General features: G+C 62.8%; 46 protein-coding genes, 1 tRNA gene, 3 rRNA genes and 1 other RNA gene (1 of these 51 running past the window's edge). 39 read left to right on the top strand and 12 right to left on the bottom strand.

Features of this window, described 5'->3' with window-relative positions; genetic code table 11:
• From rnhB to RDV55_RS00230, 6 genes are all read left to right on the top strand, one after another.
• Window positions 1-35 carry the final stretch of a ribonuclease HII gene (gene rnhB / locus RDV55_RS00255; protein WP_111823067.1) on the top strand. The gene continues 637 nt to the left of window position 1, outside the view, so the window shows 35 of its 672 coding nt (coding positions 638-672); the start codon falls outside the window, past its left edge; it ends in the stop codon at window positions 33-35.
• 54 nt (window positions 36-89) lie between these two features.
• Window positions 90-389, top strand: coding sequence for a DUF2469 domain-containing protein (locus RDV55_RS00250; RefSeq protein ID WP_111823068.1), 300 nt, complete (start codon window positions 90-92; stop codon window positions 387-389).
• Window positions 390-517: 128 nt separating this feature from the next.
• The gene (locus RDV55_RS00245) at window positions 518-958 is read left to right on the top strand and encodes a YraN family protein (RefSeq protein ID WP_111823148.1); all 441 of its coding nucleotides are present in this window, start codon (window positions 518-520) and stop codon (window positions 956-958) included.
• Window positions 955-2,502: a YifB family Mg chelatase-like AAA ATPase gene (locus tag RDV55_RS00240; protein WP_245907628.1), complete on the top strand. Its 1,548-nt coding sequence runs from the start codon at window positions 955-957 to the stop codon at window positions 2,500-2,502. Before RDV55_RS00245 ends, RDV55_RS00240 begins: the two co-directional genes overlap by 4 nt.
• The gene (gene dprA / locus RDV55_RS00235) at window positions 2,495-3,643 is read left to right on the top strand and encodes a DNA-processing protein DprA (RefSeq protein WP_111823149.1); all 1,149 of its coding nucleotides are present in this window, start codon (window positions 2,495-2,497) and stop codon (window positions 3,641-3,643) included. Before RDV55_RS00240 ends, dprA begins: the two co-directional genes overlap by 8 nt.
• Window positions 3,644-3,665: 22 nt before the next feature.
• The gene (locus tag RDV55_RS00230) at window positions 3,666-4,577 is read left to right on the top strand and encodes a tyrosine recombinase XerC (RefSeq protein ID WP_111823070.1); all 912 of its coding nucleotides are present in this window, start codon (window positions 3,666-3,668) and stop codon (window positions 4,575-4,577) included.
• A gap of 182 nt (window positions 4,578-4,759) precedes the next feature.
• Here the strand turns inward: RDV55_RS00230 and RDV55_RS00225 are convergent, their stop codons facing one another.
• A complete protein-coding gene (locus RDV55_RS00225) occupies window positions 4,760-5,281 on the bottom strand; it encodes a M23 family metallopeptidase (RefSeq protein ID WP_165835827.1) in 522 nt (173 codons plus the stop codon).
• A 407-nt stretch (window positions 5,282-5,688) separates the two neighbouring features.
• Here RDV55_RS00225 and rpsB point away from each other — a divergent pair, with 407 nt between their 5' ends.
• From rpsB to aspA, 17 genes are all read left to right on the top strand, one after another.
• On the top strand, window positions 5,689-6,498 hold the full coding sequence (gene rpsB / locus RDV55_RS00220; protein WP_111823072.1) for a 30S ribosomal protein S2: 810 nt from the start codon (window positions 5,689-5,691) through the stop codon (window positions 6,496-6,498).
• A 25-nt stretch (window positions 6,499-6,523) separates the two neighbouring features.
• Window positions 6,524-7,351: a translation elongation factor Ts gene (gene tsf / locus RDV55_RS00215; RefSeq protein ID WP_111823073.1), complete on the top strand. Its 828-nt coding sequence runs from the start codon at window positions 6,524-6,526 to the stop codon at window positions 7,349-7,351.
• A gap of 130 nt (window positions 7,352-7,481) precedes the next feature.
• Window positions 7,482-8,192, top strand: a complete 711-nt coding sequence (gene pyrH, locus RDV55_RS00210; protein ID WP_111823074.1) for a UMP kinase — start codon at window positions 7,482-7,484, stop codon at window positions 8,190-8,192.
• Between the two features lie 38 nt (window positions 8,193-8,230).
• The gene (gene frr / locus RDV55_RS00205) at window positions 8,231-8,788 is read left to right on the top strand and encodes a ribosome recycling factor (RefSeq protein WP_111823075.1); all 558 of its coding nucleotides are present in this window, start codon (window positions 8,231-8,233) and stop codon (window positions 8,786-8,788) included.
• Window positions 8,788-9,699: a phosphatidate cytidylyltransferase gene (locus RDV55_RS00200; protein WP_111823076.1), complete on the top strand. Its 912-nt coding sequence runs from the start codon at window positions 8,788-8,790 to the stop codon at window positions 9,697-9,699. The genes frr and RDV55_RS00200 overlap by 1 nt, the downstream gene beginning before the upstream one ends.
• An 8-nt stretch (window positions 9,700-9,707) precedes the next feature.
• The gene (rlmN, locus tag RDV55_RS00195; RefSeq protein WP_111823077.1) at window positions 9,708-10,970 is read left to right on the top strand and encodes a dual-specificity RNA methyltransferase RlmN; all 1,263 of its coding nucleotides are present in this window, start codon (window positions 9,708-9,710) and stop codon (window positions 10,968-10,970) included.
• Between the two features lie 85 nt (window positions 10,971-11,055).
• Window positions 11,056-11,604 (top strand): DivIVA domain-containing protein, encoded by a 549-nt coding sequence (locus RDV55_RS00190; protein ID WP_111823078.1) that lies wholly within the window; start codon window positions 11,056-11,058, stop codon window positions 11,602-11,604.
• Window positions 11,604-12,875, top strand: coding sequence for a 1-deoxy-D-xylulose-5-phosphate reductoisomerase (dxr, locus tag RDV55_RS00185; protein WP_111823079.1), 1,272 nt, complete (start codon window positions 11,604-11,606; stop codon window positions 12,873-12,875). The genes RDV55_RS00190 and dxr overlap by 1 nt, the downstream gene beginning before the upstream one ends.
• A 2-nt stretch (window positions 12,876-12,877) precedes the next feature.
• Window positions 12,878-14,119 (top strand): M50 family metallopeptidase, encoded by a 1,242-nt coding sequence (locus RDV55_RS00180; RefSeq protein ID WP_111823150.1) that lies wholly within the window; start codon window positions 12,878-12,880, stop codon window positions 14,117-14,119.
• A 121-nt stretch (window positions 14,120-14,240) separates the two neighbouring features.
• Entirely contained in the window at window positions 14,241-15,407 is a 1,167-nt protein-coding gene (gene ispG / locus RDV55_RS00175) for a flavodoxin-dependent (E)-4-hydroxy-3-methylbut-2-enyl-diphosphate synthase (protein WP_111823151.1), read from the top strand.
• 21 nt (window positions 15,408-15,428) lie between these two features.
• On the top strand, window positions 15,429-15,932 hold the full coding sequence (locus tag RDV55_RS00170) for a hypothetical protein (protein ID WP_111823080.1): 504 nt from the start codon (window positions 15,429-15,431) through the stop codon (window positions 15,930-15,932).
• 109 nt (window positions 15,933-16,041) lie between these two features.
• The gene (locus RDV55_RS00165) at window positions 16,042-16,458 is read left to right on the top strand and encodes a hypothetical protein (protein WP_111823081.1); all 417 of its coding nucleotides are present in this window, start codon (window positions 16,042-16,044) and stop codon (window positions 16,456-16,458) included.
• Window positions 16,459-16,535: 77 nt separating this feature from the next.
• A complete protein-coding gene (locus tag RDV55_RS00160; protein ID WP_111823082.1) occupies window positions 16,536-18,344 on the top strand; it encodes a proline--tRNA ligase in 1,809 nt (602 codons plus the stop codon).
• Window position 18,345: 1 nt separating this feature from the next.
• Complete coding sequence (def, locus tag RDV55_RS00155; RefSeq protein ID WP_111823083.1) at window positions 18,346-18,837, top strand: peptide deformylase; 492 nt, start codon at window positions 18,346-18,348, stop codon at window positions 18,835-18,837.
• 170 nt (window positions 18,838-19,007) lie between these two features.
• Window positions 19,008-19,511, top strand: coding sequence for a DUF3145 domain-containing protein (locus RDV55_RS00150; protein WP_111823084.1), 504 nt, complete (start codon window positions 19,008-19,010; stop codon window positions 19,509-19,511).
• On the top strand, window positions 19,511-19,882 hold the full coding sequence (locus tag RDV55_RS00145) for a phosphopantetheine-binding protein (RefSeq protein ID WP_111823085.1): 372 nt from the start codon (window positions 19,511-19,513) through the stop codon (window positions 19,880-19,882). Before RDV55_RS00150 ends, RDV55_RS00145 begins: the two co-directional genes overlap by 1 nt.
• Before the next feature lie 135 nt (window positions 19,883-20,017).
• Complete coding sequence (aspA, locus tag RDV55_RS00140) at window positions 20,018-21,430, top strand: aspartate ammonia-lyase (protein WP_111823086.1); 1,413 nt, start codon at window positions 20,018-20,020, stop codon at window positions 21,428-21,430.
• Between the two features lie 104 nt (window positions 21,431-21,534).
• Here aspA and aceE read toward each other — a convergent pair whose 3' ends face one another.
• Window positions 21,535-24,282 carry a pyruvate dehydrogenase (acetyl-transferring), homodimeric type gene (aceE, locus tag RDV55_RS00135; protein ID WP_111823087.1) on the bottom strand — a complete coding sequence of 916 codons (2,748 nt, stop codon included), beginning with the start codon at window positions 24,280-24,282 and terminating at the stop codon, window positions 21,535-21,537.
• Between the two features lie 323 nt (window positions 24,283-24,605).
• Between aceE and RDV55_RS00130 the strand changes: the two genes are divergently transcribed.
• A complete protein-coding gene (locus RDV55_RS00130; protein WP_003795367.1) occupies window positions 24,606-25,007 on the top strand; it encodes a DUF3052 domain-containing protein in 402 nt (133 codons plus the stop codon).
• Between the two features lie 101 nt (window positions 25,008-25,108).
• Window positions 25,109-25,182 (top strand) — tRNA-Val (locus RDV55_RS00125).
• Between the two features lie 1,503 nt (window positions 25,183-26,685).
• Here RDV55_RS00125 and RDV55_RS00120 read toward each other — a convergent pair.
• The 5 genes from RDV55_RS00120 to lipB form a co-directional block, all read right to left on the bottom strand.
• Complete coding sequence (locus tag RDV55_RS00120; protein WP_111823089.1) at window positions 26,686-29,517, bottom strand: NB-ARC domain-containing protein; 2,832 nt, start codon at window positions 29,515-29,517, stop codon at window positions 26,686-26,688.
• 172 nt (window positions 29,518-29,689) lie between these two features.
• Window positions 29,690-31,054, bottom strand: coding sequence for an NAD(P)/FAD-dependent oxidoreductase (locus tag RDV55_RS00115; RefSeq protein WP_111823090.1), 1,365 nt, complete (start codon window positions 31,052-31,054; stop codon window positions 29,690-29,692).
• An 88-nt stretch (window positions 31,055-31,142) separates the two neighbouring features.
• On the bottom strand, window positions 31,143-32,627 hold the full coding sequence (locus RDV55_RS00110; RefSeq protein ID WP_111823091.1) for a class I adenylate-forming enzyme family protein: 1,485 nt from the start codon (window positions 32,625-32,627) through the stop codon (window positions 31,143-31,145).
• Window positions 32,624-33,688, bottom strand: coding sequence for a lipoyl synthase (lipA, locus tag RDV55_RS00105; RefSeq protein WP_111823092.1), 1,065 nt, complete (start codon window positions 33,686-33,688; stop codon window positions 32,624-32,626). Before lipA ends, RDV55_RS00110 begins: the two co-directional genes overlap by 4 nt.
• Window positions 33,685-34,362, bottom strand: coding sequence for a lipoyl(octanoyl) transferase LipB (gene lipB / locus RDV55_RS00100; protein WP_111823093.1), 678 nt, complete (start codon window positions 34,360-34,362; stop codon window positions 33,685-33,687). Before lipB ends, lipA begins: the two co-directional genes overlap by 4 nt.
• A gap of 60 nt (window positions 34,363-34,422) precedes the next feature.
• Here lipB and RDV55_RS00095 point away from each other — a divergent pair, with 60 nt between their 5' ends.
• Both RDV55_RS00095 and RDV55_RS00090 read left to right on the top strand, forming a co-directional pair.
• Complete coding sequence (locus RDV55_RS00095; RefSeq protein WP_111823094.1) at window positions 34,423-35,337, top strand: Nif3-like dinuclear metal center hexameric protein; 915 nt, start codon at window positions 34,423-34,425, stop codon at window positions 35,335-35,337.
• Window positions 35,334-36,077 (top strand): zinc ribbon domain-containing protein, encoded by a 744-nt coding sequence (locus RDV55_RS00090; RefSeq protein ID WP_111823095.1) that lies wholly within the window; start codon window positions 35,334-35,336, stop codon window positions 36,075-36,077. The genes RDV55_RS00095 and RDV55_RS00090 overlap by 4 nt, the downstream gene beginning before the upstream one ends.
• Before the next feature lie 3 nt (window positions 36,078-36,080).
• Here RDV55_RS00090 and RDV55_RS00085 read toward each other — a convergent pair whose 3' ends face one another.
• Both RDV55_RS00085 and RDV55_RS00080 read right to left on the bottom strand, forming a co-directional pair.
• On the bottom strand, window positions 36,081-37,418 hold the full coding sequence (locus RDV55_RS00085; protein ID WP_111823096.1) for an alpha-L-fucosidase: 1,338 nt from the start codon (window positions 37,416-37,418) through the stop codon (window positions 36,081-36,083).
• Window positions 37,419-37,496: 78 nt separating this feature from the next.
• The gene (locus tag RDV55_RS00080; protein WP_111823097.1) at window positions 37,497-38,309 is read right to left on the bottom strand and encodes a YaaA family protein; all 813 of its coding nucleotides are present in this window, start codon (window positions 38,307-38,309) and stop codon (window positions 37,497-37,499) included.
• A gap of 52 nt (window positions 38,310-38,361) precedes the next feature.
• Here RDV55_RS00080 and rnpB point away from each other — a divergent pair.
• Window positions 38,362-38,725, top strand: an RNA gene (gene rnpB / locus RDV55_RS00075) — RNase P RNA component class A.
• A gap of 46 nt (window positions 38,726-38,771) precedes the next feature.
• Here the strand turns inward: rnpB and ppgK are convergent.
• The 3 genes from ppgK to panB all read right to left on the bottom strand — a co-directional run bounded on the left by ppgK (window position 38,772) and on the right by panB (window position 41,436).
• The gene (gene ppgK / locus RDV55_RS00070; protein ID WP_111823098.1) at window positions 38,772-39,524 is read right to left on the bottom strand and encodes a polyphosphate--glucose phosphotransferase; all 753 of its coding nucleotides are present in this window, start codon (window positions 39,522-39,524) and stop codon (window positions 38,772-38,774) included.
• Window positions 39,525-39,663: 139 nt separating this feature from the next.
• Window positions 39,664-40,548, bottom strand: a complete 885-nt coding sequence (gene map, locus RDV55_RS00065) for a type I methionyl aminopeptidase (RefSeq protein WP_174703785.1) — start codon at window positions 40,546-40,548, stop codon at window positions 39,664-39,666.
• Between the two features lie 27 nt (window positions 40,549-40,575).
• Window positions 40,576-41,436, bottom strand: a complete 861-nt coding sequence (gene panB, locus RDV55_RS00060) for a 3-methyl-2-oxobutanoate hydroxymethyltransferase (protein WP_111823099.1) — start codon at window positions 41,434-41,436, stop codon at window positions 40,576-40,578.
• Between the two features lie 170 nt (window positions 41,437-41,606).
• On the opposite strand from panB, the gene pheS reads away from it, so the two are divergent.
• The 11 genes from pheS to rrf all read left to right on the top strand — a co-directional run bounded on the left by pheS (window position 41,607) and on the right by rrf (window position 57,660).
• A complete protein-coding gene (gene pheS / locus RDV55_RS00055) occupies window positions 41,607-42,692 on the top strand; it encodes a phenylalanine--tRNA ligase subunit alpha (protein ID WP_111823100.1) in 1,086 nt (361 codons plus the stop codon).
• Between the two features lies 1 nt (window position 42,693).
• Window positions 42,694-45,342, top strand: coding sequence for a phenylalanine--tRNA ligase subunit beta (gene pheT, locus RDV55_RS00050; RefSeq protein WP_111823101.1), 2,649 nt, complete (start codon window positions 42,694-42,696; stop codon window positions 45,340-45,342).
• Window positions 45,343-45,444: 102 nt separating this feature from the next.
• The gene (locus RDV55_RS00045; RefSeq protein WP_111823102.1) at window positions 45,445-45,933 is read left to right on the top strand and encodes a flavodoxin domain-containing protein; all 489 of its coding nucleotides are present in this window, start codon (window positions 45,445-45,447) and stop codon (window positions 45,931-45,933) included.
• Window positions 45,934-46,006: 73 nt separating this feature from the next.
• Entirely contained in the window at window positions 46,007-46,528 is a 522-nt protein-coding gene (gene argR, locus RDV55_RS00040) for an arginine repressor (RefSeq protein ID WP_111823103.1), read from the top strand.
• A gap of 63 nt (window positions 46,529-46,591) precedes the next feature.
• Window positions 46,592-47,812: an argininosuccinate synthase gene (locus RDV55_RS00035; protein WP_111823104.1), complete on the top strand. Its 1,221-nt coding sequence runs from the start codon at window positions 46,592-46,594 to the stop codon at window positions 47,810-47,812.
• A 99-nt stretch (window positions 47,813-47,911) separates the two neighbouring features.
• The gene (locus tag RDV55_RS00030; protein WP_111823105.1) at window positions 47,912-49,267 is read left to right on the top strand and encodes an O-antigen ligase family protein; all 1,356 of its coding nucleotides are present in this window, start codon (window positions 47,912-47,914) and stop codon (window positions 49,265-49,267) included.
• A 43-nt stretch (window positions 49,268-49,310) separates the two neighbouring features.
• Entirely contained in the window at window positions 49,311-50,738 is a 1,428-nt protein-coding gene (argH, locus tag RDV55_RS00025) for an argininosuccinate lyase (protein ID WP_111823106.1), read from the top strand.
• Between the two features lie 70 nt (window positions 50,739-50,808).
• Window positions 50,809-52,071, top strand: coding sequence for a tyrosine--tRNA ligase (gene tyrS / locus RDV55_RS00020; protein ID WP_111823107.1), 1,263 nt, complete (start codon window positions 50,809-50,811; stop codon window positions 52,069-52,071).
• A 355-nt stretch (window positions 52,072-52,426) separates the two neighbouring features.
• Window positions 52,427-53,966, top strand: a 16S ribosomal RNA gene (locus RDV55_RS00015).
• Window positions 53,967-54,307: 341 nt separating this feature from the next.
• Window positions 54,308-57,434: ribosomal RNA gene (locus RDV55_RS00010) — 23S ribosomal RNA — on the top strand.
• Window positions 57,435-57,542: 108 nt separating this feature from the next.
• Window positions 57,543-57,660: ribosomal RNA gene (gene rrf, locus RDV55_RS00005) — 5S ribosomal RNA — on the top strand.
• Together the 16S, 23S and 5S rRNA genes form the textbook arrangement of a ribosomal RNA operon.
• Window positions 57,661-57,671 lie beyond the last annotated feature (11 nt).

The raw sequence follows: 57,671 nt of genomic DNA, 5'->3' as shown, positions 1-57,671 counted from the left end.
GTTCCTGGAAGATGCCGACGCAGGCCACAAAGTGAGGCACGCCGGGGTGGCGTGGCGTGGGCCAACGCCCAGCCCGGCATGATGGTGGCGTGAGTGAAGAAATCGAAGGATACGAAAACAACCTGGAGCTGGAACTCTTTAAGGAGTACCGCGATGTCATCGGGTTGTTCAAGTACGTCGTGGAAACCGAGAGGCGTTTCTACCTGTGTAACCACGTCGACGTGCAGGCGCGCCCCGTCGGCGGCGATGTGTTCTTCGAGCTGACGCTCAGCGACGCGTGGGTGTGGGACATTTACCGCTCGTCGCGCTTCGTGCGTTCGGTGCGTGTGATCACGTACAAGGACGTTAACGTTGAGGAACTCTCCAAGCCGGAGCTCGATGTTCCCTAACCAACAGACCAACCGCTCCGCGTTTATCCACAGGCCATTTCGCGAACCGCTCCCTATCCACAGGGGGCGGTTTTCGCGTTGAAGCAGGGTCGTTGCTTGGCGCACTGTGGTCGTGGAGGTGGTCCATGATGGAATGCTCAACACGGCCCGATCGACGGGTCTTAGGTGCATCGGGGGAATATACCGCCCGCCTACTGCTGCAAGAAGAGGGCTTGCACCTTCTTGAGACGAATTGGCGCGATGGAAGGCGTGGGGAGCTGGACATCATCGCCCGAGACGACACGGATCCACGTCGCTCCTGGACAGTCGTGGTGGAGGTGCGTACCAGGGTTGGGCGCAGGCGAGGCAGTGCTCTTGAATCGGTTGATCATCGTAAGGTCGCCCGGCTTCGCACCCTGACGGGTGCGTGGTGTCGGACGCATGGGCCCCTGTCCTCGAGGGTCCGCATCGACGTTGTCGCCATCACCGTGGACGCCCAGAAGCTGAGCGAGTGGCCCGCTCCCATGGACGAGGCCGTGGATCTTCGCGCTCTGGACGCGCGGGTGACGTGGTTGCGGGGCGTGCAATGAGCGGGCCGGGACTCGCGCGCACTTATTCGATGAGTGTCGTCGGCATCGAAGGGCACCTGGTCGATGTCGAAACCTATGCCGGTTCGGGACTCGTGGCGTTTACTCTTGTTGGGCTGCTTGACACCTCGGTGCGCGAGGCGCGTGATCGTGTGCGCGCCGCCTTTGAAGCCTGCGGACTCGATGTGTTGGACCAGCGCATCACCGTCAACCTTTCTCCGGCAGGGATTCCGAAGTCCGGGTCGGCGTTCGACCTGTCGATTGCCGCTTCCGTGGCTTTGGCTACCGGTCTCGTCTCCCCAGCGGGTTTCGAGGAAGCCGTCATCGTTGGGGAACTCGCGCTCGATGGGAGTATCCAGCCGGTGCGCGGTGTGCTGCCGGCTGTACTAGCTGCGCGATCTCGTGGGGTGCGACGGGTGATCGTGCCTTCTGCCTGCGCGCAGGAGGCCAGGCTGGTGAGTGGGATAGAGGTGCTTGACTTTGCTCACTTGGCCGACATGATTGCATGGGCCGGGGGAGACGCCGTCAAAGCGCCCTTTCATGGTCGTCTAGGGGTCCGACGCGACCGCGCTGATGCGGAGGATCGATTGCTGTGTGACATGGCAGATGTGCGGGGCCAGCCTGAGGCCGTGTCTGCGCTTGAGGCTGCGGCAGCGGGAGGGCACCACGTGTTCTTGCTGGGAGAGCCGGGCACCGGAAAGACGATGCTCGCCTCAAGGCTTCCGACAATTCTTCCCGACCTCGACACGGATACCGCTCTGGTAACCACGTCGTTGCATTCGGTAGCCGGACTGCTTCCTTCGGGCATGTCTCTCATGACACGCCCACCGTTTCAGGCGCCGCACCACTCCGTGACGATGCCCGCGCTTATCGGTGGGGGAACGCGCATGCTCGTGCCGGGGGCGGCTTCTCTCGCCCACGGCGGGATTCTCTTTCTCGACGAAGCGGCCGAGTTTGCTCCCTCCGTCCTCGATTCTCTGCGCGAACCGCTTGAATCGGGGGTAATCCACCTTCATCGTTCCGGTGTGCAGGCTCGCTACCCCGCGTCTTTCCAGCTGGTGATGGCGTCGAACCCGTGCCCGTGCGGTGGGGGAAACGGCGGTCGACGCTGCACGTGTTCGTCGGTGAACAAGAGGCGGTACCTGGCGCGCTTGTCCGGCCCGCTGCTGGACCGCATGGACATTCGCATCGACGTACATGCGCCGAGTCGGGCGGACATGGCTGTGACGAGCGTGCGTGATTCGGCATCGATACGCCAGCGTGTCGTCGAGGCACGAGCGAGGGCACGCAGGCGCCTTGAGGGCACACCCTGGTGCCTGAACGCGCAACTGCCCGGGGCGTGGCTGCGACACCACTCAGGCATCGATGACTCGCTGATCAACCAACTCGATCGGCTCGTCGATTCGGGGCGCTCCTCGATGCGCGGTGTCGACCGGATGCTGCGTCTGTCGTGGACTCTCGCCGATCTTGACGAAGCTCCGCGCCCCACGTTTGACCATATCGTTAAAGCACAGCAGTTACGAAATGGAGCTGGCCATGATGAATGAGACGCTACTGAGGGAGGCTGCTTGGTGGTCTGCCGTTGCAGAGCCCGGTGACCGGTGCGCCAGTGTCGTCCGCCGGGCATTAGGGGACCGCGGAGCACGCGAGTGGCTGCAAACCCGGTGGGTGGGTGTGCCAGGGCAGCTTGCGGCGTACCACACGGTCGACTGGTTGACGCAGTGGGCAAGGTGGCGCGAGCGTGCGCTCTCGGTCGACATCGACGCCGACCTCGAACGCGTTGCGCGCGCCGGTGGAGGATTCGTGACCCCGACCGATCCGCGGTGGCCCGAACAGCTGGCATGCCTGGGCGAGGACGAGCCGGCGGGGCTGTGGTTCCTGGGCAGCCTTCCTGAGGCGCCGCGAGCGGGGGACTATCTGTCCATCGTTGGAGCGCGTGCCTCTACCGGGGCGGGAAACAGGTGCGCCCGAAACATGGCTGCATTCGTTTGCGCCGCGGGCATCTCGGTTGTGTCCGGGGGCGCAATTGGTATCGATATTGAGGCACACCGCGGAGCCTTGTCAGCGCGCGGTCGTACGATCTGCATTCTCGCCGGTGGCGTGTCCAATCCGTATCCTGCCTGCCATGGCGCTGACTTCCGCAGCGTCGTCGATAGCGGTGGTGCTCTCGTCTCTGAGGTTGCTCCCACCGCCAGACCCGCAAAGTGGCGTTTTCTCACCCGCAACAGACTCATTGCCGCATGGAGCCGCGCAACGGTGGTCGTCGAGGCGGGCGCGCGTTCGGGGGCCCTCGCGACGGCGCGGCGTGCGATGGAATACGGGCGTGAGCTGGGCGCAGTGCCCGGTGCGGTTGATGCTCCGATGTCGGTCGGATGCCTGGAACTCGCGCGCAACGGAGCGACAATCATCCGTGACGGTCGAGATGCGCTTGAACTTGTGCGTCCTGTGAGCGCAGAGGGCACCGAAGTACTCTTCGGCATGCCCGTCGAAGACGACCGCGGCGTTGCAGCTATGGAACCCATCGCCAGGCGGGTGTGGGAGGCACTCCCGCGCAGTGCACCCGCGGATGTCGGCGCGATCTGTGTCGCTGCGGGGCTCGGACGTTCCGAGGTTAACCGAGCCCTCATGGACCTTGCCGTCGCAGGCTTCGTAACGAGTTCGACCAGGGGGTGGGCACGCGCGCGCTGAGGTGAGGCCGTAGGATGGCCGCATGAGTGAAGCTGTTGGCGATTGTTGGGATCACTACCTGACGTTGAGTCGGCGGATGAGCCCCCACACGGTTAGTGCCTATTTGGGCGACCTTCGCTCTCTTCTTGACTTCCTTGGCGTGGGGTGGGATGCCACGCCCGCGCAACTTGCTCCGGTGCTGACGCAGCGTGCTATTCGATCGTGGCTTGCGCAGACGGTGGCTGCCGGTGGCGCCCGTTCGACGGTTGCCCGCCACACGGCAGCCATTCGACACTTCACCGCGTGGGCCACACGGGAACAGATTCTTCCGTCGGATCCGGCCGCGTTGCTCACCAGTCCGCGGGCGGATCAGAGACTACCGACGCCGCTGGATGAGTCTGATGCTCGGACGCTTGTCAATTTCGCACAGCAGGAGGCGCGCACCGGCGGGCCAGCACAGATACGCAACTGGGCGATCCTCGAGCTGACCTATGCCTGCGGTCTACGCGTGTCTGAGGTGTGTGCCCTCGACATCTCCTCGTTGAACCGAGAGGCCTTGACCGTGCGTGTCGTCGGTAAAGGAAATAAAGAGCGGGTGGTTCCCTACGGGCCTCCGGCCGCCGACGCGCTCGATCATTGGCTGGTGCGAGGCCGCCCTCAGCTGGCCGCAGAGCGGAGCGGTTACGCTCTCTTCCTTGGCGAAAAGGGCGGCCGACTCGATCCTCGTGTCGTGCGTTCGATGGTGCATAAGATGGCGGCGCGTGCCGGTGTTCATGACATCGCCCCCCATGGTCTGCGGCACTCGACGGCGACTCACCTGCTGCAGGGAGGTGCCGACCTGCGTGCGGTGCAGGAAATGCTCGGGCACTCGTCGCTGTCGACTACCCAGCGCTACACCCACGTGGATACCTCACGTCTGAGCGCGATCTACCAAAGGGCACACCCGCGCGCCTGAGCGCCCACTCGCGCGCTGTGGGCGGCTCGCGGATTGCCCACTCTCCGCCGCGCTGCGAGCTGCGTTCGGCGCGTTGTCGTCAAGCCCGGCCAGGCCCCACGCCGCCCTGGCCTCGTCTGGACTGCTGCGGGTTCGTGCTTCTCCCGATCCTCGCCACGCCCCTGCGATGTGACGGGTGCTCGTCAGCGTCCGTCCCAGGGCAGGAGACGAGGATGCCCGATCGTCATGCGTATCGGATCGACGTATGTCCGTCGTGCGGTTTTTGCGCCCCAGTGCAGCGTCTGGGAGTCTCCTTCGACCAGACCGATGACGTCACCTTTGTGCACGTGTTCGCCGACGGCGACGGTGGGCATCACGGGAAGATAGGTTGACCAGATATCCCGCCCGCCGGCGCTGTGACGAATCGAGATGACGCCCCGGCCAGCGACCGGCCCAGAAACGGTGACGGTCCCTTCTGCGCAGGCGTAGACCGGGGAGCCAGCCGGATACTGCAACGTGACTCCACGACGTCCCGGTAGCCAATCCTGGGCTGGCGGGGCAAAACCTTCGACGACGGGCATGGGAGTCCCCGTCGGCCACTGCCACCGTTCCTCCCGCAGTGTCGCACGAGTGGGGGACGTGATCGTGATGAGTAGCGCGATAAGGAAGACTAGGGTCAGTGACGCTACGCGGACGCGGGCGCCTCGTAATCTCACGGTATTCATAACAACAGCGTGAGAGTTGCTGACCGGATCGTCCAGCTACGTGGCGCCTCCTGTGGATTCGGGAGGCCTCGGCATTGACCCTGTGGATAACGAGCGAACGGCGTGTCTTGCCCATCCCGGCCATGGCCTCGTCGAACGCGCATCCAGTAGGCAACGTCTCACCGTCGTCCCCGCGGTGATCTGGGTGTCTCTGAGGTAAGATAGCCGGGCACTTGCCGTATGCAGGTGACTTCGCGTGCCATTATCGCGACCCACGGGAAACCGCCAGGGCAGCGAGGCGCGGCGGCTTCGGTCCCTTCGGGGATGGTCGCCGGTCATGGCATCAGGGTGCGCATTGCGCACAGCAAACCGATAACCCCGGGGGAAACCCCACTGATCACTCGCGACTTGCGGGGAAAGGACGAACCATGGCAGTCGTTACCATGCGTCAGCTCCTCGAGTCCGGTGTCCACTTCGGCCACCAGACTCGCCGTTGGAACCCGAAGATGAAGCGCTTCATCCTCACCGAGCGCAACGGCATCTACATCATCGACCTGCAGCAGACCATTGCTGACATCGACATCGCCTTCGACTTCGTGAAGCAGACCGTCGCCCACGGCGGCACCCTGCTTTTCGTCGGTACCAAGAAGCAGGCCCAGGAAGCCGTGGCCGAGCAGGCCCAGCGCGTCGGCATGCCCTACGTGAACCACCGTTGGCTCGGCGGCATGCTCACCAACTTCTCGACCGTTGCCACCCGTCTGCAGCGACTGAAGGAACTCGAGCAGATCGACTTCGACGATGTGGCCTCCTCCGGTCACACCAAGAAGGAACTGCTCATGATGCGCCGCGAGAAGGACAAGCTCTCGCGCACCCTGGGCGGCATCCGCGACATGGCCAAGGTTCCCTCGGCCGTGTGGATCGTCGACCCCAAGAAGGAGCACCTCGCGGTCTCCGAGGCTCGCAAGCTGCGCATCCCGATCGTTGCCATCCTCGATACCAACGCCGATCCGGACGAGGTCGACTACCGCATCCCCGGCAACGATGACGCCATCCGCGCCGTCGCGCTGCTCACCCGCGTGATCGCCGACGCCGTTGCCGAGGGCCTCATCGCTCGCTCCGACGTCCGCAAGGGCAAGGGCGAAGAGAACGCCGCTGAGCCGCTGGCCGAGTGGGAGCGCGAGCTCCTCGAGGGCGAGGCCAAGGCCGACGAGGCCGCCGAAGCCCCCAAGCAGGACTGAACTTTTTACTGAGAGGAATCATCCGATGGCGAATTTCACCGCTGCAGATGTGAAGGCGCTGCGTGAGCAGACCGGCGCCGGCATGATGGATGTCAAGAAGGCTCTGACCGAGGCCGACGGCGACGCCGAGAAGGCTCTCGAGATCATCCGCCTGAAGGGCCTGAAGTCCCTGTCCAAGCGCGAGGGCCGCCAGGCCTCCGCCGGCCTGCTGGCCGCGCAGACCGACGGCACCGTCGGCGTGCTCGTCGAGGTTAACTCCGAGACCGACTTCGTCGCCAAGAACCAGAAGTTCATTGACTTCTCCAACGAGGTTCTGGCCGCCGCCGTTGCTTCGGGTGCCGCCGACCTGGACGCCCTGCACGCCGCCCCCATGGGCGAGGGCACGGTCAAGGATCGCCTCGACGCCTTCGCAGCGATCATCGGCGAGAAGCTGCAGGTTGGCCGTGTCGTGCGCGTTGAGGGCGAGAACGTCGACCTCTACCTGCACCAGACGAACCCCGACCTGCCCCCGCAGGTTGGCGTCTTCGTCGTCACCGACGCCGCTGGCAAGTCCGTTGCCCACGACATCGCGATGCACGTCGCCGCTTACATGCCCGCCTACCTCGATCGCGACTCGGTTCCGGCCGACGTGCTCGACAAGGAGCGCGCCACCCTCGAGAAGATCACGCTCGAGGAAGGCAAGCCCGCCAACATCGTTCCCAAGATCGTTGAGGGCCGCCTGAACGCGTTCTACAAGGACAACTGCCTCGTCGACCAGGCCTTTGCCCGTGACCCCTCGAAGTCCGTCTCTCAGGTCCTCAAGGAGGCCGGCGCCACGGTCACCAACTTCGTGCGCGTGCACGTGGGTGCCTGATCCGGCTACGTCGTCAGCTTGCTGACAGATGGAAGCGGCCCCGCCGAACGGCGGGGCCGCTTCCCTTTTACCAGGTAGTATGGTTACTGACCGTTCCGCCCTTCCCGGGCCGATACAAAGGAGAAGCGTCATGTCGACGAACCGCCGCGTTTTGCTCAAGCTGTCCGGAGAGGCGTTCGGAGGTGGGGCGATCGGTTTGGACCCCAAGGTCGTGCGCAGTATCGCGGAGCAGGTTGCGACGGCGGTGCGTGAGGGTGTGCAGGTCGCGATCGTCGTGGGCGGCGGCAACTTTTTCCGTGGCGCTCAGCTTGCGCGCGAGGGCCTCGAGCGTTCTCGTGCGGACTACATGGGAATGCTGGGCACCGTGATGAACGCTCTTGCCCTCCAGGACTTCATCGACCAGTCCGGCATCCCGGCTCGCGTTCAAACCGCGATCACGATGGCGCAGGTCGCCGAGCCCTACCTTCCGCTTCGAGCGATTCGTCACCTCGAAAAGGGCCGCGTCGTCGTCTTTGGTGCAGGTGCGGGACTCCCTTACTTCTCCACGGATACCGTTTCCGCCCAGCGTGCCCTCGAGATCCACTGCGACGAGCTCCTCGTTGCGAAGAACGGCGTGGACGGCGTCTACGATGACGATCCGAACAAGAATCCCGATGCCCACCGATTCGACACGCTGACCTACTCGGAGGCTCTGCGTCGCGACCTGAAGGTGATTGACGGCTCTGCGCTGGCGCTGTGCCGCGAGAACGGGTTGACCACGCGTATCTTTGGCATGGGTGGCGACGGGGCTGTCACCCGCGCGCTCATGGGCGATGAAATCGGTACGCTAGTGACGGCGTGATATAACCTTCACAGACCACTGACTTAAAGGAGCACATAGTGATCGACGATATTCTCCTCGAAGCCGAGGAAAAGATGGACAAGGCCGTGGACTCGGCCAGCCACGAGTTTGCGAACATTCGCACCGGACGCGCGACGTCCTCGATGTTCGAGCAGCTGATGGTTGACTACTACGGCGCTCCCACGCCGATGCAGCAGCTCGCCAGCTTCCAGATTCCCGAGGCCCGTACGGTCCTGATTTCTCCCTTTGATCGCACCGCGACCCAGGAAATCATCCGTACGCTGCGCGAGTCCGATCTTGGGGTCAACCCCACTGACGACGGCAATGTTGTGCGCGTCGTTCTGCCCGCGCTGACGGAGGAACGCCGTAAGGAGTACGTGAAGCAGGCCAAGAGCAAGGCCGAGGACGGCCGCGTGTCTGTGCGTGGAGTGCGCCGCAAGGCCAAGGATCAGCTCGACCGCCTGAAGAAGGACGGCGAGGCCTCTGAGGACGACGTCGATCGCGCTGAGAAGTCGCTCGACGCCATGACGAAAGCCCACACCGAGCAGATCGACAAGATGCTCGCCACGAAGGAAAGCGAACTGCTGACGATCTGATGGCGTCAACTGATCGTTCTATTTTCGCTCGAATCTTTTCCCCGGGACCCACTCGCGACAATCATCCAGCGAGTGGGTCGACGGGGAAGGCCGGGCGTAACCTGCCGCAGGCGATTACGACTGCGGTTGTCCTGATAACCGCCGTCGCTGTTCCGATCTTCACGTCGCTCCCCGCATTCGTTGGCGTTATCGCGTTCGTGTGTCTCATCGGCATCTGGGAGCTTGCGGGTGCATTCGCGCGCATGGGTATTACCCTGACCGTCACCCCGCTGTACGTGGGAGCAATCGGTATGGTCACCTGCGCGTGGTGGCTAGGCAGCGAAGGAATGCTCTTCGCCCTGTACATCACGGTGTTCGTCTGTGCGGCGTGGAGGCTTCTTGATCGCCGCCAGGAGGCGCGGATGAGCGACGTCGTATCGTCGACGTTCGCGGCCGTGTACGTGCCCTTCCTGGCTTCGTTCGTCGTCTTGATGCTCGCGGCGTGGCACAACCCGTGGGTGTTCGTCGTCTTTGAGCTGATGGTGATCGCCAACGATACGGGCGGCTGGGCGGCCGGTGTCATGTTCGGCAAGCACCCGATGGCCCCCGCTCTGTCTCCGAAGAAGTCGTGGGAGGGCTTCGCCGGTTCGGCTATCACCGCGATGGCTGTCGGCTCGGTCGGTCTTTGGCTGCTGGGTGCTGCGTGGTGGTGGGGCCTCATCGCAGGAATCGCGATCGCTTTCGTGGGGACGATGGGAGACCTGACTGAGTCGCTCATTAAGCGCGAGGCAGGCCTGAAGGACATGTCGCAGATCCTGCCCGGGCACGGAGGTGTTCTCGACCGAGTGGATGCGCTGCTCATGAGCGCGCCGGTAGCCTACTTTGTTTTCGCGTGGGCGCTGCCGGGTATTTCTTGGGAGTCGAGCCATTGAGCCAATCGATGAAGGAAGCACGCGGGGCTCACGAACGTAGTGCGACGAGTTTGTCCGACCTTCAGCGTCGTAGCTCGCGCCGCGAGGTGCGCCCGACGGATCAGCCGCCGGAGGGTGCGACACACAAGGATGCTAAGCCGGTGCTGTCGTTCACGGCGAAGCGGCGCGGCAAGGCGCCCTCGCACCTTGCTGACCTGGACGCGGCTGGCCGTAAGCAGGTCTTGAAGGACCTGGGCATGCCGGGTTTCCGAGCCGATCAGCTCTCGCGTCACTACTTCACGCATTTCGAAGCCGACCCTTCGAATATGAGCGATATTCCTGCGGGGATGCGCGAGGCGGTGTCGGGGGCGCTGTTACCCAAGCTCGTGACAAAGGTCGTCTCACTGGAGGCAGACGGCGGACGCACGATCAAGGACCTGTGGCGTCTGTACGACGGCGCGCAGGTCGAGTCCGTCTTGATGCGTTACCCCCAGCGCACCACCCTGTGCGTCTCGTCGCAGGCAGGGTGCGGTATGGCGTGCCCGTTCTGCGCCACGGGACAGATGGGGCTGACGCGTAACCTGTCGACCGCCGAGATCGTCGACCAGGTGCGCGAGGCCCAGGCCTCCTGCCGTGACGGCAAGCTGGCGGGTGGGTCCACCGCGCTTTCGAACGTTGTTTTCATGGGCATGGGCGAGCCTCTCGCCAACTACAAGACCGTCGTTGCTGCCCTGCATCGTCTGATCGATCCGGCCCCTGAGGGTTTCGGCATGAGCGCTCGCAACATCACGGTCTCCACGGTTGGCTTGGTTCCGGCGATCAAAAAGCTGGCAGGGGAGGGTATGCCTGTCACCCTGGCTGTTTCTCTGCACGCCCCTGACGACGACCTGCGCGACGAGCTGATTCCGATCAACTCTCGCTGGAAGGTGGGCGAACTCCTGGACGCTGCCCGCGCCTACTTCTTGGCTACGGGCCGACGCGTGTCCATCGAGTACGCGCTCATCAAGGACATGAACGATCAGGAATGGCGTGCGCAGCTGTTGGCTGATGAGCTGAATAAACGAGGCCACGGCTGGGTGCACGTCAACCCGATTCCTCTTAACCCCACGCCGGGTTCCATCTGGACGGCCTCGACGCGCAGCGCTCAGGAGGCATTCGTCAAGCGCCTGCGTGACAACGGCATCGCGACGTCCATTCGCGATACGCGCGGCTCGGATATTGACGGCGCATGCGGGCAGCTGGCGACGGCGGTCGCCGACGGTAAGCGGGCGGTCGGGGAGGGGCGCGCGTGACCGGTTTTTCCGATAGTACTGAGTTCGTTAAGCCCCAAGCTGTCGATCAGATTCTTCGTTCCATGACACAGGAAAAGGAGCAGTGATGACTGAGTTCCCTAGGGTTGGTTTCTTCTCGAAGGGCTACGACTGTGCACAGGTTGATGCTTTCTTTGAAGATGCCCGCCGCGCCTACGAGGGCGGTGTTCCTCCGGAGCAGTTCAGCTCCGAGCAGGTGCTTCTGGCAACGTTTGAGCTCAAGAACCGCGGTTACAACATTGAGGCTGTTGACGGGGCGATGAACCGCCTTGAGGCCGCTTTCGTGAATCGCGATCGAGCGGATTCCGTTGCCGCCGAGGGCGAGGCTGCGTGGTATGAGCATGTGGCGGACCGGGCGACGACACTGTACCCGCGTCTGCAGCGTCCGCGCGGTGAGCGTTTCTCGCAGCCGACCTCGGGCCGTGGCTATGCCTGCGACGAGGTCGATGACCTTCTCGATCGGATCGCCGCGTACTTTGACGAGGCCGGTGACCTCAATGCTGAAGAGATCCGTACCGCGACTTTCCGTCCGAAGCGAGGCAAGAAGGCCTACGCCGAAGGCCCGGTGGACGCGTACCTGGGCCGCGCGGTCGAGATCCTACTCGCGGTCGACTGATGGCTGTTTTGGAGGACGAGCACGCTCCGACAGTTCCCGTTGTCCTGCTTGGGTCCACGGGGTCGATCGGTACCCAGGCTCGTGAGGTTATCGAAGCGCATCGCGGGCGTTTCGACGTCATCGGCGTCAGCGCCGGCGGTGCGTCAATCACCGAGCTCGCTGTTCAGATAGTCGCTTTGAACCCCACCTACGTGGGTGTCGCTCGTGACGTTCGTGAGGAGTTGGCGAGCGCCGTGGCCGCGATGGGCGGCACGTGCCCGGAGGTTTTTGTCGGCGAGAATGCCTCGGTCGAGGTCGTGTGCGCCTCGGTGGAACACGCGGCGCAGCTGTACCCGCACGCAACGACGGTGGTACTCAACGGAATTACGGGTGGCGTCGGCCTGTCGTCGACGCTCGCGGCTCTGAGGTGTGGCGCGCGCTTGGCGCTTGCGAACAAGGAATCGCTCGTTGTCGGCGGTGCCCTCGTCAAGAATGCGATGCACGTTCCCGGCCAGATTGTCCCGGTGGACTCCGAGCATTCGGCGATCGCCCAAGCCCTGGCCTCGGGCGTGCACGAGCGTGGGCTGACGTCTCCGGTCGTGTCGGGGCGTTCTGAGGTCGCGGATCTCGTGTTGACTGCGTCGGGCGGCCCGTTCCGCGGTCGTCGGCGCGATCAGCTGCGGGGAGTGCGGGCGCAGCAGGCGCTCGCGCACCCGACTTGGCAGATGGGTCCTGTCGTCACGATCAATTCGTCGACCCTGATCAACAAGGGCCTCGAGCTGATTGAAGCGCACCTGCTCTTCGACGTGGCGCCCGAACACATTGTCGCTACGGTTCACCCGCAGTCCATCGTGCACTCGATGGTGACGTGGTGTGACGGTGCGACGACTCTGCAGGCCTCGCCTCCGGACATGCGCCTGCCGATCGCGCTGGGGCTCACCTGGCCGGAGCGCCTCCGGGAGGTCGAGACGCCTCTGACGTGGGAATCCGCGTCGCAGTGGACGTTCGAGCCGGTAGACAACGATACGTTCCCCGCGATCGACCTCGCGCGCTTTGCCGTTGCAGCTTCGGCGACACACCCTGCGGTGCTCAACGCTGCGAACGAGGTGTTGGTCGACGCGTTCATCGCGGGTGAGGTTCCGTGGCTGGCGATCGTCGACACGGTCTCGGCTGTTGTGCACGAACATGAGGGGGTTGTAGACCCCTCCTTGGAAGACATTGTGGCCGCGCAGCGTTGGGCTGATCAACGCGCACGCGAACTCGTTCGCGCAGGCCAATGGAAGGATATGTGAGCGTGGGCTCTCTCGTCGGTATTGTTGTCGTCGTTATCGGTATCTTGGCCTCCGTCGCCCTGCATGAGGTGGGACACATGCTGCCCGCCAAGAAGTTCGGCGTGCTGGTTCCCGACTACGCCGTGGGCTTTGGTCCCGCGCTGTGGAAGAAGAAGATTGGGGAGACCACCTACGCGCTGCGTGCCATTATGCTGGGCGGCTACGTGAAGATTATTGGCATGTACGCACCTGCGCGACCCGGTACACGCCTCGTGGGACGCGGCGGCAAGGCGACCCTCGCGCAGGAGGCGCGCGAGGCATCGGCTGAGGAGATCCCCCATGGCCAGGAGCACCGGGCCTTCTATCACCTGAGCGCTCCGAAAAAGATCACCGTGATGCTCGGTGGTCCGATGATGAACCTGCTCATCTGCTTCGTCCTCTCTGCGATCGCTATGATGGGGATCGGTGCCCCGACGGCGTCGCGCACCATCGCGCAGGTGCCGACGACGGTGTCGAGCGCGTCGGGCGACGTCGCGTCTCCCGCGTATGAGGCCGGGGTTCGTCCCGGAGATACCGTTCTCGCCTGGAACGGGCAGCCGGTGGCCACCTTCGCTGATCTGCAGCGCGCTGTGGGCGCGACCGGTGACGGGGAGAGCGCGATTTTGACCGTCGAGCGCGACGGTGCCACCATGGACCTGACGGTCTTTCCCGTGACGGGGGCTCAGGGGGCGCGCATTGTTGGCGTGACTGCCGGGTACGAGTACGTGTCGGCGTCGCTGGGCGACGTGGCCGCCGCCAATTGGCAGATGTTTACCGGCACCGCGTCCGTGGTCGTGCGTCTTCCGCAGGCCGTGTGGCAAGTGGGGCGCTCGATCGTGACCGATGAGAAGCGCGATGCCTCCGGGGTGGTGTCCGTCGTCGGTGTTGGTCGTTTGGCCGGTGAGGTGACGGGTGATTCGCAGGCGCTCGGCCTGGAGGATGCGCGTCAGGTCATTGCGGTCTTGCTCAGCCTGCTGGCCTCTCTCAACATGGCTCTCTTTGTCTTCAACCTTATTCCGCTGCCGCCTCTGGATGGCGGGCACATACTTGGAGCTCTGTTCGAGGGTGCGCGTCGAGCGATCGCGCGCGTGCGTGGGGTGGCCGATCCCGGGCCGGCGGATACCGCTCGCCTGGTGCCCCTGACGTGGGTGGTGGGTGGCCTGCTGGTCGCGATGAGTGTCGTCCTGATCGTCGCTGACATCGTTAAGCCTGTGTCGCTCGGCTGAGCCCGATCAGCGCCTCGTGCGCAGCTAGCGGAAAAGCGACTCTGACCACGCGTGTGTGGTCCGTGTGGGAAGGAAGGCCACTGTGCGAGATAATGACACGGTGAGTGAAATCAATCTTGGTATGCCCGAAGTCGCGGCGTCGCCGTTCCCGCGCAAGCAGACGCGACGCATCATGGTCGGTGACGTGCCCGTGGGCGGCGACGCCCGCGTGTCCGTTCAGTCCATGACGACGACGAAGACCCACGACATCGGCGCGACCCTTCAGCAGATTGCCGAACTGACGGCTGCCGGCTGTGACATCGTGCGCGTGGCCTGCCCGACGGATAAGGACGCGGACGCGCTGCCCATCATCGCCAGGCAATCCCGCATCCCGGTGATCGCCGACATCCACTTCAAGCCGAAGTACGTGTTCCAGGCGATCGAGGCGGGCTGCGGTGCTGTGCGCGTCAACCCCGGCAACATCCGGAAGTTTGACGACCAGGTCAAGGACATCTGCAAGGCGGCCTCCGATCACGGTGTATCGCTGCGAATTGGCGTCAATGCAGGCTCGCTCGATCCTCGTCTACTCAAGAAGTACGGTCGCGCGACGCCCGAGGCGCTGGTCGAGTCGGCCATCTGGGAAGCCTCCCTGTTCGAAGAAAACGACTTCCACGACTTCAAGATCTCCGTCAAGCATCACGACGTGCTGACGATGATCCAGGCCTATCGGATGCTCTCCGAGGCGGGGGACTGGCCGCTGCACCTCGGCGTGACCGAGGCGGGCCCCGCGTTCCAGGGCACCATCAAGTCGGTGTCTGCCTTCTCCATTCTGCTGGCTGAGGGCATCGGCGACACGATTCGCGTCTCGCTGTCTGCTCCTCCCGTCGAGGAGATCAAGGTGGGCACCAAGATGTTGGAGTTCATGGGACTGCGCGACAAGACTCTCGAGATCGTCTCGTGTCCGTCCTGTGGCCGCGCCCAAGTGGATGTGTGGACGCTTGCCGAGGACGTGACCGAGGGCCTGAAGGACCTGACCGTGCCGCTGCGAGTCGCCGTGATGGGCTGCGTCGTCAACGGCCCGGGAGAGGCTCGTGAGGCAGACCTGGGTGTCGCCTCCGGCAACGGAAAGGGCCAGATCTTCATCCGCGGCGAGGTCGTCGAGACTGTTCCCGAGGATCAGATCGTCGAGACGCTGATCCGTCGTGCAAATTCCCTCGCGGAGGACCTTGGCCTTGAGCCGGGTTCCGGCAGCGTCGAGGTCGCCCCGATTAGCGCCCCGGATGTGAAGCTCCCGGGCATCGACTTCTGAGTTTTCGGTAAGGACCATCACATGCGTATTCGCACTCTTGCCTGTCTGTCTCTCGTCGCCGGCGCGTGCGCCGTCGCGGCCACCGGCTTTCCGCGTCGCATCGGTTTGACGGCTTCCCAGGCAGACGTGTCGCTCCCAGGCGATCTCATCGAACCCGGCGCTAACGTCGTCGTCGATCGTGGCATCGCAATTGACGCCCCTGCGTCGGCTGTGTGGAATGTGCTCAGCCACGTCTTTGAGCCCGAGGACGAGTCCACGATCATCGACGTTGAGGACGAGGATCACATCCTGATGCGCGTCGCGCCTCCGGCTGCCCCCGAGGGTACCGAGGCCTCGGGCACCTGCGTGATTGCCCTGCTGCCGCTGTCGCCGTCGCGCACGCTCCTGCACATCCGCGAGCGCCACGTGGCGCAGGGCCGTGACCGCGCGCTCGCGTGGGCGGGCGTTGCTGCCGAGTCGTTGTCGTCGCTGTCGATGCTGCGCGACTTGCGCGACGCATGCGTCGGTGGCCTCGTTGAGGCCTGAGTAGTCTCGACCCGGCCATTTCGGTTGGACAGCAATCCCCGTTGATGTTGTAGTATCAGCTAGTACGCAACGCCAACGGGGATGTTGCTTTTGTCCGAAGGAGGACACAATGGTCGCCAGCTCCACCGCTCTGATCGCACTCGTCGGTGCCGCCATCGCTCTCGTGTGGGCGTGGGCCTGGTTCGGCGTCGGTGCGACCGCGCGCCGTGTGTCGGTGCGCCTCGAGCTCGGTGGTGGAAACGCGGCCGCAGAGATGGGGCGCGTCGTGTGGCCCCTCATGCCGCTGCTGTCCCTTCTGTGGTTCCTGACCGCGGATCTGATGGTGCGCGAGGCGCGCGGCCTCGACACTGTTGGCTCGCTTGGCTTCGTGATCGGTGTGCTTGCCCTGATGGGTGCCGTCGCCGTCCAGGCCCTCTACTTCGGCGGATTGCCCGAGTGGGCGTACCCGGGCTGGATGGCTCGCCGCTACTACGCCTCGCACGCGGGTGCCCGTGAACGCGAGCTCGGTGCCCACGCGGTGATCTGAGGCCGTCGCGCTTTCGATGAGGGGCCACACGGCTGTGCCGGTGGCCTCGGGGCCTTCGCGTGCCGTACTCTTGGAACATGCTTCGAAATCTCTCGACTTTCTTCCTGCGAACCCTGCGTGAAGACCCGGCCGACGCCGAGGTGAACTCGCACAAGCTCCTGGTGCGTGCCGGATACATCCGCCGCTCCGCTCCCGGCATCTACACGTGGCTGCCTCTCGGCCTGCGCACGCTGCGCAAGATCGAGGACATCGTCCGCGAAGAGATGGACGCGATGGGCGCACAGGAAGTCCACTTCCCGGGACTGATTCCGGCCGAGCCGTACAAGGCGACGAACCGCTGGGAAGAGTACGGTCCCACGCTGTTCAAGCTTAACGACCGTAAGGGGGGCGACTACCTGCTCGCTCCCACGCACGAGGAGATGTTCACCCTCCTGGTGAAGGACATGTACTCCTCGTACAAGGATCTGCCCGCGACCCTCTACCAGATCCAGACCAAGTACCGCGACGAGGCCCGCCCGCGCGCCGGTCTGATTCGCGGTCGCGAGTTCGTCATGAAGGACGCTTACTCCTTCGACATCGACGACGAGGGCCTGAACGCCTCCTACCAGGCCGAGCGTGACACCTACGAGCGCATCTTCCAGCGTCTGGGCCTGCGCTACGTCATCGTCTCCGCGATGAGCGGCGCGATGGGTGGCTCGCGCTCTGAGGAGTTCCTGCACCCTTCGCCGATCGGCGAGGATACCTTCGTGGCGTCCCCGGGCGGTTACGCTGCCAACGCCGAGGCCGTGACGACGCCGGCGCCCCAGGCCCAGGATGCCTCCGGCGTGCCCGCTGCGGTGGAGGTTCCCACGCCCGATGCTCCGACGATCGAGTCGCTCGTCGATTTGCTCAACGAGCGCTACCCGCGTCAGGACCGTCCCTGGACTATGGCGGACACGCTGAAGAACGTTGTCGTCACGCTGACGCACCCGGACGGGCATCGTGAGCTGCTCGTCGTGGGCGTGCCCGGTGATCGCGACGTTGACATGAAGCGTCTCGAGGCCGCCGTGGCCCCCGCAGAGGTCGATATGGCATCGGATTCAGACTTCGAGCCGCATCCCGAGCTGGTGCGCGGCTACATCGGCCCCGCGGTCCTCGGCCCCAACTCGCCCAAGCGCGTCGTGGACGAGGAAGGCAACGCCTCCGGTTCCGTGCGCTACTTGGTGGACCCGCGCGTCGTCGATGGGACCGCATGGGTCACGGGTGCGAACGCCGAGCAGCGTCACGTCCTGAACCTGGTCATGGGCCGTGACTTCACTGCCGACGGCACGATTGAGGCCGCAGAGGTGCGCGAGGGAGACCTGGCTCCCGACGGCTCTGGCCCGCTTCACCTCGAGCGCGGCATCGAGATCGGCCACATCTTCCAGCTGGGTCGCAAGTACGCCGAGGCGCTGGGCCTGACCGTCCTCGACGAGAACGGCAAGACCCGGGTCGTCACCATGGGTTCGTACGGCATCGGCGTCACCCGCGTGATGGCGGCCCTGGCCGAGGCGAACTGCGATGACAAGGGCCTGAGCTGGCCCGCGCAGATCGCGCCCTTCGACGTGCACATCCTTGCCACCGGCAAGGGCGACGAGGTGTTTGAGACCGCCCAGTCGCTGGGTGAGCAGCTGGACGCCGCAGGATTGGACGTGCTCGTCGACGATCGCCGGAAGGTGAGCGCTGGCGTGAAGTTCAAGGACTACGAGCTCGTGGGCGTTCCCTTCGGCCTGGTCGTCGGTCGCTCGCTGGCCGACGGCGAGGTGGAGATCCGCGTGCGTGCCACCGGCGAGACCATTGTCGTGCCCGTCGAAGAAGCCGTCGCGCGCCTGCGCGAGGCTCACGCCGCAGCCCTGAAGGGGGAGTGACATGGCTATTCGTCCCATTCGCATCATCGGTGATCCCGTCCTGCGTACCGTGTGCGATCCGATTACGGAGATCACGCCGAACGTGAAGGCTCTCGTTGAAGACCTGCTCGAGGGTGTCGACATGGACGGTCGCGCCGGCCTGGCCGCCAACCAGATCGGCGTCAGCCTGCGCGCGTTCTCGTGGAACATCGACGGCGAGATCGGCTACGTGCTCAATCCCCGCATCGTTGCTCTGAGCGAGGACGAGTATCAGGACGGCGACGAGGGATGCCTGTCGGTCCCCGAACTTTGGTACCCGACCGAGCGCGCCTGGTACGCGCGCTGTGAGGGCACGGACCTGGACGGCAAGAAGGTTATCGTCGAGGGCGAGGAGCTGATGGCGCGCTGCATCCAGCACGAGTGCGATCACCTTGACGGTCACATCTACATCGATCGCCTGGATCGCCCGACGCGCAAGAAGGCTCTGCGCGACATCCGCAACGCCGGTTTCTGAGCATCGAGCCTCGTAGAGGCGTAGACGCGCCGGGGAATGGAGTGCATTCCTCGGCGCGTTCTACTATCCTGTAGTCACATCGTGTGCGCCTTTTCGGCGCAGATCATTGATACTCGTGGCTAGTTAGGGCGTAGGGGAAGACGATCCTGACAAAGCCAACAGGAGGAACAATGAGAGGGTCATACACCCGCGGTGTACTTTTCGTGCACTCAACACCGCCCGCTTTGTGCCCGCACATCGAGTGGGCGCTGGGCACCGCGCTCGGCCAGGAGGTTCGCCTTCAGTGGTCGGACCAGGAAGCGGCACCGGGCATGGTTCGCTGCGAGTTCTCGTGGGTCGGACCGGTAGGCTCGGGTGCCCGTTTGGCGTCCGCTCTGCGCGGTTGGGAGCACCTGCGTTACGAGGTAACAGAAGAAGCCACGGCGTCGAGTGACGGCGGCCGCTGGTGCCACACGCCCTCCCTGGGCATCTTCCACTCCCAGATGGACACGATCGGTAACGTCGTTGTGCCCGAGGACCGTATCCGCGCTGCCCTGGAGTCCGCTACCACGTACGAAGAACTGCGTGAGGGCCTCGATCTGGCCCTCGGCCAGGCGTGGGATGACGAACTCGAGTCCTTCCGCCACGCCGGCGCAGGCGCGCCCGTGCGCTGGCTCAACAACCGGGTCGGCTAATGGGCTCCATCGCCGACCTGCTGGGGGACCAGCTGCGTGCAGGCTTAGCGCAGCTGGTCGACCCCGAGGCATCCGACGAAGCGCCCGGCGCGGCCCCGGCCTCGGACCTGGAGCGCGCATCAGATGCGTGTGAGAGGGCGCGCGTGATCGCGATGGAGGCCGTGCTCGACGAGGTCGAGGTCGACCCGGCACTCGTGAGAGGGCAGGACACCCTGCGCAAAGATCTCGACATGGATGATGTCTCTTTGTATGCCGTCGTCGCGCGTGTCGAACGCGAGGCAAAGGTGGCGCTGACGGATGCTCAGGTCCAGGCCTGGTCGACGCTCGGGGATCTGCTCGACTCCGTTTCTGACGCCGCTTCCAATCACTAGCGAAAGACCTTGTCAGCGGAGCTTCAACGACGCATCTAATGTTCGTAAAGTGCTGAATTTCCAGGCCTTATGGGCCTAGGATATAGGCGCATCGCCCGGAATGGACCGGCGAGCGAACCGACGGAAGGAACGACGTTGACCCGCACCGAAGAAGATCTGCTTGGTACCCGTGAAGTTCCCAAGGAAGCGTACTGGGGCATCCACACGCTGCGTGCCATCGAGAACTATCAGATCTCAGGATCAACGATTAACGAGGCTCCCGAGCTGATCCGCGCTTTTGCCCAGGTGAAGAAGGCCTGCGCGTTGGCGAACATGCAGCTCAAGGCGATGAAGCCCTCTAAGGCCGAGGCCATCATCGCCGCCTGCGACGAGATCATCGAGAATGGCCGCTGCATGGATCAGTTTCCCGTCGATCAGTTCCAGGGCGGTGCTGGGACGTCCGTCAACATGAACGCGAACGAGGTCATCGCGAACCTAGCACTCGAGATCCTGGGGGAGGACAAGGGCCGCTACGACATCATCAACCCGAATGACCACGTCAACCGTTCCCAGTCGACCAACGATGCCTACCCCACGGCTTTTCGTATCGCCTTGTGGCGCAAGGTCAACCGCCTGCGCAAGGCCATCGATGAGCTGGCCGACGCCTTCGATGAGAAGGGTGCCGAGTTCCGTCACATCCTGACGATGGGTCGCACGCAGTTGCAGGACGCTGTCCCGATGTCGCTGGGTAGTGAATTCTCCGCCTTCGCGCACACGCTGCGCGAAGAGGATGATCGCCTCGTCAACAACGCCGAGCTGCTCCTGGAGACCAACCTGGGCGCGACCGCGATCGGCACCGGGCTGAACACGCCGGACGGCTACCAGCAGGTCGTTGTGCGCCACCTGCGCCGCATCACCGGTGCCCGCGTTGTCGGCTCCCCGAACCTCCTTGAGGCCACCTCAGATACGGGTGCCTACGTGTCCATGCACGCGACGATCAAGCGAAGCGCCGTGAAGCTTTCCAAGGTCTGCAACGATCTGCGCCTCCTGGCCTCGGGCCCACGCGCCGGCCTGAACGAAATCAACCTGCCCAAGATGGCCGCGGGTTCGTCGATCATGCCCGCCAAGGTCAACCCGGTCATCCCCGAGGTCGTCAACCAGGTGTGCTTCAAGGTCATCGGTAACGACCAGACCGTCACCATGGCGGCCGAGGCCGGCCAGCTGCAGCTCAATGTCATGGAACCCGTCATCGGTCAGGCCCTCTTCGAGTCGATCAACCTGCTCGTGAATGCCTGCGATACGCTGCGTGAGCGCTGCGTCGCCGGCATCACCGCGAACGCCGACGTGTGCCGCAGCTACGTAGAAAACTCGATCGGCATCGTCACCTACTTCAACGACGTCATCGGCCACCACCTGGGCGATGTCGTCGGCAAGCGGGCGGCCGCTGAAGGCAAGACGGTGCGAGAGGTCATCCACGACATGGAGCTCCTCTCGGAGGAAGAGGTCGAGCGGATCCTCTCGCCGGAGAACCTCGCCAACCCGAAGTACGCGGGCACAGAGGAAGACTAATCGTCCGACGCGCACAACGAGGCCGGGGAACCCGCGTGGGGATCCCCGGCCTCGTTCTCATGATCGCTGGGTGCCGCGATGGAGGAGCGCGGGCCTAGCGACGATCACTCCTCGCCGGCGTGGTCGTTGCCCTGAATCGAGTAGTTGAACAGGTCGTACTTCTCGATGGCCTGCTGGACGGTCGAGGGGTCGATCTGACCCTTGTCGGCCAGGGCTGCCAGCGTGCGCACGACCATCGATTCGGCATCGATGTGGTACCAGCGGCGTGCGGCGCGACGGGTGTCGGAGAAGCCGAAGCCATCCGCGCCGAGCACGTGGTAGTCCCCGGGGACCCACTGGCGGATCTGGTCGGGCAGCATACGGTCGAAGTCGGAGGAGGCCACGAAGGGACCCTCGCGTCCTGCGAGCTTCGTGGACACGTAGGGCGTGCGGCGCGGCTCCGTGGGGTGCAGGTAGTTGTGTTCCTCGGCGTCCAGGCCGTCGCGGCGCAGCTCGCTCCACGAGGTCACGGACCACACGGCGGCGTCCACGCCCCAGTCGCGGGCGAGCAGTTCGCGGGCTTCGCGTGCCCACGGCACGCCGACACCCGAGGCGAGTAGCTGAGCCTTGGGGCCTCCGAAGTTCTGATGCTCGTCGAGGTTGTAGATGCCCTTGATGATGCCCTCGACGTCCACGTTCTCAGGTTCGGCCGGCTGGTGGATCGGCTCGTTGTACACCGTCAGGTAGTACATGACGTTGGGGTCGCGGTCGCCCGCGTCGCCGTACATGCGCTCGAGACCGTCCGCCATGATGTGACGGATTTCGTAGGCGTAGGCCGGGTCGTAGGAGACGAACGCGTGGTTGGTGGCAGCCAGGACGTGCGAGTGGCCGTCCATGTGCTGCAGGCCTTCGCCCGCGAGCGTCGTGCGGCCCGCGGTGGCACCGATGACGAAGCCCTTGGTGAGCTGGTCGCCGGCTGCCCAGAACTGGTCGCCCGTGCGCTGGAAGCCGAACATCGAGTAGAAGATGTAGATCGGCACCATCGGCAGGTCGTGTGTGGAGTACGCCGTGCCGACGACCTGGAAGGCGGCGGAGGAGCCGGCCTCGGTGATGCCCGTGTGCAGGATTCGGCCCTGCTCGGATTCGCGGTAAGACAGCATCATATCGGCGTCGACGGGGGTGTAGGACTGGCCGGTCGTGTTGAAGATCTTCGCCGAGGGGAAGATCGCGTCCAGACCGAAGGTGCGGGCCTCGTCGGGAATGATCGGCACGAAGTACTTGCCGACCTCCTTGTCCTTGAGGAGGTCCTTGATGAGGCGGACGAGAGCCATGGTCGTGGCGACCTCAAGCTTGCCCGAACCCTTGGACAGGGCATCGAAGGGCCGGGTGGGCAGGGCCGGCAGCTTAGGCTGGCGATCGGCGCGTCGCTCGGGCACCCAGCCGCCGAGGATCTCGCGGCGCTCCTTCATGTACTGCAGGGCCGGGTGGTCGGCCGGCGGCATGTAGTACGGCGGCTTGTAGGGATCGCGCTCGAGTTCCTCGTCGGTGATCGGGATCTGCAGGCGATCGCGCAGCTGCTTGGCGTCCTCGAGGGTCAGCTTCTTCATCTGGTGCGTCGAGTTACGACCGGCGAAGTGCGAGCCCAGGGCGTAGCCCTTGATGGTGTGGGCAAGGACGACGGTCGGCTGGCCCGTGTGGTCCATGGCGGCCTTGTAGGCGGCGTAGACCTTGCGGTAGTCGTGGCCGCCGCGCTTGAGTTCCCAGAGCTGCTCGTCGGTCCAGTTCTTGACCATTTCCTTCGTGCGCGGGTCGCGACCGAAGAAGTGCTCGCGCACGAAGGCACCGTCGTTGGCGCGGAAGGTCTGGTAGTCACCGTCCAGGGTCTCGTTCATGACGTGGACGAGGGCATCGTCCTTGTCGGCGGCGAGCAGCTGGTCCCAGCCGCGGCCCCAGATGACCTTGATGACGTTCCAGCCGGCACCCTTGAAGAAAGCCTCAAGCTCCTGAATGATCTTGCCGTTGCCGCGCACGGGGCCGTCGAGACGCTGCAGGTTGCAGTTGATGACGAAGGTGAGGTTGTCCAGGCGCTGCTGAGCGGCGAGCTGGAGCATGCCGCGAGACTCGGGCTCGTCCATCTCACCGTCGCCGATGAAGGCCCAGGTGTGCTGCTGAGAGGTGTCCTTGATGCCGTTCATGTGCAGGTAACGGTCGAACCAGGCCTGGTAGATGGCCTCGGCGGGACCCAGGCCGAGCGAGACCGTGGGGTACTCCCAGAAGTCTTCGAGCTGGCGCGGGTGCGGGTACGAGGGCAGGCCGTGCTCCGTGGAGACCTGCTGACGGAAGCCGTCCATCTGCTCTTCGGAGAGACGTCCCTCGAGGAAGGCGCGGGCGTAGGGGCCGGGGGAGGCGTGTCCCTGGAAGAACACGTGGTCGCCGCCGCCGGGGTGGTCCTTGCCGCGGAAGAAGTGGTTGAGGCCGACTTCGTAGAGGGTGGCAACCGAGGCGTAGGAGGAGATGTGTCCGCCGACCTTGACACCGGGGCGCTGGGCGCGCGTCACCTGGACGGCGGCGTTCCAACGGATCCAGCGGCGGTATTCGCGCTCCATGGCTTCGTCGCCGGGGAAGTACGGCTCTTGGTCAACGTGGATGGTGTTGACGTAGGGGGTCGTGTATTCCTGGGGGAGCTGAACGCCGTTGCGGCGTGCTTCGTTGAGCATGTTCAGCAGGATGTAGCGTGCGCGGGGGCCGCCCTTTTCGTTGATGAGCCCGGACAGGGACTCAACCCATTCGGCGGTCTCCTGGGGGTCGTTGTCGGGAACCTGAGGGATCAGGCCGTTAACGACGACAGGGTGGGACTCGTGGAGTTGGCTCACGGTGTACCTTCTCGCTTGACTCGGTGCTGCTTGCGCAGCCTGCGTGAGCGGTGTCCTCTGGCGACACCGCACGTATCGGGACCATTGTCCCACTAATGGCAGACCTTTGCGAGTGTTTGCCTCGGCTTGTGACTATGACGTGCGCATCACCGCTTGGTAGGCATTCCGCGTCGAATGAATCCACGGCTCAGGCGGGGGAGTGATCGTAGGGGTCTTTTATCGTGGTCCATCCCTTGCATTCTGGTAGGTCCCATGCCCTAGGATGAAGACGTGAACGTTGATATGACACTGAGCGCCAGCTCGATGATGGGCGGTGCTGCGTGATGGCAGTGCGCCTGGGTTTTGCGTCCGATGCGATCGTGCAGGAGTTCTACGTCGATGATGACGTCGATCAGGCCGTGCGCGCAGCGATTGAAGAAGAGACCGGCCAGCCGATCGTGGACGTCGATTACGCGGACGTCGTGGACGGTGCAATCGTGTGGTGGCGCGCGGATGACGCAGAGGAAGAGGACCTCGCGGACGTGCTCGTGGACGCGATGTCGAACCTGGATGATGGCGGGCTGATCTGGGTGTTGATCCCCAAGCCGGGACGTCCCAACTCCGTGCGCGTAGGCGACGTGGAGGAGGCCGCTAAGATCGCTGGCCTGCACGCCACGACCTCGACGGCTCTCGGAGACAATTGGGCGGGCGTGCGCCTGACCGCGCGTCCGCGGTCGCGCCGCTAGCTTCTTCGACGAGGCCTGGGTGCGCAGCGCTGTCCTGCGCTGTGATGCTCTGCCTCGAACGTGACCGCACGCGTCACTTCTGGTAGATTGGCGCGTGCGTGGGGCCTTTAGCTCAGTTGGCTAGAGCATCTGGTTTACACCCAGAAGGTCATCGGTTCGAGCCCGGTAGGGCCCACAAGCGGCTGGGGCCGGAAGCGAAAGCTTCCGGCCCCGACGCGTATCCAAGTGTGCTACTCGGTGACTGACTTTACTTCCTGCTGTTTTCGACGGCCTGGTCTGGTATGTGCGATGGGTATTTTGAGGGTTGTTGGTTGTTATTGGTGCTGTTGTGCCCATTGGCATGCGTATTGGTTGGGTGAGAGCCAACCTCACGTGCTGTGGGGTGTTCTTCACTGTAGCGCTGGGACCAGCTGCCGATCTGTGTGCTTCCGTGATTCAGATCCTCGAACATTTCGTCCTCGTGGAGGTCGTTGCACATGTGGTTGTGCAAGCACTGCTAGCCGGGTGGGATCACGCTTCGGGTGTATCGTGCTCGTTGGCCTATCGCCGCAAGGCTGTTGCGATCGATTCAGGTCCGAAATTGGTGCGCAGCACCTGAGGTACCCTAAAGGCTAAGGTAGCCAGGTGGAGCATTTCGATTACGTAGGAGGCTACCTATACACCGATCGATATGGAAGGCCGGGTGAAGAAGGGTGAACTCATCGATGACGGTACAGACCCTGCACACGCGCTCCTTCCAATTCGAATCGAAGCGGAAATCGCTGGCTCACACTTGCCCCGGAGCGCTAACCCCGACCAGGCACTGTAGGCGCGGCGCGAGGCTTGAGGGCTTTTCGCGCGCACGCGCAGTCCTTCTACACGCCACAAGCACCGGAACGTATCACACAGGCCGCGACAATGCCCTCGGCTAGGGTGGGCGCACGCCCGGGCACTTTTATAGGACCAGTGTCGTTGTGCGGCGGCAAAATCGTTCATCTACTGGTGTACGGGCGCATAGTCCTACAGCGTGCTCGCCCTGCCCGCCGCGCGGGCACGGCGATGCGCTGACCGAGACAGCTCGACAAAGCGGCACGCAAGACGCTGAGAAGACCCCGGCCGACCAGGCAGCCCACAGCCTCGCGCCGGTGTGCTGGGCCGAGAAGCTTCCGTCCGCGAGCTCACGCGCCGATGCTGTCGCCAGCTTTGCCAACAACTGTTTGAGGCGTGAGTTGCGCTCGCGCAACTCACGCGTTGACTAGGCCACGTAGCGTCTCATCAGCCCATAACGCCGGTGCCACGGGCACGGCGATGCCTCTATCCAGTTGGCGGCAGGCCTGGGCCCTACTCGTGCTGTCAGCTCGCAACGCCTCGGTCATCTCCAGCCTTGCGCGAATCTGCTGAGGCTTGAGCTTGCGTAACTTCCTCATAGTCATCCAATCTGCCCGGTCACAAGCAACCAGGACTACTCAGAACAATCTCTTAAAACAAACGGTGCGGAATGCCCTGCCCCCTCCAGAGCCAACGTAAGTGCCGATCGATAAATATGTCGCAACTGCGTTAAGGGACTTCGCTCACAAGCCTGCAACCCTGCCTCGCCGCGATCGCGTACGAGTAAGACAACTGCGCTAGAGTAATCCCCGGCTACCGCCGCCACAGAAGCGTATAACCAACACATTCCTGGTAGCCAGAGACACCGTCATCAATTACATAACTCTGCCAGTTGTGAAGTCGCCAAATTTCGCAATGTATATAATGAGTCTAATGGAGGATCAGTCGTCTCGCTTTGGCTTTCTGAGGCGGTGATGCATAGGTCGACTTCAGCAATAGCCTCCTGATAGCGTTTTGCTTCAAAAAGCCATTTTGCAAGTATGTAGTGCATTGTAAAAGCCTCAGGGCTGAAAGTCGTATACTGAGCTTCCAAGTCGGAGACCAAAGTGGTAAGTTCGTCGACTATCGCTTGAGTAAGGCCGAAGCATCGCTTGGAATATGCCAAGAGATTGAACTTGCACGTGTAAACGTCTGGGTGTGAATCTTCTAATTGGTGAAGTGACGCGTTGAGTGCTTTTTTTGAATAGTGTATTGCTTCTGTATGTAGATCTAATGCGCTGTATGCTTCGGCCATCGTCATCCAGGCGTTAATCCGATGTCGAGGTTCAAATTGATGAAGACTTTCAGTTGTGTGATGAATCGCCAAGTGAGCGTGACGAATCGCTGTGTTCGCATTATGAATATGCGCCTGATTGTCGCTGTCAAAAGGAAAGGTAGTGTCGATCATCATCTTGGCGAAAGTGTATTCGTAGATCCCATAAAATGGATCAGATGCATCGGTGCTTTCGATTGTATTTTTGCAAATTTCTAACGCTTGCACATCTTGTCCTTCAAAATACAGTAATCGGGCAAGGTGTCCTCTATATATATGGTACAGAAAATGCGTATCATCTATGCTGGAAAATAGTATTTTGTAAACTGAATGAGCGTCGTCAAATTTCCTCAGTGCGCACAAGTTAATTCCGAGGAAGTCAAGTATCGTTAGCCAGGATGATTCCTTATTCTGAAGGAATGTTAATTGGTGGATCGTAGTATAGAGTGATGTTGCACAATTGAACATTCCGAAGTCGTAAGCGTATCTCAGTGTGTCGATTATTATAGCGTCGATCGTCAGTGGGAAGTTGTCTTCAGTGTTTATTAAATATTGGCAAATTGCCCGAAGTTGTGTCGAAATGTGTCGTAAATGTTGCATTCTAATTTCAATCGATTGATCCTGCAGCTGCCTTCCCAGAGCATATTCTAGTGTCTCTATTGCGTTGGTTACTGAAGTTGAATGGGTCGATCGGCTTCGCATTGATCGTGCAAGCAATCGGTGAATGCGCGTGAATTGTGCACCGTCCGATTCTTCGATTAGTGATGAATCGATTAAGGCTTGGTAGGCTCTGCTTCTGTTAAAGTCACTTTTGCGTTTAAGCCAGTTTTTTGGAACGCCTGTTTCGTCCAGGTAGCATAATGAATCCAGAATTTTAATGGCTTCTTCTTTGACTGTGTTACTGGTAATTTTAGATAGTGTGGTCTGCTTAGCGTTTCGAAGAGCATGGATCGCCCCTTGGGTATAGTCGTTGCCTTCAATTGGTTCGAGTAGTTCTTCAAGGTCTTCGTCGCAATGTGACTGCAGGTATGTATAATAGTCAGAAATGCTCGAGTCAAAGTAACGTTTTGCCATCGCTGCCGCTTGCGCAATTGCGAGAGGTAGGTCACCTAAATATGTGGCTAGTTTTGTGGCCGATTTTCTGTCATCATCGTTGGTGACTTTCGTCAGATAGTCGACGGACTCACGACGTGTGAAATTATCTATCCGAAATATGTTCCAACCCTCCTGAGAGTCCCAGCCGGAGTTTTTTCGGGTGGTAACGACAATATTTGCCCCTAAGTCTGTAGGAAGTAAGCCCATTATGTCATTGATGCTTTCGACGTTGTCAAATACAAATAGCGTCCTTTCTTTGGTAATTTGTTTCAACCTTGGTAGTATCTTGCCGATGCTCTGTGCAGGACTCTCTGATGTGTCTCTAATGATCCCGAGTGCTGACTCGCCAAAAATAACGTATTGCTGCTCGAGTTTCGAACGTGACGATGCGTCGAACCAGGCTATCATCGACCAGTCATCGGTGTTGCATTCGTTGGCGATGGATGCTGCGATCTGGGTCTTTCCGCTTCCAGGTCGTCCAATTAGGACATTGCGTGTTGGTTGTCCTGTTGCAGACGACTCGAATACAATTTTCTGGAGCGTATCGTCACCACTTTTCGGGTATCGTGGCAACGAGTGAGATAGTGGAGCTGGTCGTGTTCCGGTATCAAATCGGCGTATGGTGAATGTGTTCGGGCCGCTATTGATTACTGCTTCGACGATATATTCCGTTTGTTTGTCTATGTGTTCGTGTAGACGCTTTTCGCTCTGCTTAATGGATTCGCGTATCTCTTGCTCAGCTTGTTTGATACGGGCCTCCAAAGTAGAGAAGCAGCGTAACAAGCTCGTCAGAGCGACGTGTTCAAAGTTTGCGGACCAAGGTGCGAGGGTAAGGAATTCTAGCGCGATTTGATCGAGGAGTTTCTCGTAGTGGGCCTGCATACCCGCGCTTGAGTCGTCCGGAAGTGGTACGGCGTGGCTTTTTAGATCTTCAATGAAGTGTTCGGGTTGCTGGACCGCGCGGATAAGGGCGTCATCGTCCTCTGTCAGATTCTTGATTGTTTGGCCCGCTGCATCCGATAGCTGCGCCACGGCGTGCTTAATCTGTTTCCTACTCAGGCCGTCCTGCTGAAGTGTGTCTTGAATGGCATTAAGCTCAGAATTGATTGCGCCTTTCAGCGTGCGAATCATCTCCGCATTGGGATTATTAAGAGCGTCGTTCTTCAGGTCGGCAAGCAGATTGAGGCACTCCTGCGCGCCGTCGATCATGTCGGCGGCGAAGCCAAATCCGGCCATCTTGACTAGGGTCTTCACGACCAAGATTGACAGATTGGCGACGTTACTGTTTGTGCTCATGGGCACAGTCTACATACGCACAGGAGCGCATGTCGCCAGACATAAGATGGCCTGCGTGTGGGGCCGGAAGCTCTTGCTTCCGGCCCCACACTGTGTTTGTTTGCCTGTTTGTCAGAGTGCCTTGACAAAGTGCTCGATGGTGCGCATGAGTGCGCCGTCCGAGCGTGGTGCGTCAGTCCTCTTCGCGCTCTTCGGCGACGTCTTCACCAACGACGAGCTTGCCGGAAGCACCCGCGCCGAGCTGCTCTAGGGCGAGGCGGCCTACCATCTGCTGGTTGGTGGTCGTGCGCTGGGGGCGTGCGCCGGACAGGAAGCTGAAGAACCAGCTGACCAGGGTGCCGACCTGCGACTTGAAGCCGACGATGTAGAGCAGGTGCAGGAAGCACCAGGCAACCCATGCGACGAAGCCGGTCAGCTTCGTGTTGCCCATCTTCACGACGGCCTTGTAGCGCGCGATCGTCGCCATCGAGCCCTTGTCGTTGTAGACGAACTCGGTGGCCTTCGGGGATCGGCCCGCCAGGCGAGCGGCGATGGTGTCTGCGGCGAAGCGCGCGGACTGGATCGCACCCTGCGCGACGCCCGGTACGCCCGGGAAGGCCATCATGTCGCCGAGCACGAAGATCTCGGGGTGGCCCGGCAGGGTAAGGTCCTTGTTGACGGTGACGCGCCCCGCGCGGTCCACCTCGGCGCCCGTGGCCTCGCCGAGGGCCCGGCCCAGCGGGCTCGCGGCCACGCCGGCGGCCCACACCTTGCATACGGACTCGATCCGCTCTTCCTCGCCGGACTTGTACTTGATCGTCACGCCCTCGGAGTCCACGCCAGTGACGAAGGCGTTCATCTTCATCTCGACGCCAAGCTTGGCCAGTGCCTCTTCGGTCTTGAGGCCGAGCGCCTCGCCGAACGGGGGGAGAGGATGCTCGGCGCCGTCCACCAGGATGACGCGCGCCTTGGTCGGGTCGATGTTGCGGAACTCGCCCTTGAGAGTGTGAGAGGCGAGCTCGCGGATCTGTCCGGCCATCTCGACGCCGGTCGGGCCGGCACCCACGACGACGAAGGTGAGGAGCTTCTCGATAGCAGCCGGGTCGGTCTCGATCTCGGCCAGCTCAAACGCGCCGAAGATACGCGCGCGCAGTTCCAGGGCGTCGTCGATCGTCTTCATGCCCGGCGCAAAGACAGCGAAGTGGTCGTTGCCGAAGTAGGACTGGCCCGCACCCGCCGCAACGATCAGCGTGTCGTAGTCGGTCTGCTCGTGCTTGTTGTGGTTGCGCCACTTGACGACGCGCGCCTCGACGTCAATCTCCTCGACGAGCGCCTGTAGAACCGTCACGTTCTTCTGACCTCGCAGGATCTCGCGCGTGGTGGGGGCGATGTCGCCCTCGGAGAGGATGCCCGTGGCCACCTGGTACAGCAGGGGCTGGAAGAGGTGGTGCGATGTGCGGGCCAGGATGGTGATGTCGGCGTCGGCGTTCTTCAGGCGGCGCGCGGCGCTGAGGCCTGCGAAGCCGGAACCGATGATGACAATGCGGTGGCGTGACATAAGACTCTCCTTCAATTACGCAAGGCTAATCTTACTAATTTATTCCACCGGCACTTTGTGAGGTCTGGCGCACCTGGGCTCCGTGTCCTCAACTGTCAAAAAGCCGCGCTGCCGCAACCGGATCCGGCTTGCCCGTCGTCGTAGTCGGAAGCGCGTCGACGACCAGGACACGACGCACCTTCTCCCACGGTGCGAGGCAATTGCGCAGGGCGCCGGACAGCGCGTTGGCGCTCAACGACGAGGCCTGGGAGCGGCCCTCGGGGGATGCGACGATCAGGGCTGCGACGATCTGTCCCCAGCGTTCATTCGGCAGTCCCACGACGAGCGCATCCGATACCTCGTCCAGCGAGCGTAGAGCCCGCTCGACGGTCGGTGGAGCCACCAGCTCTCCGGCCGTGTTGATCATGCGGTGGGCGCGTCCCACCATGTGCAGCCAACCGTGGGCATCCCGAGTCGCCAGGTCGCCGGTGCGCAGCCACTCCTCGCCGCTCACGACGCCGGGACCGCGCACCCAGATCTCGCCCATCTCATCGACGCCGGCCTCGCGCTCCTCGGTGGCCATGACGCGCAGGTCCACGTAGGGGAAGGGAACCCCCAGCGATCCGGGTGGCGCCAAGCAATCGGGTGTGGCGACCGTGCCCGCCCCGGAGGTCTCGGTCATGCCCCACACGTGAATGGGGGACAAGCCGACCGCGCGCATCGCCTCGGCGAGGTCCGCCGTCATCGCGTCGCCGCCGATGAGGGGACGCACCCACGACGACAGGTCCCCGCCCGCGCGGTGGTGCTCGTCGAGGATTGCGCGGACGATCGCGGGCACGGCGAACATCATGGTGATCCCGTAGTGCTCGATCGCGTCGATGACGCCGCGCGCGTCGAAAGAGCCCGGAAAACCGAGAGTGACCAGGGTGCCGCCGTGGGTCCACACGTCCATCGACGTCCCGTTGAAGCCTCCGATGTGGCTCGCGGGCGCACACACGCCCACGACCGAGGACGTCGGCGCGTAGTCGAAGCCCTCGCGGAAGTTTGCCGATCCCCACCACATGACCTCGTGCGTGAGCGCGACGGGGCGCGGGGTGCCCGTAGACCCGGACGTGAACAAGATGGCGGCGAGATCGGTCCCGCAGCGCGCGGGGGCTTTCTCGATGGGCGCGGCGTGATCCGCCCACGCAGCCAGATCCGCAAACGACGCGACCTGCGCGCCCGCTCCGGACAGGGCGGGAGCGTGGTGGGCAGAGACCTCGTCCAGAAACACCCACGAGACGCCCACCTGCTCGCACATCGAGGCGAGCGTCGACGAGGGCATACGCGGGGACAGCGGGACCGTCACCGCGCGCAGCCACGAGGCCGCCACGGCGGCGATGTAGTGCCACGGCGAGTTCGCCCCGATGACGCCGACGCGCGTACCCTCGCCGATACCGGCACCCTCAAAGGCTGCGGCTAGGCGCGCCACGGTGTCCGCGGCCCCGCGCACGCTCCATTCCTGGCCAGTGACCGCGTCCACGAGAGAGCGGCGACCCGGGTACCGACGGGCGGCGGCGAGCAGCGCTCGTGCGGGCGAGTAATCGGCGGTCACGAGGCCGATGCGGCCTTCGCGGCCATGGCCGCGTGACGCTCGGTGCGCTCTTTGAGGCGAGCCAGGACGGAGCCGGCCTCCTGCAACGTCGACCCGGAATTGGCGATGTGGCGTAGCTGCTCGGGAATCTCAAAGCCGCGGGCGCGCATGCCCTTTGCCCACAGCAGGCCCGCGCGGTACGAAGAACGCACGAGGGGACCGGCCATGACGCCGGCGAAGCCCATCTCCTCGGCCTGCGCGGCCAGCTCGACGAACTCCTCGGGGTGTACCCAGCGGTCGATCGGGTGGTGCAGGGGAGAGGGGCGCAGGTACTGCGTGAGGGTCAGCAGGTCGCAGCCCGACTCGTGCAGGTCGCGCATCGCCGCGCTGATCTCCTCGCGCGTCTCGCCCATGCCCAGGATGAGGTTCGACTTGGTGACCATGCCGCCGTCGTGTGCGCGCTTGATCATCGCGAGTGAGCGATCGTAGTTGAAGGCGGGACGAATCTTCTTGAAGATGCGCGGCACCGTCTCGAGGTTGTGCGCGAAGACCTGCGGGCCGGCGTCGATCACCATGTCGATCGAGGCGTCCTGGCCGCGGAAGTCATCGACGAGCAGCTCAACGCCGGTGCCCGGGTTGAGCTCGTGGATGAGACGACACGTCTCGGCATAGAGCCATGCGGCACCGTCGGGCAGATCGTCTCGGGTCACGCCCGTGATCGTCACGTAGCGCAGGTCGAGGTCGCGCACGGACTCGGCGATGCGACGCGGCTCGTCCTTGTCGTACTCGGTGGGGCGCCCCGTCGCAATGTCGCAGAAGTCGCAGCGGCGCGTACACAGTGCGCCGCCAAGCAGGAAGGTCGCCTCGCGGTCCTGCCAGCACTCGTAGATGTTGGGGCAGCCGGCCTCGGCACACACCGTGTGCAGGCCCTTCGCGTGCGAGAGCGAGCGCATGTCCTGGTAGTTATCGCCGGCCTTAGCGGTCGTGCGGATCCACTCGGGCTTCTTCTCGATCGGAGTTTGCGAGTTACGCACCTCGATGCGCAGGAGCTTGCGTCCTTCGGGATCGGGCAGGGTACTCATAGCGTTGACCTCGTCGTGTAGGAAACGGAAGTGGGAGTGGTTGCCAGGCAGGGGGAGATGTGCTCCACCATGCGCGGGAGAAGCTCGGATGCGGCGTCGGAGACGGTTGTGTGAATGCCTTCCCACGACAGGGAGGTCACGTCGGCGTCCGTGAGCCCGCAGGGGATGATGCCTTCGAAGGCGTGTGCCGGGTCGATATCGACGTTCAGAGCGATGCCGTGCAGGGTCGCTCCGCGCGCCACCTTCAGGCCGATCGCGCAGATCTTGCGGTCGCGGCGTCCCTCTTCGGTCAGCCACACGCCCGCGCGTCCCTCGACGCGGTGTACGGGAAGCTCCCAGACCTCGCGTACGGTATCGATCACCGAGGCCTCGACGGCGCGGATCCACTGCACGAGGTCGACGGGCTCGCGCAGTCGAACAACGGGGTAGACGACGACCTGACCGGGGCCGTGCCAGGTGGCAGAACCCGCGCGGTCGGTACGGATCACGGGGATCGTCGTGGAGGGAATATCCTCGGGCTTCGTGTGACGCCCCGCCGTCCACGTGGGGGTGAATTGAGAAACGATGAGCGTGTCCTCGCCGCCGGCGAGGACCTCCTCGTGCGCGGAGCGCTGGAGCGCGTCAACCTGCGTGTAATCGACCAACCCCTGGTCGAGTAGGCTCAAAATCTGCACGTTGTGATCATAGTCGCGGGCAGGGTCCCTTGCTCAATGGGGGTCCGGTATGCTTGACGCATGCAGTCTTCGTCTCACCCCAACGGTCACGCAACCACGGCCGATACGTCCGCATCGAAGTGGACGGTCGGCGACGTTATGGCCCTCATGGAGTCCTGGTATCCGGCGGCTACGGCCCAGTCGTGGGACCGCGTCGGCCTCATCGTGGGCGACCCGGCATCCCCCGTGCGCTCGATCCTCCTTGCCCTCGATCCCACCGCGGCCATCGCCGCACAGGCCGTCGCCGGTCCCTCCGGCGACGGGCAACCCTACGACATGGTCATCACCCACCACCCGCTGCTCCTGCGCGGCGCGTCCTTCCTGCCGGTGACGGATCCCAAGGGGGGCGTCGTCACCACTCTCATTCGTTCCGGTATCGCCCTCTTCAATGCCCACACGAACGCGGACGTGGCATGCGACGGCGTCGCGACGGCGCTCGCCGACCTGATCGGCCTGCGAGATACCGTTCCGCTGGAGCCGTGCGGGACGGATGCCGAGGGACACGACATCGGCCTGGGGCGCGTCGGCACCGTCGAGACCACGACGCTCGGCGCATTCGCCGACCACGTCGCTTCCGTGCTTCCCGCAGGCCCCTCCGGTCTGTTCGTCGGCGGTGACGAGAACGCCACGGTCAAGCGAGTGGCGGTTCTTGGCGGGGCAGGCGATAGTGCCCTTGACGTCGCGCGCGCCGCGGGAGTCGACGTGTACCTCACGGCGGACCTGCGTCACCACCCCGCCTCCGAGCACCTCGAGGGCGGTGCGCCCGCGCTGCTGTGCGGATCTCACTGGGCGACGGAGTCCCCGTGGCTCCCCGTTCTCGCGCGCAAGCTCCGCGAGGCCGCTCACGCCGCAGATGTGGAACTTCGCGTGGAAGTCTCTACGATTGTCACCGAGCCATGGACTAGCCACCGAGTCACCCAGGGAGAACTAGCGTGAAAGCACAGCACACCGACCAGCTCGAACTCCTCGAGCTTCAGAAGCTCGACCAGAAGGAGTCGGCGCTGCGCCACAAGCGCGATTCTCACCCTGCTCACGCGACGGTACGCGAGTTTGCCGGACGTGTCGCAGACCTGCAGCGCGCCGCGATCAGCCAGAGCGCTGTCATCGCGGACACGACGCGAGAGGTCACCCGCATCGAAGACGAGATCGCGAAGGTTACCGAGCGACGTGCGCGCCAGCAGGGCCGAATCGACAACAATCAGGTGCCCATTCGCGACATCTCGGCCATGGAACACGAGATCGCCCAGATGGACCGTCGCCTCGCCAAGCTCGAGGACGATCAGGTGGAGGCTGAGGAGCGCGTCGAGGCTGCTCAGGCCGCACAGGACAAGATGAAGCAGGAGGCGCAGGCTATCGCCGCCGACATCGAGGCTCTCAAGGCCCAGTTCGAAGCCGACGTCGCGGACTCGGACGAGGAACTGCGTCGTGTCATCGCCACTCGCCGTGAGCTTGCGGGTCGCCTGCCCGCCCCGCTGCTCGAGGAGTACGAGGATGCGCGCCGCCGCAACGGCGCTCTCGCCGTCATCGAGGTCCGCGACGGCTACGGCATCGGCGTTGCCGCCGACCTGAGCCCGATGGAGCTTGAGCGCATCCGCCTGACCCCCGCCGACGAGCTCTACCTGACCGAGGACACGGCTCAGATCGTCGTGCGCACGGCGGCGAACACGCCGCGCTGAGGCTCAGGAACGAACCGCGTACGCGTCCGCCAAGTAGAAGCCCTGCCTGCTCTTCGTGACCGTCACCCGCACCCCGGTGGCGGTCACGGGCTTATCCAGGGTGATAATGCGGCGGTAGCCAACGCTGTGAGCCCGAGCGATCTCCTGCTCGACGCCGCTGTCCACGCACGAGGTCACGACGACCTCGTCGATGCGCTGCCCCTGGGTGATGTCCTCTTCGAGGACGACGGCAACGACCGTGCGCGGCGCGTCAAAGCGAAGGGTGACGACGTCGCCTTCGTTGTCGCGGAAAGCCTCGATGCGTCGGCAGCGGAAGTCGGCGATCTTCTCGCCGAGGCGCGCGAGAACCTCGACGTCGGCGTCCGCGAGGAGGCCATCGCGGTTCGGGGGAACGTTCAGGAGGAACGTGGCGTTGCCCCCGACCGAGCCCTTCCAAATCGAGAACAACTCCTCGACACTGCGCACGTGGGAGTCCTCGCTCGCGTGGTGGAACCAGCCCTTGCGGGTCGAGGTGTTGACCTCGGCGGGGTACCAGGCAAGGGGACCGGAGTAGTCGGCCAAAGCCTCGCGCGAGCCCAGATCCTCATCTCCGGACGCTACCTGGCGGGAGAACTCTCCGTCGTCGGCCTTCTGGGACTTCTCGGCGGTGCGCTCGGCCTCGCGCAGGGCGGCGGGAACGACCGACCATTCGTTGGTGCGAACGCTGCCCGCCTCGTTGCCACACCAGCGCACGTCCGGGCCGCACACAGAGATGACGGCCTCGGGAGCCAAGGCGCGCACCGTCTCGTAGATGCGCTGCCAGTCGTAGATCTGCACCTTGCCGTTGGGGCCTTCGCCGCACGCACCGTCCAGCCACACGGAGAAAACCGGGCCGTAGTGGGTGAGGAGCTCGATCAGCTGGTTGATGTAGAAGTCGTTGTAGGCCTCGCCCTGTCCATAGGTCGCCTCCGTCATATCCCAGGGGGACAGGTACACGCCGAACTTAAGGCCGTGACGCGCCGCCGCGTCGGACACCTCGCGCACGAGGTCGCCGCGCCCTCCCCTCCAGGGGGAAGACTCCACCGAGTGCTTCGTGTAGGCGGAGGGCCACAGGCAAAAGCCGTCGTGATGCTTGCATGTGAGGATCACGCCGGTCATGCCGGCGCTCACGAGGGCCCGCATCCACTGATCGACGTCGACGTTTCCCGGGTTAAAGAGCGCGGGATCCTCGTGGCCGGAGCCCCACTCGCGGTCCGTCATCGTGTTCATACCGAAGTGGATGAACGCGTACATCTCCATCTTCTGCCACTGGAGCTGACGGTGAGTCGGCCGAATGTTAGCCAGGTAGTCCTCGTTGATCATGCCTTTGGTTCCCCTTGATGGCCGACGCGTCGGCCGGTCCTGCACCCTGCAGGTTCCGGAAAAAGCATAACGTACCGGTCAGTGCGTGACCAACGTAACTGTGCGTGTCGATCCGCCCTTCTTCGTCTGCCTTTCTGGGCCGTACTCGACCTTCGCCACGCGGTGTTCGTTTCCCTGCGAGTCGTGGAGAGACAGCGAGTACGCGGCGCCCTCGAGAGCCTCCTGCGCCGACGCCGTCTCCTCGGCGGAGTATCCGTTGGACGCCAGAAGTCGACCGGCAACGGCACCGCGCCAGCGCTTCGCGTCGTGGGAGATGACGGAGCGTTTGCCGCCGACCTCCCGTTCGACGCGCAGCTCCCACATGCGCGCCCACGGAGCCTTGCAGGCCGCGCGATACGGTCCGGATCGGCCGTCGATGACGATGCGTTCCGATGCCTCGGGGGATAGTGCTTCATCGAGGCGCGGTGCCCACCAGGTCGACAAAACCCCCAGATCTGGGAGGGAGACGCCCATCGCGACACGATGGTTGGGAATGAGGTCGGTCGGGGAGAGGACACCGAAAAGTCCGGAGAAGATCGACATGCACGACGCGCCTTCGCTCGACCATGCGCCAGGCGCGCATTCCTCGATCGCCTCGTACAGCACACCGGTAAACACAGACGAGGCCGGGGCGCAGGGGGCGCTCGTCAGCGCGGTGTTGACGGACAAATCGATTCGTGAGCCAACCTTCAGGATCGCCGCCGCTTCAGGACCATCTCCAAGTGATTCGAGCACCTCGCACACCCGTCGGCGTTCTTCGGCGAGGCCTTGGCGCGACAACGCGCACACGTCAAGCGCCGGCCCATGCGTGGGCGCGTTCTTTCCCTCCGACGGGGGTAACCAGATCAGCATGGGCACCACCCTATCGCGGGGGTGCGCCCCTGCGCGCTATGATCGTTGCGGATCTGCCGGCTGGGCGGCCGCGCGCGGAAACGCTCGAGGAACGTCCGGGCTCCACAGGGCAGGGTGATGGCTAACAGCCACCCGGGGTAACCCGCGGGACAGTGCCACAGAAAACAAACCACCGGTGCGCATGCGTCGGTAAGGGTGAAAAGGTGAGGTAAGAGCTCACCAGCGGCGCGGGTGACCGCGTCGGCTAGGTAAACCCCACCCGGAGCAAGACCGAGCAGCAGGCAGGGCGGCCCGTCCAATGCCTGCGGGTAGGTTGCTGGAGGCCGTCGGTAACGACGGTCCTAGATAGATGGTCGCCGCCGCACGTTCGGCAACGGCGTGCGTGACAGAACCCGGCGTATAGGCCGACAGATCCGCGAAGGACCCCGACTCACGTCGGGGTCCTTCTGCGTGTGCGGGCTCTTAGGAGCTGTGCTGGGCCGCGTAGTAGGCGGCACCCACGATGCCGGCCGTGTTGAGCAGCTTCGCAGGGATCATGGGGGTCTTCAGCTTCAGGAGGGGCATGAACTTCTCATGGTTCTCGGACACGCCGCCGCCGACCACGAAGAGGTCGGGGTTGAGCAGGAACTCTACGTGACCGTAGTAGCGCTGAAGACGCTCGGCCCACTGCTCCCAATCCAGGCCCTGCAGGGTCTTCTGGCCCGAGGATGCGTTCTTCTCCGCGTCAGTGCCGTCGATCTCGAGGTGGCCGAGCTCGGTGTTGGTGAGGAGAGTGCCGTTGACGATGATCGCCGAGCCGATTCCAGTGCCCTGGGTGGTGAAGACGATGACGCCGTCGCGGCCCTTGGCCGCACCGTAGGCGACTTCGGCGATGCCCGCCGCGTCCGCGTCGTTGAGCGCGACGACTGCGCGACCCAGGTAGCGCTCCATGAGTTCGTCGACGTCGACGTTGACCCACGACTGGTCGAGGTTCGCCATGTAGGGAATCACGCCGTCAAAAACGGGGGCGGGGAAGGTGACGCCGATCGGAACGCCGATCTTGACGTCGAGCTGGTCGATGACCTCGCGGCACACGGCTGCGACGGCCTCGGGCGTGGCGGGATTAGGCGTGGGAATTCGGATCTGCTCGCCAATGTACTCGCCGGTTTCCAGATCAACGAGCGCGCCCTTGACGCCCGATCCGCCGATATCGATGCCGCATGCGACGTGAGCCATGACCCCTCCTCGGGTAAGACAATCTGTTGTCAGCGGGCCCCTGAAGCCCGCCGTACCCGAATTGTATGGGATGTCACGACTAATAGCGAGGCCCGCCTCAGACTGTGAGAGCCTGAGGGCGGGCCTCGAAAGATCACCGTCACGGAAGGGTGAGGATCTCAGCCCCGTCTTCGGTGACGACAACGGTGTGCTCGAACTGGGCAGTACGCGAGCGGTCGGCCGTCACGATGGTCCAGTCGTCGTCCCACTGCTCCCACTCGACCGTGCCCAGGGTCAGCATCGGCTCGATCGTGAAGACCATGCCGGGCTCCATGACCGTGTCGTAGGCGGGGGCCGCATCGTAGTGGGGGACGATCAGGCCCGAATGGAAGGCCTCGCCTACACCGTGTCCCGTGTAGTCGCGCACGACGCCGTAGTCGAAGCGCTTCGCATAGGCCTCGATGACGCGACCGATCACGTTTATTTCGCGGCCCGGCCCCACGGCCTTGATGCCGCGCATCATGGCGTTCTTGGTGCGCTCGATGAGCAGGTGAGACTCTTCGTCGACGGATCCCACCTCGAACATCGCGCACGTGTCGCCGTGGACGCCGTCCTTGTAGGCCGTGATGTCAATGTTGACGATGTCGCCGTCCTCGAGCGGTCGGTCGTCCGGAATGCCGTGGCAGATGACCTCGTTGATCGAGGAACACAGGGACTTGGGAAAGCCCATGTAGCCCAGGCAAGAAGGGTATGCGTCGTGGGCGATCAGATACTCGTGACCGATGCGGTCGAGTTCCTCCGTGGTCACGCCCGGCGCGATGGCGGCACCGACGGCCTCGATGGCACCGGCCGCGATGCGACCTGCCTCGCGGATCTTTGCGATGGTCTCGGGGCTCTTAATGTCCGAGGCTGTGACGCGCTCGGGTCCGTCGTGGAACATGTACTCGGGGCGCTCGATGTGCCCGGGTACGGCGCGCATAGGCGAGATGCGGCCCGGCTTGAGCGTACCGAGGGGCGCACGTCGCGCGAGTGGCGATGCTTCCATGGATCTTCGTCCTCCTACCGGGTGGCGTTAGTCGTTCTTGTAGTTGTCGGGGCCCGGGAAGCTGCGCTCACGCACGGCATCGACGTAGTCGCTAGCCGCGTCGTGCAGGGCACGACCCAGCTCCCCGAACGTGCGCACGAAGGAAGGCGTCCAGTCCGAGTATCCCGCCATGTCCGACCACACGAGCACCTGGCCGTCGGTATTCGGGCCCGCGCCGATGCCGATCGTGGCGATCGACAGCGTCTGGGTGAGTTCGGTGGCGATCGAGGAAGGCACCATTTCGAAAACGACGGCGAATGCGCCGGCCTTTTCGACGGCCTCGGCGTCGCGACGCAGGGCGTCTGCGCCGTCACCGCGACCCTGCACACGAGGGCCGCCCAGGGTGTTTTCCGACTGGGGCGTGTAACCCAGGTGGGCGCACACGGGGATGCCCGCCGAGACCAGGCCAGCGATGATGTGGGCGCGGCTCTCGCCGCCCTCGAGCTTGACGGCGTGCGCGCCGGCCTTCATGAGGCGCGTGGCGGAGGCAAAGGCGTGCTCGACCGAGTCTTCGTAGGCACCGAAGGGAAGGTCTGCGACGATCATCGCGCGCGAGGTTGAGCGAGCGACGGCCGCTGTGGCTCGCTCCATGTCTTCCAGGGTGACGGGTAGCGTCGAGGAGTGGCCAAGGATCACGTTGCCAAGCGAATCGCCGACGAGGAGCATGTCCACCCCCGCTGCCTCGAGGATCGGCGCGGTGAGCGCATCGTAGGCGGTGAGCATGGTGAGGGGAATTCCCTCAGCCTTCGCGCGAGCGATGTGCTGGATGCGCACGCGCTTGGCGGAAAAGAGCGCGGGCGTCTGCGACGAGGCCGTGGGCACGTTCTCCGGTTGCGTAATGTGAGACACGGGATTCCTTCGGTGAGCTGTTGGTCGGCGCGAGAGCGCATTCATGTCTTACAGGGTAGCGCGCCCGTGGATCCGGTGAGCTGTGAGGATAGACGAACGGGTAGGATGGTGCGCGGTGCGCGTGATGCGCGCAGTAATGACCCCAGATGGAAAGAAGAAGGAAGCAGGACATGGCTGGCAATGCCCCTGACCTTGATCCTCTTGACGAGGCAGCCGTTAACGCCGTTCGTGAGGCCGGCCTCGCCGATATTGAGGCCGCGAACTCGCTTGATGCGCTGAAGGCTGTTCGCGCCTCGATCCTCGGTGATCAGGCACCGCTCGTGACCGCTAATCGCACGATCGGCTCGCTCGAGCCCGCGCAGCGCGGTCTCGCAGGCAAGAATCTCGGTCAGGCGCGCAAGGTGTTGACCGAGGCGCTCGTGGAACGTCAGGCAGTTCTTGCCGCTGAGCATGAGGCTCGCATGCTCGTCGAGGAGTCCGTCGATGTGACCCTGCCGACCGTGCGCCGCTCGGCTGGTGCTCGTCATCCCCTCGAGACCCTTATGGAAGAGGTCGCTGACTTCTTCGTGGCGATGGGCTGGGATATTGCCGAGGGCCCCGAGATCGAGCACGAGTGGTTTAACTTCGACTCCCTCAACTTCGACATCGATCACCCGGCGCGCCAGATGCAGGACACGCTCTACATCGACGGCCGCAGCGTCGGCGCGCAGACCGAGGATGGTGCTCACCTTGTAATGCGCACGCACACCTCCCCGGTCCAGTCGCACGCCATGCTCTCTCGCGGTGTTCCCCTCTACGTGGCCTGTCCCGGTAAGGTGTTCCGCTCTGACGCGCTCGATGCGACCCACACCCCGGTTTTCCATCAGGTGGAGGGCCTCGCCGTCGATAAGGGACTGACGATGGCTCACCTCAAGGGCGTTCTCGACCACTTCGCCAAGGCCATGTTCGGCCCCGAGGCGAAGACTCGTCTGCGTCCCTCGTACTTTCCCTTCACCGAACCCAGTGCCGAAATGGATCTGTGGTTCCCTCAGAAGAAGGGTGGCCCCGGCTGGATTGAGTGGGGCGGCTGCGGCATGGTCAACCCGAACGTGCTGCGCGCCAACGGCGTCGACCCTGAGGTCTACTCGGGTTTTGCTTTCGGTATGGGTATCGAGCGCACGCTGATGCTGCGTCACGGCATCGCCGATATGCATGACATCGTTGAGGGAGACGTGCGCTTCTCCCAGCAGTTCGGAGTGAATGGAAGGGGTAACTGACATGCCTATGGTCCCGCTGAGCTGGCTGGCCGATCACGTTGACGTCGCCGAAGGAACCGACGCCGAGGCTCTTGCTGCCGCCCTCGTGAAGGTCGGCCTCGAAGAGGAAGAGATTCACCCGGCGCGCGTCACCGGTCCCCTCGTCGTGGGTCGTGTTCTGACCCGTGTGGAAGAGACCGCATCGAACGGCAAGATTGTCAACTACTGCCGTGTGGATGTGGGGGAGCATAACGATGCTCCCGGCACCGGAAAAGAGCCCTCCGATCTGCCGAGCCGCGGCATCATCTGTGGTGCCCACAACTTCGACGTCGACGACCTCGTCGTCGTCTCTCTGCCTGGCGCGATCCTGCCAGGAGACTTCCAGATCGCCGCTCGTAAGACCTATGGTCACGTCTCCGACGGCATGATCTGCTCCGCGCGCGAGCTCGGCCTGGGCGAGGACCACGACGGCATCATCGTGCTGCCGAAGTACTTCCCGGACCGGGAGATCCCCGCCGTCGGCACCGACATCGTGTCCTGGCTCGGCCTGGGCGAAGAGGTCCTCGAGATCAACGTGACCCCGGATCGTGGGTATTGCTTCTCCATGCGCGGTATCGCTCGTGAATACTCGCACTCCACCGGCGCGTCCTTCCGCGACCCCGGCCTGCCCGGCGTGATCGCGAGCGAGCCTGCGGTCGCGAACGGTTGCGGCTTCCCGGTCGTGTTCTCCGACGACGCCCCGATTCGTGGCCGCTCTGGTGTGGACCGCTTCGTCGCACGTGTTGTGCGCGGGACGAACCCTTCCGCCCCGACACCGCGCTGGATGGTCGAGCGTCTCGAGGCCGCCGGAATGCGGTCGCTCTCCTTGGCCGTCGACATCACGAACTACGTCATGCTCGACCTTGGCCAGCCGATGCACGCCTACGATCTGGGCGACCTGGCCGGTCCGATCGTCGTGCGCCGCGCCCGCGCTGGGGAAACGCTGGTGACCCTCGACGAGGAAAAGCGCGAGCTTGACCCGCAGGATCTGCTGATCACTGACTCGCCCGAGGGTGAGGGTTCTCGCATCATCGGCATCGCCGGTGTCATGGGCGGGGCCTACTCCGAGGTCGGCGAGGGCACGAGCGACGTTCTCTTCGAGGCCGCTCACTTCGATTCGGTGTCGGTTGCCCGTAGCTCGCGCCGCCACAAGCTGCATTCTGAGGCTGCGAAGCGCTTCGAGCGCGGTACGGATCCGCAGCTCCCTGCGGTGGCTGCCCAGCGTGCCGTCGAGCTGCTCGTCCAGTACGGCGGCGGCACGGCCGACGAGGGCGTGACGGACGTGGACGAGCGTGGAGAGGACGTCGTCATCTCGCTTCCCGTCGGTGAAGCGCAGCGCCTGACCGGCGTCGCGCATACTCCCGAGCGCATCGCCGAGCTGCTGCGCACGGTCGGGTGTGTCGTGGAAGGTCCCGACAACGGCGTGTTCACGGTTACCGCTCCCTCGTGGCGTCCCGATTTGACACTGCCGGCTGACCTGGTCGAGGAAGTCGCTCGCCTTGACGGCTACGACAACATTCCAGTTATCATGCCCACCGCCCCGGCAGGCCACGGTCTGACGACCGCGCAGAAGGCTCGCCGTCTGTCGGCAGCGGCGCTCGCTGACGGGGGACTGGTCGAGGTCGAGTCCTACCCGTTCGTGTCCGATACCTGGGATCGTCAGGGCATTCCCGTCGACGATCCGCGCCGCGAGGCGCTGCGCCTGCGTAATCCCATGGCGGATGACGCACCGTGGTTGCGCACGACGATCCTTGACACCCTTCTGGATGTCGCTGGCCGTAACGTCTCGCGATCCAATGCGGATGTAGCGATTTTCGAAGTCGCTAAGGTTGCTCGTCCAGCGGGAACTGTCCCGGCAGACCTGCCCGGTGCCGACGAACGGCCTTCCGATGAGGTGCTTGCGGCGCTCGAAGCCGGTATCCCGGCGCAGCCCTGGCACATTGGCGGCGTCCTGACCGGCCAGGCCGTTCCGGCCGGCGTCCTGGCGAATGCTCGGGCGTTCGATTGGGCGGACGCTCTTGAGCATGTGCGTCGCGTCGCCTCAGGCCTTGGCGTACGCGTCGAGGTGACGCGCGCGTGGATGGACGAGGTGCCCGCGCACAAGGGCGCTCCGATGCCTGCTCCGGCGACGGATCCCGCTGCCGTTGCGCCGTTCCACCCCGGTCGCGTGGCCCGCGTCTTCGTGCGTGCCGGCCGAGACCTCGTGGACGTCGCGCTCGCCGGCGAACTGTCGCCTGCAGCCTGCCGTTCCTTCGGTCTTCCCGCGCGTTCGTGCGCATTCGAGATCGACATGGATGCGCTGATTTCCCAGATGAGTGCTGCTCCCATTCAGGTCAAGGGAGTCTCGACCTTCCCGCTGGCAAAGGAAGACATCGCACTGGTTGTGCCCTCCGATATCCCGGCTTCGCGCGTCGAGCAGATCGTGCGTCAGGGTGCGGGTCAGCTTGCTGAGTCCGTGACGCTCTTCGACATCTACGAAGGTGATCAGGTGCCCGAGGGCCACCGTTCTCTTGCATTTGCGCTGCGACTGCGCGCGGCAGACCACACGCTGACCGCGAAGGAGTCGTCGCAGGTTCGCGCGCAGGTCGTCGCGAAGGCAGCAAAAGTTCTGGGAGCGTCGCTGCGCGCCTAGTGTCCGCGGAGCGACTGGCCGGTCGAATCAGCGGTGTGGCACCCCACTCATTTGGGGCGTTGTGCCCATCGATTCGACCGGTCTTCGCTTTACGATGGGTACATGCACATCCTTGTTACTGCAGCATCAAAGCACGGGGCGACGGATGAGGTCGCCGACGCCATCGCGAAGCGCCTCGAAGCGAAGGGGTTCACCGTTGATCGAGCCGCGCCCGCTGACGTGACCACGGTTGAACGTTACGACGCTGTGATTGTTGGCTCCGCCATCTACATTCTCCAGTGGATGCCCGAGGCCCACGACTTTATGGAGCGCTTCAAGGATGAGCTGCGCGCCAAGCAGGTCTGGGCTTTCTCGGTCGGCATGAACGGGGTTCCGAAGCATTCCGAGCAGGATGGCAGCCGAGTCGGCCCGCTGCTCACACACGTTAACTGCCGTGAGCTGCGTACATTCCCTGGACGCTACAAGCCGACGCTCATGTCGCTGCGTGAGCGTTCGGTCGCGCGCCTCGCCGGCGTCGTTGAGGGCGATTTCCGTGACTGGGACGTGATTGACGAGTGGGCTGACCACATCGCGTCTGAGCTGTCGGCCTGACAGTTCTGATAGTAAGCGGGGGAGGTACGTCCCTCGCCCGCTTGCTCATTTATATGCATTGATGCGTATAATCATGCATATGAGTGCAGCATCCGCCTTTCCGAGCACGAAGAGTGCACGCCACGAAATGATCCGAGACCTCCTCGCATCCGAATCCATCGGCAGTCAAGAGGGCCTACGCGCCCGGCTGGCCGAGCGGGGTGTTGACGTCACCCAGACGACTCTGTCTCGCGACCTCATGGACCTGCGGGCTACGAAGATCCGCAACGCCTCCGGCGCGCTCATCTACACGGTGCCCGACCACGATGGCGGTCTCACCCACGATGCCGAAGCTGCCAACGTTCGCCTCGCGCGCTGGTGTCAGCTCCTCCTCGTCACTTCCGTGAAGGTGGGAAGCCAGCTGGTCCTGCGCACTCAGGTCGGGGCCGCGAATCTCCTGGCCTCATCGATCGATGCTGTGCGGCGCGACGAGATTGCCGGAACAATCGCCGGCGACGACACGATCCTCGTGATCTGTCGCAGCGAACAAGGTGCGGCCAGCGTCGAACGATCGCTGCTTGCCCTCGCCGAGCCGGGCGCACTCCCCGAAAACTAGCCCCGGCCTCGTTCTACCGAGTCCGCCCGGGCACCACGAACCCAACAATTGGAAGGAACCCACATGTCGAGCAAAGACCGCGTCGTCCTGGCGTATTCAGGCGGTCTGGACACCTCTGTCGCTATCGGATGGATCGGCGAGCAGACCGGCCGTGAGGTCGTCGCCGTCGCCGTTGATGTCGGCCAGGGCGGAGAAGACCTGGAGGTCATTCGCCAGCGCGCCCTCGACTGTGGGGCCGTCGAGGCGTACGTCGCAGACGCTCGTGATGAGTTCGCTGAAGAATACTGCATGCCCGCGCTCAAGGCGAACGCTCTGTACGAAGGCAAGTACCCGTTGGTTTCAGCTCTGTCGCGTCCCGTCATCACGAAGCACCTGGTGAAGGCTGCCCGCGAGTTCGGTGCGACGACCGTCGCCCACGGCTGCACCGGTAAGGGCAACGACCAGGTCCGTTTCGAGGTCTCGATTACCTCGATGGCTCCCGATATGGATTGCATCTCCCCGGTTCGTGATCTCGCCCTGACGCGAGATGTCGCTATCGATTACGCCGAGAAGCACAGCCTGCCGATCGAAACGACCAAGCACAACCCCTTCTCGATCGACCAGAACGTGTGGGGCCGCGCTATTGAGACGGGCTTCCTGGAAGACCTGTGGAACGCTCCCACGAAGGATGTCTACAACTACACCGATGATCCGACCTACCCGCCGCTGCCCGACGAGGTCGTCATCACCTTCGACAAGGGCATCCCGGTCGCCATCGACGGCCGTGCGGTCACCCCGCTCGAGGCCATCCAGGAGATGAACCGCCGCGCGGGCGCGCAGGGCATCGGCCGTATCGACATGGTTGAGGATCGCCTCGTTGGTATCAAGTCCCGCGAAATCTACGAGGCCCCCGGAGCTGTAGCGCTCATCGAAGCTCACCAGGCGCTTGAGTCGGTAACGCTGGAGCGCATGCAGCGCCGCTACAAGCGTCAGCTGGAGCAGACCTGGGGTGAGCTCGTGTACGAGGCGCAGTGGTACTCGCCGCTCAAGAAGTCGATGGATGCCTTCATTGAGCACACGCAGGAGTACGTCTCCGGCGACATCCGTATGGTCCTGCACGGTGGTCGCGCGACAGTCAACGGTCGTCGCTCTGAGTCCTCCCTGTACGACTTCAACCTGGCGACTTACGAAACCGGCGATACCTTCGATCAGTCCTCCTCTCGTGGCTTCATCGACATCTACGGTCTGCAGTCGAAGCTTGCGGCTGCCCGCGACGTGCGTTTTGGCCAGAACATGGGGTACTGAACGATCAGTTGAGGGCGTTCTCACAGAGAATGTCTCAGTTGGGTTTCAAGAGGCGGGAGCGCTTCGAATGGCGCTCCCGCCTCGCCTACTGTTTCGTGTATGACGTATGAGGCGAGCGCCGTTAGCGATGCCGTGGGGTCCGATCGCGATGATGCCCTGCGCGCGCGCATGATGCGCTACACGGTTGCAGCGATGTTCTTTGTTGGCTTTGCCGGCAAAGGCGTCCGCGGCATCTTCGGTGAGATCGGTTCCCTCGTTCCGATGCTGATTTTGCTTGTGTCGTTTGTGGTGCTTTTCCGCACCTCGGGGCGCTCGCTCCTACTGCGTCGCTTCCCGACGACGACATGCATGTTCGTCGCCTGGTGCGCCCTTACCTGTGTGTGGTCGGTGGCCCCCCTCCAAAGCGCACAGTACGCGGTCGTATCCTCTGCCCTCACCTTCGTTTCGATTGCGGTAGCCGTCGCGCTGCCGCTCACTGAGCTCGTCGGAGCGTTGATCCTGTCCTTCCAATGGATCATCGGATCGTCGTTTGCGCTCGAGGCCCTCGTCGCCTTCTTCGGTCGTGGCCCGCTTGCCCCGCCCATCCTGTGGGGCAGGGGGCTTCTGCCGGCGTCCTATTACTGGGTGCACGGCCTTCTTCTCGAGGGCGGGCCCATCCAGGGTTTTCCTGGCAACAGGAATCCTCTCGCTTTCATCGCCTTGCTGCTGGCGGTCTGCCTGATTCTTCGATACATGCAGACGAAGCGGGATCGCCTCGTAACGCTATTCTGGCTCGGCGCGTGCGGTGCCGTGCTGGTCCTGACGCAGTCAGCAACGGTCGCTCTGTCGACGGTCGGCTGCCTTGTGGTGATCGCAGGTCTCGTCGTGCAGCGGCGCGTCCCGGAACGTCTGCGACTGCGCGTCGTGGGTGGGTTTGCGGGCTTTGGCGTTCTCACCGCCATCGCGGCCTTCTTTTGCCGCCATGCGATCGCCGATGCTTTTGGCCGCAGCCCCGATATGAGTGGACGCTCCGTGATCTGGCACGCCGTGGCGCCGCTCATCGTGCAGCGTCCTATTGGAGGCTGGGGTTGGTTTATTGGTTGGCCGACGTGGATGGAACCTTTTGCGTCACTCGTGATTCGTCCCGACGGGACGCCGACTAATCAGGCGCACAACGTGTACGTCGAAGCCGCGTTGACGACCGGTTTCGTGGGCGCAGGCCTCGTCACGATTGCGATCGTTTGGACACTGTATCGCGTCGTGAAGGTGGCGGTCGCCCACATTGACGACAACCTGTGGGACGTGATCCCCGCCGTCATCATGATTGCGATGTTCATCCAGTCTTTCACCGAGTCGCGCTTGCTGTTCGAAGGCAACTGGATGCTCTTCGTCATGATCGCGACGTGGGTGAAGGTACGAGGCGAAGTGCCTGTTGTGTGGCCTTCGGCGGCTCGCCAGCATCTCGAATATTCTTGAGACATACGAAGATCATCACTGTCACCGAGCCAGGAGGAAACTCATGTCGCAGTCCGAAACGCACGTCTCCCTATGGGGTGGCCGCTTTTCCGGCGGGCCTTCGCAGGCTCTGGCGGCGCTGAGCGTGTCGACGCACTTCGACTTCCGCCTGGCCCACGTAGACATCGCCGGATCGCACGCGCACGCTGATGAGTTGCATCGTGTCGGCCTGTTGACCGATCAGGAATGCGCCGACATGCACGAAGCGTTGGATCGCCTCGACGCTGACGTTGCATCGGGTGCGTTCGCCCCGTCCATCGACGATGAGGACGTGCACACCGCGCTGGAGCGTGGCCTCATCGAGCGAGCCGGCGCGACGCTTGGCGGCAAGCTCCGTGCCGGCCGCTCGCGCAACGACCAGATCGCCACCCTCATCCGCGTGTATCTGCGCGGGGAAGCCCGACACCTGGCTGGTCGAGTCCTCGACATCGCCCAGGCTCTGGTCGGGCAGGCGGTGCGCGCTGGCGACGCGGTGATGCCGGGCCGTACGCACATGCAGCACGCTCAGCCCGTGCTCGTCGCCCACCACCTGTTGGCACACGTGTGGCCGCTGCTGCGCGACGTCGCCCGTCTTCGTGACTGGGACAAGCGAGCGGCGATCTCCCCGTACGGATCCGGTGCCCTGGCCGGTAATACACTCGGCATGGATCCGCGCCGCATCGCGGCCGCTCTCGGCTTTACCGATTCCGTCGAAAACTCGATCGACGGCACGGCTGCGCGTGACGTCGTCGCTGAGTTTGCTTTCGTGTGTGCTCAGATCGGCATCGATGTTTCGCGTCTGTCGGAGGAGATCGTCATTTGGAACACGAAGGAGTTCGGCTATGTCACGCTGGACGACTCGTACTCCACGGGATCGTCGATCATGCCTCAGAAGAAGAACCCGGACGTCGCGGAGCTCGCCCGTGGAAAGGCCGGCCGGCTCATCGGTGACCTGACCGGTCTGCTCGCCGTTCTCAAGGGTATTCCGCTTGCCTACGACCGTGATCTGCAGGAGGACAAGGAGCCTGTCTTCGACCAGATCGATACCCTCGATGTTCTGTGTCCCGCGGTCGCCGGCATGGTCGACACGATGACGATTCACCTCGATCGCCTCGAGGAGCTGGCTCCCCAGGGATTCTCGCTCGCAACCGATATTGCCGAATGGCTCGTGAAGCAGGGCGTTCCCTTCCGCGACGCGCACGAGATTTCGGGTGCGTGCGTGCGTATCGCCGAGGCCAGGGGAGTGGAGCTCGCAGATCTGACCGATGAAGAGCTCGCCCAGGCCTCGTCCTGCCTGACCCCAGACGTGCGCCGCGTGCTCACCGTCGATGGATCGGTGTGTGCACGACGCGGTCGCGGCGGCACCGCACCGGAGCGCGTCCGTGAGCAGATCGTCGAGGCTGAGGCAGGCCTCGCCGACGCGCGCGCATGGGCTGCAACGGCACTGCGTTAACGCCCACACGCGCAAGCCGATACACTGAGACCGTAACGACCCGTCGAATCCGCAAGGAAGGATAATTTTCGTGACAGACATCCTGGATGAACTGCAGTGGCGTGGGCTGCTCGCGCAGCACACCGACCTCGAGGCGCTCCGTGAGCACCTGAATGCCGGACCTGTCACCTTCTATTGCGGCTATGACCCGACGGCACCGTCGCTGCATCATGGACACCTCGTGCAGCTGATCGTCATGCGTCACCTGCAGCTTGCCGGGCACCGCCCGCTTGCTCTTGTAGGTGGCGCGACGGGGCAGATCGGCGACCCGCGTCAGAGCGGCGAGCGCCAGCTCCAGTCCACCGATGTCGTCAAGGGCTGGGCGGATCGCCTGCATTCGCAGATTTCGAAGTTCCTCGATTTCGAGGGACCCGCGGCTGCAACGATGGTGAACAACCTGGACTGGACCCAGGAGATGAGCGCGATCGATCTGCTGCGCACGATCGGCAAGTACTTCCGTGTGGGCACGATGCTGAACAAGGACATCGTCGCTCGTCGTATCGCGTCGGACGAGGGCATCTCCTACACGGAGTTCTCTTACCAGGTCCTCCAGGCCAACGACTTCCTTGAGCTCTACCGTCGTAACGGCTGCACGCTCGAGACCGGCGGTAATGACCAGTGGGGCAACATGGTGGGCGGTGTCGACCTTATTCGTAAAGTCGAGGGCGTCGACACCCACGTCATGACCACGCCGATCATCACCAAGGCTGATGGCACGAAGTTCGGCAAGTCCGAGGGTGGGGCCATCTGGCTCGACCCGGAGATGATGACTCCCTACGCCTTCTACCAGTTCTGGCTGCAGGTCGCTGACGATGATGTCGTGCGCTTCCTCAAGATCTTCACCTTCAAGTCGCGTGAAGAGATCGAGGCTCTTGCCGTCGAGGTTGCGCAGCGCCCGCATCAGCGGGCCGCGCAGAAGGCGCTGGCGGCTTCGGTCACCGAGCTTGTTCACGGCGCCGACCAGCTCCAGCGTGTGCTCGCCGCAACCGACGCGCTCTGGGGCGGTGGCGATATTCGTGATCTCGACGAGGCGACCTTGGCCGCTGCGACCGCAGGTCTGCCGCGCGCGTCCCTCTCCATCGGCGAGTCGACCGTGGCGGACGCTCTCGTCGCGCTTGGTTTCGAAAAGGGCAAGACCGCTGCCCGCCGCACCATCTCCTCGGGTGGTGCCTCCATCAACAACGTCAAGGTCGAGGATCCCGAGGCAGTTCTGGGCCACGATGACGTTCTCGCTGGTGGACTGGCTCTCATTCGTAAGGGTCGTAAGAACCTTGCGGTGCTTGAGTTGAGCTAATCCTTCTACAAGAGAGGGCGTTCGATGAAGGTCGGGCGCCCTCTTTTCGTTGTGTTTGTTGGGTTTGTGTTGTATGTGGTGGGGGTCACGGTGTTTTGGTTTGACTTTGGGTGTGGGGGTGGGTAGATTATTCACCTGTCGCCGCGAGCTTGTTTGTGGGTTTGTGGTGGTGGTTCACTGCTGTGGGCGCTGGGTTTTGGCTTGGTTGTCTGTGGTGTGTGGGTGTTGTTTGTGAACTCGATAGTGTGTTTGTTTGTTTTTTATGCCTGTTTTTTGTTTTTGAGTGTTTTTGGTTGGGATTGCTGACTGGGCGTTTTGTTTGGTTGGTTTTTCTGGGCTTTAACGTTTTTGTTTTTGTTCGGAGAGTTTGATCCTGGCTCAGGACGAACGCTGGCGGCGTGCTTAACACATGCAAGTCGAACGCTGAAGCTCAGCTTGCTGGGTGGATGAGTGGCGAACGGGTGAGTAACACGTGAGTAACCTGCCCCCTTCTTTGGGATAACGCCCGGAAACGGGTGCTAATACTGGATATTCACTGATCTTCGCATGGGGGTTGGTGGAAAGGTTTGTTCTGGTGGGGGATGGGCTCGCGGCCTATCAGCTTGTTGGTGGGGTGATGGCCTACCAAGGCTTTGACGGGTAGCCGGCCTGAGAGGGTGACCGGTCACATTGGGACTGAGATACGGCCCAGACTCCTACGGGAGGCAGCAGTGGGGAATATTGCACAATGGGCGAAAGCCTGATGCAGCGACGCCGCGTGAGGGATGGAGGCCTTCGGGTTGTAAACCTCTTTCGCTCATGGTCAAGCCGCAACAGTGGTTGTGGTGAGGGTAGTGGGTAAAGAAGCGCCGGCTAACTACGTGCCAGCAGCCGCGGTAATACGTAGGGCGCGAGCGTTGTCCGGAATTATTGGGCGTAAAGGGCTTGTAGGCGGTTGGTCGCGTCTGCCGTGAAATCCTCTGGCTTAACTGGGGGCGTGCGGTGGGTACGGGCTGACTTGAGTGCGGTAGGGGAGACTGGAACTCCTGGTGTAGCGGTGGAATGCGCAGATATCAGGAAGAACACCGGTGGCGAAGGCGGGTCTCTGGGCCGTTACTGACGCTGAGGAGCGAAAGCGTGGGGAGCGAACAGGATTAGATACCCTGGTAGTCCACGCTGTAAACGTTGGGCACTAGGTGTGGGGGCCACCCGTGGTTTCTGCGCCGTAGCTAACGCTTTAAGTGCCCCGCCTGGGGAGTACGGCCGCAAGGCTAAAACTCAAAGGAATTGACGGGGGCCCGCACAAGCGGCGGAGCATGCGGATTAATTCGATGCAACGCGAAGAACCTTACCAAGGCTTGACATGCACGGCGGCACTGCAGAGATGTGGTGGCATTTAGTTGGTCGTGTGCAGGTGGTGCATGGTTGTCGTCAGCTCGTGTCGTGAGATGTTGGGTTAAGTCCCGCAACGAGCGCAACCCTTGCCCTATGTTGCCAGCACGTGATGGTGGGGACTCGTGGGGGACTGCCGGGGTTAACTCGGAGGAAGGTGGGGATGACGTCAAATCATCATGCCCCTTATGTCTTGGGCTTCACGCATGCTACAATGGTTGGTACAGAGGGTTGCGATACTGTGAGGTGGAGCGAATCCCTTAAAGCCAGTCTCAGTTCGGATTGGGGTCTGCAACTCGACCCCATGAAGGTGGAGTCGCTAGTAATCGCAGATCAGCAACGCTGCGGTGAATACGTTCTCGGGCCTTGTACACACCGCCCGTCACGTCACGAAAGTTGGTAACACCCGAAGCCCATGGCCTAACCGCTTTGTGCGGGGGGAGTGGTCGAAGGTGGGATTGGCGATTGGGACGAAGTCGTAACAAGGTAGCCGTACCGGAAGGTGCGGCTGGATCACCTCCTTTCTAGGGAGCCCTGTTGTGTGGGGGAGCAATTCTTTTACTGCGCGGGCCCATGTGGCTGGTGTGGTGGGTTGTTCTTCTTGTGCCTGCATTCGTTCGCTGCCCGTGGTGGGTGGTGGGTGTGGGTGCGTTTTTTTGGGGTTGGGCATAATAGTTTTGTGGCAGACAAGCACACTGTCGGGTTCACGTTCAACACCGTGTGAGCGTCCGCTGCCTTGAGGGTGGTGGTTGCCTGCGCAGCCAGCCGGCGGCTTGATGTTGTTGGTGTGGGTTGTGTGTGGTGGGTTGTTTGTGATTTGTATAGTGGTTGCGAGCATATTTGTTCTGTACTGTTTTTGTGATTTTGTTTAGTTTTATTGGGCATTCGGTGGATGCCTTGGCATCAAGAGCTGATGAAGGACGTTGCGGCCTGCGATATGCCTCGGGGAGCTGGCGAGCGAGCGTTATTATCCGAGGGTGTCCGAATGGGGGAACCTAACCTGGGTTGTGCTGGGTTACCATCATCTGAACGTGTATAGGGTGGTGGGGGGAACGCGGGGAAGTGAAACATCTCAGTACCCGCAGGAAAAGATATTCCGTGAGTAGTGGCGAGCGAAAGCGGAGGAGGCTAAACCAGATGCGTGTAAGAGGCGGCGGCCGTTGCGTGTTTGGTGTTGTGGGGCCATGTTGGACTCTTCTGCCGGGGGGTCGCACCATGTGATGCTGGGAGTTGAACAGTTTGGGAAGGCTGACCGTAGAGCGTGAGAGTCGTGTAAACAAACTGGTGTTGTGTGGTGTGGGTGTGGTGCCCGAGTAGCGCGGGACTCGTGAAATCTCGTGTGAATCTGCCAAGACCACTTGGTAAGCCTAAATACTACTTGATGACCGATAGTGCATAGTACCGTGAGGGAATGGTGAAAAGTACCCCGGGAGGGGAGTGAAATAGTACCTGAAACCGTGTGCCTGTAAGCCGTCAGAGCCTTGTGGGGTGATGGCGTGCCTTTTGAAGAATGAGCCTGCGAGTTAGTGATACGTGGCGTGCTTAACCCGTGTGGGGTATGCGTAGCGAAAGCGAGTCTGAAAGATGGCGTTTGTCGCGTGTTCTAGACCCGAAGCGGGGTGATCTACCCATGGTCAGGTTGAAGCAGAGGTAAGACTGTGTGGAGGACCGAACCCACCAGGGTTGAAAACCTGGGGGATGAACTGTGGGTAGGGGTGAAAGGCCAATCAAACTCCGTGATAGCTGGTTCTCCCCGAAATGCATTTAGGTGCAGCGTCGCGTGGTCCCTGGTGGAGGTAGAGCTACTGGATGGCCGATGGGCCCTATGGGTTACTGACGTCAGCCAAACTCCGAATGCCATTAGGTGTAGCGCGGCAGTGAGACTGCGGGGGATAAGCTTCGTAGTCGAGAGGGAAACAGCCCAGATCATCAGCTAAGGCCCCTAAGCGTACGCTAAGTGGGAAAGGATGTGGAGTCGCGGTGACAACCAGGAGGTTGGCTTAGAAGCAGCCATCCTTGAAAGAGTGCGTAATAGCTCACTGGTCAAGTGGTTCTGCGCCGACAATGTAGCGGGGCTCAAGCGTACCGCCGAAGCTGTGGCAACAACACGCGTTGCTGGCACCAGGAACTGGATGTCGGTGTGTTGTTGGGTAGGGGAGCGTCCTGCACGAGGTGAAGCCTGGAGGGAACTTCTGGTGGATTGTGTGGGAGTGAGAATGCAGGCATGAGTAACGAATCTGCGGTGAGAATCCGCAGCGCCGATTGACTAAGGGTTCCAGGGCTAGGTTTATCCGCCCTGGGTTAGTCGGGTCCTAAGGCGAGGCCGACAGGCGTAGTCGATGGACAACCAGTTGATATTCTGGTACCGCGTTATGACCGCCCATGCTGAAGTCATTGTGCTAACCAATTTGCTCACGCCGCTTCCATGCCTTCGGGCGTGTTGGTGTGTGTGGGTCTTGGGGCCCCGGTGATGGTAGGCAAGCGTGTTAACAGGGGTGACGCAGACAGGTAGCTGCAGTGCGCCGATGGTTGTGCGTATTTAAGGTTGTGGCCCGTTCCTCAGGTAAATCCGGGGGGCATTGTGGGTGAGAACTGATGAGGGACACACGCGTGTGTGGACTTGTGGTGATCCTAAGCTGCCGAGAAAAGCCTCGACGTGAGGGCATAACGCGCCCGTACCCTAAACCGACTCAGGTGGTCAGGTAGAGTATACCGAGGCGTTCGAGTGAATCGTGGTTAAGGAACTCGGCAAAATTCCTCCGTAACTTCGGGATAAGGAGGACCCCGTGACTTCCCTCCGTCATGCGCGGTGGTGGGGTTGTGGGGTCGCAGAGAATAGGGAGAAGCGACTGTTTATCAAAAACACAGGTGCGTGCGAAGCCGTAAGGCGATGTATACGCACTGACGCCTGCCCGGTGCTGGAAGGTTAAGAGGAACCGTCAACAACCCCTTTGTGGTTGTGAAGCGGTGAATTTAAGCCCCAGTAAACGGCGGTGGTAACTATAACCATCCTAAGGTAGCGAAATTCCTTGTCGGGTAAGTTCCGACCTGCACGAATGGCGTAACGACTTCTCCGCTGTCTCAACCGCGAACTCGGTGAAATTGCAGTACGAGTAAAGATGCTCGTTTCGCGCAGAAGGACGGAAAGACCCCGGGACCTTTACTATAGCTTGGTATTGGTGTTCGCTTGGACTTGTGTAGGATAGGTGGGAGACTGTGAAGGCGCCGCGCCAGCGGTGGTGGAGTCGTCGTTGAAATACCATTCTGGTTCAAGCGGTCACCTCAACCTAGACCCGTGATCCGGGTTGGGGACAGTGCCTGGTGGGTAGTTTAACTGGGGCGGTTGCCTCCTAAAAAGTAACGGAGGCGCTCAAAGGTTCCCTCAGCCTGGTTGGTAATCAGGTGGCGAGTGCAAGTGTACAAGGGAGCTTGACTGTGAGACCGACGGGTCGAGCAGGTGCGAAAGCAGGAACTAGTGATCCGGCCATGGCACGTGGGTGCGTGGTCGCTCAACGGATAAAAGGTACCCCGGGGATAACAGGCTGATCTTGCCCAAGAGTCCATATCGACGGCATGGTTTGGCACCTCGATGTCGGCTCGTCGCATCCTGGGGCTGGAGTTGGTCCCAAGGGTTGGGCTGTTCGCCCATTAAAGCGGTACGCGAGCTGGGTTCAGAACGTCGTGAGACAGTTCGGTCCCTATCCTCTGTGCGCGCAGGAAACTTGAGAAGGGCCGTCCCTAGTACGAGAGGACCGGGATGGACGAACCTCTGGTGTGCCAGTTGTACCGCCAGGTGCATGGCTGGTTAGCTACGTTCGGAAGGGATAACCGCTGAAAGCATCTAAGCGGGAAGCCTGCTTCAAGATGAGGTTTCCACGCCCCCCCCGTGGGGTGAGAGGCCCCCGCCAGACTAGCGGGTCGATAGGCCAGAGGTGGAAGCACAGCAATGTGCTCGAGAGCCGACTGGTACTAATTGGCCAACACTAAACAACACCCAACACAACGGGCCCACAAAAACAGCGAACAACGCCGCAACCACTATACAAACCACGATCAACCCACACCCACACACCAGTGGGACACGGAAGAACACACAATCTTGTGGTGGTCACAGCACCGGGGAAACGCCCAGCCTCCATTCCGAACCTGGAAGCTAAGCCCGGCAGCGCCAATGGTACTGCAACCGACAGGTTGTGGGAGAGTAGGACACCGCCACAACACAACCAATA

The sequence above is a fragment of the Schaalia odontolytica genome (assembly GCF_031191545.1).
In the GTDB taxonomy this organism is placed as follows: Bacteria; Actinomycetota; Actinomycetes; order Actinomycetales; family Actinomycetaceae; genus Pauljensenia; species Pauljensenia odontolytica.
The sequence above is the reverse complement of the archived record's forward strand: the minus strand, read 5'-3'. Positions and strand labels throughout refer to the sequence as shown.

Excerpts from the sequence above, each read along its gene's own strand:
- RDV55_RS00245 (WP_111823148.1), top strand. The coding sequence starts at position 518 with ATGGAATGCTCAACACGGCCCGATCGACGGGTCTTAGGTGCATCGGGG.
- RDV55_RS00240 (WP_245907628.1), top strand. The coding sequence starts at position 955 with ATGAGCGGGCCGGGACTCGCGCGCACTTATTCGATGAGTGTCGTCGGC.
- dprA (WP_111823149.1), top strand. The coding sequence starts at position 2,495 with ATGAATGAGACGCTACTGAGGGAGGCTGCTTGGTGGTCTGCCGTTGCA.
- RDV55_RS00230 (WP_111823070.1), top strand. The coding sequence starts at position 3,666 with ATGAGTGAAGCTGTTGGCGATTGTTGGGATCACTACCTGACGTTGAGT.
- RDV55_RS00225 (WP_165835827.1), bottom strand. The coding sequence starts at position 5,281 with ATGAATACCGTGAGATTACGAGGCGCCCGCGTCCGCGTAGCGTCACTG.
- rpsB (WP_111823072.1), top strand. The coding sequence starts at position 5,689 with ATGGCAGTCGTTACCATGCGTCAGCTCCTCGAGTCCGGTGTCCACTTC.
- tsf (WP_111823073.1), top strand. The coding sequence starts at position 6,524 with ATGGCGAATTTCACCGCTGCAGATGTGAAGGCGCTGCGTGAGCAGACC.
- pyrH (WP_111823074.1), top strand. The coding sequence starts at position 7,482 with ATGTCGACGAACCGCCGCGTTTTGCTCAAGCTGTCCGGAGAGGCGTTC.
- RDV55_RS00200 (WP_111823076.1), top strand. The coding sequence starts at position 8,788 with ATGGCGTCAACTGATCGTTCTATTTTCGCTCGAATCTTTTCCCCGGGA.
- rlmN (WP_111823077.1), top strand. The coding sequence starts at position 9,708 with ATGAAGGAAGCACGCGGGGCTCACGAACGTAGTGCGACGAGTTTGTCC.
- RDV55_RS00190 (WP_111823078.1), top strand. The coding sequence starts at position 11,056 with ATGACTGAGTTCCCTAGGGTTGGTTTCTTCTCGAAGGGCTACGACTGT.
- dxr (WP_111823079.1), top strand. The coding sequence starts at position 11,604 with ATGGCTGTTTTGGAGGACGAGCACGCTCCGACAGTTCCCGTTGTCCTG.
- ispG (WP_111823151.1), top strand. The coding sequence starts at position 14,241 with ATGCCCGAAGTCGCGGCGTCGCCGTTCCCGCGCAAGCAGACGCGACGC.
- RDV55_RS00170 (WP_111823080.1), top strand. The coding sequence starts at position 15,429 with ATGCGTATTCGCACTCTTGCCTGTCTGTCTCTCGTCGCCGGCGCGTGC.
- RDV55_RS00165 (WP_111823081.1), top strand. The coding sequence starts at position 16,042 with ATGGTCGCCAGCTCCACCGCTCTGATCGCACTCGTCGGTGCCGCCATC.
- RDV55_RS00160 (WP_111823082.1), top strand. The coding sequence starts at position 16,536 with ATGCTTCGAAATCTCTCGACTTTCTTCCTGCGAACCCTGCGTGAAGAC.
- def (WP_111823083.1), top strand. The coding sequence starts at position 18,346 with ATGGCTATTCGTCCCATTCGCATCATCGGTGATCCCGTCCTGCGTACC.
- RDV55_RS00150 (WP_111823084.1), top strand. The coding sequence starts at position 19,008 with ATGAGAGGGTCATACACCCGCGGTGTACTTTTCGTGCACTCAACACCG.
- RDV55_RS00145 (WP_111823085.1), top strand. The coding sequence starts at position 19,511 with ATGGGCTCCATCGCCGACCTGCTGGGGGACCAGCTGCGTGCAGGCTTA.
- RDV55_RS00130 (WP_003795367.1), top strand. The coding sequence starts at position 24,606 with ATGGCAGTGCGCCTGGGTTTTGCGTCCGATGCGATCGTGCAGGAGTTC.
- RDV55_RS00120 (WP_111823089.1), bottom strand. The coding sequence starts at position 29,517 with ATGAGCACAAACAGTAACGTCGCCAATCTGTCAATCTTGGTCGTGAAG.
- RDV55_RS00115 (WP_111823090.1), bottom strand. The coding sequence starts at position 31,054 with ATGTCACGCCACCGCATTGTCATCATCGGTTCCGGCTTCGCAGGCCTC.
- lipA (WP_111823092.1), bottom strand. The coding sequence starts at position 33,688 with ATGAGTACCCTGCCCGATCCCGAAGGACGCAAGCTCCTGCGCATCGAG.
- RDV55_RS00095 (WP_111823094.1), top strand. The coding sequence starts at position 34,423 with ATGCAGTCTTCGTCTCACCCCAACGGTCACGCAACCACGGCCGATACG.
- RDV55_RS00085 (WP_111823096.1), bottom strand. The coding sequence starts at position 37,418 with ATGATCAACGAGGACTACCTGGCTAACATTCGGCCGACTCACCGTCAG.
- RDV55_RS00080 (WP_111823097.1), bottom strand. The coding sequence starts at position 38,309 with ATGCTGATCTGGTTACCCCCGTCGGAGGGAAAGAACGCGCCCACGCAT.
- ppgK (WP_111823098.1), bottom strand. The coding sequence starts at position 39,524 with ATGGCTCACGTCGCATGCGGCATCGATATCGGCGGATCGGGCGTCAAG.
- map (WP_174703785.1), bottom strand. The coding sequence starts at position 40,548 with ATGGAAGCATCGCCACTCGCGCGACGTGCGCCCCTCGGTACGCTCAAG.
- pheS (WP_111823100.1), top strand. The coding sequence starts at position 41,607 with ATGGCTGGCAATGCCCCTGACCTTGATCCTCTTGACGAGGCAGCCGTT.
- pheT (WP_111823101.1), top strand. The coding sequence starts at position 42,694 with ATGCCTATGGTCCCGCTGAGCTGGCTGGCCGATCACGTTGACGTCGCC.
- RDV55_RS00045 (WP_111823102.1), top strand. The coding sequence starts at position 45,445 with ATGCACATCCTTGTTACTGCAGCATCAAAGCACGGGGCGACGGATGAG.
- argR (WP_111823103.1), top strand. The coding sequence starts at position 46,007 with ATGCATATGAGTGCAGCATCCGCCTTTCCGAGCACGAAGAGTGCACGC.
- RDV55_RS00035 (WP_111823104.1), top strand. The coding sequence starts at position 46,592 with ATGTCGAGCAAAGACCGCGTCGTCCTGGCGTATTCAGGCGGTCTGGAC.
- RDV55_RS00030 (WP_111823105.1), top strand. The coding sequence starts at position 47,912 with ATGACGTATGAGGCGAGCGCCGTTAGCGATGCCGTGGGGTCCGATCGC.
- argH (WP_111823106.1), top strand. The coding sequence starts at position 49,311 with ATGTCGCAGTCCGAAACGCACGTCTCCCTATGGGGTGGCCGCTTTTCC.